Consider the following 57,671-nt stretch of genomic DNA (forward strand, 5'->3'; position numbering starts at 1 on the left):
GGCGCAAACCGAAAGCCTGGTGCTGAACGCCTTGAGGATTCATACCGACACGTTCGCGCAATTGCGCATCGAGGTTCGCGAAGGCAACGATGCCGGCCCCTTGCGCAGCCGTGTGGGTGCCGAGGGCGCGTCGATGGTCCGGGTGTTGGTCAAGGACGATGGCAACCGGTTCGAAGTCTGGGACGGTGACAACCGAAAACTGCACGACGCCACTGATTTTTACGAAGCCGTTCTCAACGCCTTGCCGGAAAACAAACAGGCGCAGTTGGGTTATCGGCCAGGCCAGGGGGGCTTCTTCAAGCAATGGGTGATGGCCAAGACCGAGACACCGGCGCAGCGCCGCACGGCGCTCGCCGCACCGCCGATCCGTCCGCTGGCTGACCATGAAGACATGATCCTGTTGCGCGGTCCCGGCTTCTCCACCGTTGCCCCCACGCTCACCGAACGGGTGCAGGATATTTACCCTCACTTCAACGACCGCGAGGTCAATACCTTCGTTCGATCCCTGGGTTCGCAGGAGCAAGGGCATCAGACACTGACCCGACTGGACCGCGAACTGGACGACCTGCGTGTGCTGTTCAATCGCTGGCGCTACCAGCAGCCGGATACCTGGGGCCCGGATCAACACGGGTTCGTCAACAGTGGCGGCTTGCACATTGCCGAACGGTTAATCGATTGTTTCAAACGCAAGCCCACGGTCTTTGGTGAACGCAGCATCACGGCCGACGGCGGGTATGCGCTGGACCTGTCCACAGAGTTCAAGTCGCTTGACCTCGAACGCTGGTGGAAGGAGCTGCCGGATATCAAGCGCTACCTCGATCAGATCAGCACCTTGAATCTGGACCGCACGACCTTTTTTGAAAGCGGTCCCGGTCTGCTCAGTGACTTCCCTCATCTGCAGCAACTGAGTGCCCGCAATTGCGGCTTGACGCGACTCCCCGACGCCATCGGCAAAATGCACCACCTGCGGACGCTGCGGTTGATGAACAACAACATCACGTTGACCCCGTCTGCCGTCGAGCAACTGCGAAACCTGACCCGCATGGAAACCCTCAGGCTTGATGACAACAGGCAGTTGGGCCGGCTCCCGGACGTCGGACGCATGCCCAGACTGAGAGTCCTGAGCTTGAGCAACACCGGGGCCACCGCCTGGCCCGATGGCCTGTTCGGGCCTTTCAACAAACGTCGACCGCGGGGCTTCTTTCTGGATTTGCAGGAGAACCCGATCAACGTCATTCCCAAGGTCGTGCCCGGCTCGGAAGATGCCTTCCTCCTGGCGCGGACCCGCTTGTACGACGAGCGGCTCTCGGAGGCCAACCGGATCACCTTCAAAGCGTATCGACGATCCGTCGGCATCTCGCCAGAGCAGGTCTACGCCTATGCGGCACGGGACACGATGAACCTGTGGCCCATGAACGATGACTCGACATGGTGGAGTGCCGAGGTCTCAGGGCTGGGTACTTTCCGGGAGGAAGCCTGGCACGAATTGATGACCGAGCCTGGCTCCGAGGATTTTTTTGCCTTGATCCAGAAACAGACCCGCTCGGCCGATTACAAGGCCGGTGGTGATTTGCGTCAGCAGCTCAGCAATCGGGTATGGCGCATGATCGAAGCCATCGACCTGGACACCGGATTGCGCAAGGACCTGTTCGAAATGGCCAGGGCGCCTACTACCTGCGCCGATGCCGGGGCTCAAGTATTCAACCACATGGGCATCAAGGTGCTCGCCTCCGAAGCCTATGCCTTGTCGACGTCCAACGCCGTGCTTGAAAGCAAACTGGTGAACCTGGCCAGAGGTGCTGCTCGCCTCGCGCGCGTGGATGACATTGCCCGTGCCGATTTCGGCAGCCGCCCGGGCAATCCGGATGAGGTCGAGGTGTACCTCGCCTACGAAACCGGCCTGGCTCAACGCCTCGGCTTACCGTGGCAATCGGAGACGATGCTGTTTCGCACCATCGCCGGTGTGAACGCCAAAACCCTCGACACCGCCTTCGAGACGGTGATGTCGATGGAGGCCGGCGATGGGTTGGTCAACGACATGATCGAACAGCCTTTCTGGCAGAAATACCTGCAGGACACCTATCCGAACGAATTCCGGCGCAATGCCCGGTTTTACGAAACCAAGAGCGACTTGCTCGATGAGTTACGCGAAGTCCAACACACCTGGGCCCGTTCCAGGGACCAGCAAATTGCACAACGACGCGCCCTCAAACAGCGTCTGCAAGACCTCGCCCGGCGCCTGAATATCGATGACAGTTTGGTGTTGACGGGCCAGGACATGACCGATGAGGTCTACGGCCAATTGCTGCACGACATGGGTTACGAAGAAAAAGAGCTGAGCCGAAAACTCACCCGCGAAGCGTTGCAAAAACACGCACAGCAATAAACGGCAATCCCTGATGCATCGGGTGATGCATCAGGGTTCACGCTTAACCCACCTGCGAATCCCAAACCACCGTGACAGTGCCCGAGTACGTTCTGGCGACACCGGGCTTGATCATCTCCTCGACCTCATCCTGCGCAATTTCGAAGTGCAACGTGCCCGGTTTGCGATCGACATAAAAGCGCGGCTGGAACAGCTCGGTACCAATGCCGTCGCGCCGTAACGGCCGGCGGCTGACCGGTTGATCGGTGGCATCCACCAGGCCATTGGGCAGGGTCACGCTGACGTCGAGCGGCACGATATGGCCCGAAACCGGGTCGCGCACCGAGCAGCGGTTGCCATCGGTGCTGTACTGGCAGTCCAGGTTCATCTTGAAGCGACTCGATGAAGACACATTGAACGTCTGATCACGAAACAGCCGTGTGGGCTTGCGCCCTTGGGTCAGCCAGGCTTGCCAGCCGCCCTGCGGTACCAGCTCAACGCGATTGCCACCGGGTGGAATCTCGACCTTGAGGGTGTGCCGAACATCCAGGGAGAAGTTGAGGGTCAGTTGGTTGTCACTGGGGATCATGACATCGCCCATGTCGAAATCCTGACGTGGACCGACGGTGTACGGCATGGTGCCGGTGTATTTGCCCGACTTCATGGTCAGGGGGTTAGGCGTGCGCAGCTCATAAGCGAACACGAAGTAAAGGTAGCGAAAGGAAAGCGGAATATCGAACTTCGCCGTCTTGCTGCACACGCCCACCCCTCTGGCGACTCGCCAGAAACTGTTGTAGCCCGAGGGCCCTGCCGAGTGCCAACCCACACTTGAACAGGGTATCGGCGCATAGGCCCAACCGCCACCTACCCACAAGTCATCCCACCAACCTCCTCCGGTCAGTTCAGTGACAGGGCGGGGAATCGCAGCTTCGTGCCCGATCCCGCCGATACGAATGGAAAGCACCTCGCTATCACCCGACTCGTGGGTAACCACCACCTCTCTCCAGTCCGAGGGAACGCGGGCCATTCCTCCTTGCCGCGGGTCCGCATGGTTGGCCAGGATTGGCGCATTCGCCGTGAAGGAAATAGGCGCAATAAGGCTGAACAGCTTATAGGGCGCACAGGCTTGTGGAATCTGCCGGCAAAAACCTTCGGACGGGGTCATGTTGACGAACACGTTATTATTCGGCTCCGACGAATCCGGCTCGAACACCGCTTCGATGTCCATCACAGCGGCCTGTATGGGCAAGGCAAACACCGCACACAGCAGGCTGGCCGATGCAGCCCCCTTCAACGTCCGGGCTGATCGCTCATTCAATAAATTCATCATTTGGGCAACACCGCGTTGAAGACCATGTTGACGCTTCCAAAATAGTTGCCGGGTTTGTAAACCCCATCGGCGGGTGGCACAGGCAGCACTTCCAGTAAAACCCGCTTGCCCTGCGCGGCGTCGATCAGCGAAACCACCTCGCGGCTTTCCCCCTCGTTCAACAACTTTTCGTTGAACAGCACGCGCAATCCAATGTCATGGGCCTGCGTCCCGTTAGACAAGTAAGGCCTGCCCTCAAGGCGGGCTTCGATGGAACCGGCTTCGCTCTTCACATCGAAATACTTGCGCAAGCCGCCCAGGGTCGAGGTCGTCAGATTCCATGGCAATGACTGTTCGCGGTGAATCCAGCCGGGGTCTGCGGGAATGACGTAAAACGCCTGGCTCGGGACCGTCACGAATACTTCAAAGTGCTGCACTTCGCGGGCCGCGAACGCACCCTGGCAGGCCATTGCCGACACCATCAGGACCGTCAGTTGTCTGAACATAGTCATCAGCCTTTCACATCGAGTTTCTTGCGGCTCTCGCCTTCAACCAGCGTGAAGCGGTACTCGCGGCCAGCCTGTTTCTCGAACTCGAAATGGCGGCCGGCCAGAACATGATGCTTGGTGGTCGGCTGGCAGTCCTGGTCATTCTTGACCGAGCAATCCTTGAACTCATCGATCACCACCACGGTGTTGCCGGTATTGCGGATCCGGTACCTGGCCGCCTCGTTTTCGATCACGCTGGCGTAACGCGGGGCCTTGGGGCGAACGAAAAACACCGCGCCATACCCGGCCAGCACCGTGACCCCGGCGGACAGGGCTTTCTTGTACTGCTCACGCTCCTCGCCGGAGACGGCGAATTCGTCTTCCTTCTCGGGCACCACCGGTATGAAACGCACACGGAAATAGCGCTCTTTGTCGCGCTCGCCCATGTACAGCAACCGCGTGCCCTGCATGCCACTGGCGGGCACGATCAGTCGCGCCGGGCTGGCCATCAAGCCATCCCGGGAATTGCCCTCGGCATTGGATTTGAGCGGCACCTCCCGCGACTTGCCATCGGCGTCGTAGAGGATTTCAAGGATGTTGACCTTGACGAAAGCGGTGCTGTCGCCGCCGTTATAGACGCGTTTCAAAAAGGTACTTTTGTCACCGTCCAGGTAGTCGTAGACCGTGCCGATATTGATGTTCGGCCCGGCATGTGCCGTCTGGGTGAACAAACAAAAACCAATCAGTGCCAACCGACGTTTCATCGTCATTTACCTCATAAAAAAATTCGGGGTGTCGGGCATCAGCCTGCCGTCGGCGTCTCAAGCGTCAGGTCCGCCAGGGTGTCCGGCGTGCAACGCAGATCGCCAATCATCAGCACGTTGTTTTCCGTGCGGCCACGGCTCGGGTCGAGGCGGAACTGGCACAGCAACTGGTTGCCGTGGCGCACTTCCAGGGTCGGGGAACCGGCGTTCATTTCCATGGAGAAGAAGCCGTCCACCTCACTGACCCCGCGACTGGCGTGGTTGATGATGTGATGGCCCTTGAGCGGGTTGCCCTGGGGGTCGATCAGGCGACCGAGGACAGTGAGGGTTCGCATCACGCGAATCTGGCGATAGTCCACGCCGCCCTTGTTCAGGTGATAACTGGAACGGACCGGCTGGATGGTCGCGGCAGGCACGTGGTTGCCTTCGAAATCGAAACTGACGGAGCTGCTTTTGTAGGCCGTGATCGGCACAAAATTGCGTCCGGGCTTGAGGACTGCGCTGCCACCGCTCAGATCGTCGGCACGTAAAGTGATGTCTTCGATGTCCGATTCGACATCGATGATCATGCCCGCACCGTTGCGGTGGTATTGGCTGGTCACGACCATTTTTTGCCCGCCGACGGCGACGGTGCTGTCGAGGTTCAGACCACCGGTGAAGTCGTTGTTGTAAGAGGAGCGCTGGATAAATCCGTCGGCGTTGGCCAGGTCCGATTGCATCGTCGCCATCGCGTTCATGCCGATGCCATAGGTGTCGGTGATCGCCGTGGCGGAAACGCTTTGCAGCAGGTGGTCCTGCAAGTCTTTGCGGTAAGTGATCGAGGCATTGTTGTCACGCCCGCCATCGCGATCGGTGCGGGTGCCGATGCTGCCGGACAACTGTTCTCCCGGGCCACCCAGCGCCACGCTCACGCTCAGGTCAAGGCCGCGATTTCGATCATTGCCCGAACTGACGCTGCCCGGCCTGTCGAACAGCGACAGGCGCCAATTGGCGTCGCTGCCAAACAGTTGCGTGCGTTGAGTCCAACCCAGGTCCACGCCGACGCCTTCGGTGTTGCCTTCACTGTGGGACACCCGGGCATTGACCGAACTTTTGCTGGTGAGGCGATGATTGAGAGACAAGGACGAGTTACTGGTCTGACCGATAAATACATTGCGCTGCCGCACGCGCGTGCCGTCGGGCAAAGTGTCGTAGAGCCGGGTGGTGTCGAGCCAGCTGCGGTTATGGCTGGCGACGAGGCTGCCGCTGCCGTAGGAATAAAGCCCCTGCACGTCGAAACCGGTGCCGTAGTCCTCGGTCTTGTAGACGTTGGCGAAGACGCTGGCGTTGTGGACGATGGCCCAGTCGACCGATGTGCCGTATTGCAGGGTGTCTTTCACTTGCCGACCCGACAGGCCGAGAATCACCCGCGGGTGCAGCAGGAAGTTGAATGCGGCGCCGGCAGTCATGTCGCCATCGGCCTGCTCATCCCAGTTGCTGAGCATTTTCGATTCACGCCCGGCAAACAGGTTGTAGCGCCAGCGCTCGTCATGATTGCGCCAATTGTTGGGCTTGTAGACCAGCTCCTGCGTGCTGGAGGTGATCTGGCCGTCTTCGATCAGCCGCACTTCCACGTCATAGATGCCGCCGGGCAATGGCCGCGTATCGAGGGTCTGCAAACCGGCGGGTATCGCCTGAGTATTGATCAGCAAGCCGTCGCGGTAGATCTCCACCGAACCCTGACGATTGGCCGTGACATAGATCGGGTAGACCGCCGGTTTCGGGTTATTGATGGCCAGGCTGTCGGAGCTGCCGTACATGACGCCGAGCGCTGTGTCGGGGTTGGCGCCGAAGGAGCGCGGCTGACGGGTCAGGCCTTCCGAGGTGGGCGTGAACAAGCCCAGGCGCAGGAAGTTGCCTTCCAGTTCGCGCTGGGTAAAGAGCTCGTGCATGGCGTGATAGAGCTGATTGTCCACACCACCGAGGCGTGACAACTGCAGGTTGACCGCCTGGGTCCAGTTGCCCAGGCTGCTGCTCGCTTCCAGACCGTATCGACCACCGAGGTCCTGGTTCTGGCCGCCATTGAGGTTCAGCTGGTTGCGCACGATCAACCCGGTGCTGCCGCCTTCGGGCTGGTTGTAATAGCGCTGCACCTGATCATCGCGTTCGGCGTTTTGCGTGAGGATCGACACCAGCGAGTTTTCCAGGCTGTAGTGCACGGCCAGCAGTTGTTCGGGGCAATTGGCTTGGCAGGCGCCCAGCACCACGCCTTGTTTCAGGTAGTTGGCCCAGATGTCGCGCTCGCTGGGCTTGATCATGCTGTCGCTGACATCGGTGAAGTCAACGAGGGTTATTCGATCGTCGCGGGTCAGCACGACCATCGCCTCACCGAGAAACTGTTGATCAAGTTCCACGCGCACCGCCAGCGGCACATCAAAGAAGTGCTCTTCGAACTCGCTCGGTAATCCCTTGGCTTGCGCAAGCAAACTTCGGGGTGTGTGGCCGTTGTCCGCTGGCGCGGCCAGGGCAGTCGCACAAAAACATAGGGCAAGCGCCGTCGCGATGGGAGTCATCGGGAACATGAACGAAATACTCTGAAGATAAATTCGTTGAAACCCGATCGACAGGCACAACCTCCCTGGCGATCGGTGAACGTTGCCAAGTAAGACAGAACTTACTTACAGCACGCGCTTACTTCAGATGCGCGGAATGGCATCAAAGATGACGACCGGGTTGGCGGTGTAGATCCCCACCTGACTGTTGCCCGGCTTCTCTGCCGTAATCACCAGGTCGGCGCGCATGCCACCGTTGGATTCGGCGTCGCCGACGACTTCCTGAGAATCAGCGGTCAATGGCGTGCCATTGAAGGTGTAAGTCAGAGGAATGTTCAAGGCTGGATTACCATTGAACAGCGGAGTAGGACCGCCCACGACATAAGCGCCGACCGAGCCATTGGTGTGTTGAACATCATAGGTGCCACGGACTTCCGTCAGGGTGCCGGAGCCGACGACATACTGCATTTTCTCGTCTTTGCCGAAGTCTTTGTCTACAGGCTGAGCGTGGAAGACCTTGCTCGGAATATCAGCGGTAATGTTGATGGAGGTGCGCGATTCTTCCGCCGCGAACGCCATCGAAGTGCTCAGGGCCAGGAGGGTCATCGGAACGGCGATTGCAAACGTCTTGAACATTATTGTGTACCTGTATTTTTTCAAAGGATTGGACCGAGGAAAGTTGGGCAAGCGGAAATCTCTCCATACGGTGATGGCGATTTCGCTTAACTTTCGACGCCAAAGAATGATCGTCCAATCCCATGAGAAAGTAAGTACGCAACTTCCGAAGAACATGTAGTAACAACGGCGTTCGAACAATAGGAAAAACACTGGAAAAACGCCAACTCGATTGTTTTACCCTCAGAGAAATACTACACACAGTTTTCACCTGAAAAAGCACACAGATAGGAACTAATTGAATTCCAAAAGATGAAGACTACTTATCTTGCAACAGCGGAACAATTATCAATCGATGAGCCGCCATGATTAGTTTAATTGCTCTAAAAGAGCAACCCATACCGTATTCCTCATCGCTCAGCGCGTCTGGCCGTCAAGCGGTGGCGCAGACCGACCATTGGTCCAGTAGGCTTGCGCTCACCTAAAGATATATCTTAAGTTGTATCTAAACACGACGAGAGAAGACGCAAAAATGAGAGACCATCATTCCCACCGAGACCATAGCGACAGCCGCGACGGCTTCGAGAAACGCCCTGGCCCCGGCCGTGAACGCGGTGGCCGCGGCCCCCGGGTGTTTGCCCCCGGCGACCTGAAACTGCTGCTGTTGGCGTTGATCGCGGAGCAGCCCTGCCACGGCTATGACCTGATCCGTCAGATCGAAAGCATGTTCGACGGCGCCTACTGCCCCAGCCCCGGCGTGATCTACCCGACCCTGACCTTTCTCGAAGAAAGCGAAATGATTCTGGGCGATGCCGAAGGCGGCAAAAAACGCTACACCGTCACCGACGCCGGACGCCTGTCATTGACCGAACAGGCGATTGCGCTGGACGGCGTGCGGATGCGCATCGAGGTCAGCAAGCGCTCGCTGCGCGGTCATGACCGTCCCGCCGAGATCCACGAGGCGGTGCACAACTTGCGTCACGCCTTGCAGATGCACCACGGCCGCTGGAGCCCGGAAGAAATCCTGCGGGTGCGCGACCTGCTCAACAACACCGCCAAGGCCATCGTCGACGGCCCTGCCGTTCAACCCGTTCAGGAGCAAGCCGAATGAGTGAAGTGATCGTGCAATCCATCCACCGTGTCATGCATGAAATCAAACGCCGTCGTCTGCAAGTGTTGCGCGTGGTCGACCTGACGCCGCGCATGCGCCGGATTACCCTGGGCGGGCCGGAGCTGGCCGGCTTCGTCAGCCTCGGTACGGACGACCACGTCAAACTGCTGTTCCCGCAGACCGCGGCGGAACACGCGGCGCTGGAAACGCTGGTGCTCGGCGCGGGCAAGGACAACGGGCCGATGCCAGCGATGCGCGACTACACGCCACGTCGTTACGACCTCGACACGCTGGAACTGGACATCGATTTCGTGCTGCACGGCGACGGCCCTGCCTCGACCTGGGCCGAGCAAGCCAAACCCGGCCAGTTCCTGCACATCGGTGGGCCACGCGGCTCGATGATCGTGCCGGACATGTTCGACAGCTACCTGCTGATCGGCGACGAAACCGCCCTGCCCGCCATCGCCCGTCGCCTCGAAGGCCTGGCGGCCAATCGCCGTGCGCTGGTGGTTGTGGAAGTGGAGAACGGCGCTGAACAACAACGCCTGGAAAGCGCCGCGCAGGTCCATGTGATCTGGGTGCTGCGCGAAGGCGGCAAGGACAACCTGCTGACGACCGTGAAGCAACTGCAAGTGCCGAGCGGCAATCTCTATGCGTGGGTGGCGACGGAGACCAAAGTGTCGCGGCAGATTCGGCGGGTGTTGCTTGATGAGCACGGCTTGAATGAGCAGAGGGTCAAAGCAGTCGGCTACTGGCGATTGGATGACAGCGACGATGAATAACTAAAGGTTACCTGTCTTCCCTGTGGCGAGGGGACTTGCCCCCTTCGCCACAGCAGCTCCCTCGCCATAGTTCAGGTTCACTTTCGGGCAAGCCACCGATCCAGCCCGATCACCATCAGCGCAACGATCACAAACCCCACCAACAATCCCCCCGCATTCACAAACACCTGTGGATAACCCAACTTATCCACATCAATGAACGGATAGGGATAAACCGCCAGCAGATGCCCGCGCCACAACACATAGGCGAAGTACCCCAGCGGGTAAATCACCCACAGGCCAATGTGCCGCAGCCGTAACGTACCTTTGGGCACGCACCTCCACCAATAGGCCAGAAACAGCAGCGGCATGATGTCGTGCAGCACTTCATCCGCCAGGAACTGCCAGCCTTCGGGGTGCCACAAATGCCGCAGCAACACGCTGTACGCCAGCCCCACCACAGCGATGCTCACGGCAATCGCGCTGCTCACCCACGGCTGCAAAAACCAGCGTCGAGCCGCAGACTCGCGGGACGTCCATTCGCAGGTCAGAACCGTCGCCACCAGCGTGTTGGTCAGCACCGTGAAATAGCTGAAAAAGCTCACCAGACCGCCGATCAACCTGGCATCCAGCGTCCAGCGCGAATACAGAATCAGGTACAACTGAATGGCCAGTCCCGCCCAGCCCAGTACCGCCGCAGCGGCCACAAAACGACGCCTCGCGACCGAGCCCTGCATGTTCAGACCGGTCGCTTGGTGCGCATCAACTTCACGTACAAACGCTCGACTTTCTCCCGGGCCCACGGGGTTTTGCGCAGGAACGTCAGGCTCGACTTGATGCTCGGGTCGCTCTTGAAGCAGCGGATATCAATGCGCTCGGCCAGCCCCGACCATTCGTAATGTTCAACCAGGGCGTTGAGGATTTGTTCCAGCGTCACGCCATGCAGCGGGTTGTTGTTCTGTTCGGTCATGCCGGGCCTTCGAGCGATGTAAGGAGTGGGAAGCCGCGCACCTTAGCCGAGGGTGTGATCGGGTGGAAGCGCTGCGTGCGCTATCAGTCAATGTAGGTGACGTTGAAGATCGCCGCCCGACACTGTTACCAAATCTGAAACGATCCATGTCCATAAAAGCCCTTTCTCTATTTGTAACAGAACATTATCCTTGCGCCGCCAAGCTGAAACGCTTCTTCAAACTGCTTTACGCCCTGCTGCACTCCATAATTCCCTAGAAAAAGACCCAGAATTTCTTCTCTATGCCTTACTTTCAAACTTCGCGAGACAGCGCTGTCTGCACAGCTATCGCCAGCCGAAAAGCCCTGAACCTGATCGGTGGACTCACCGCACTGGGCTTTGCCACCTGCACCCAGGCGGCGCCCGCCTTCGATAGCGATTCACCGTGGATGCTCGGCGACTGGAACGGCACGCGCACCGAACTTGCGGAAAAAGGCTACGACTTCAAAGTCGATTACACCGGCGAAATGGGCAGCAACCTGCATGGCGGCTACGACCATGACCGCACCGCGCGCTACAGCGACCAGTTCGGTTTCGGCACGCACCTGGATTTGCAGAAAATCCTCGGTTGGGACGACGCTGAATTTCAGCTGACCATCACCGAGCGCAACGGCAACAACATCAGCAACGACCGCATCAACGATCCGCGCGTGGGCGGCTTTACGTCGGCCCAGGAAGTCTGGGGCCGTGGGCAAACCTGGCGCCTGACGCAGATGTGGTACCAGCAGAAATTCTTCGACCAGAAGCTCGACATCAAGGCCGGTCGTTTTGGCGAAGGCGAAGACTTCAACAGCTTCCCGTGCGACTTCCAGAACCTGGCGTTCTGCGGCTCCCAAGTCGGTAACTGGGTCGGCGACGTCTGGTACAACTGGCCGGTCAGCCAATGGGCGTTGCGCGTCAAATATCACCTGACGCCGGAGCTGTATGCGCAGGTCGGTGCCTACGAGCAAAACCCGTCGAACCTGGATCGCGACAACGGTTTCAAGCTCAGCGGCAGCGGCACCCAGGGCGCGATTTTGCCGGTGGAACTGGTGTGGACGCCGAAACTCAACGGCCTTCCGGGCGAATACCGCGCCGGTTATTACTACAGCAGCGCCAGCGCCACCGATGTCTATAAGGACAGCAATGGTCAGCCGGCGGCCCTGAGTGGCGAAGCCTATCGCAGTGCATCGAGCAAACACGGCGTGTGGCTTGGCATTCAGCAGCAGATCACCAGCGTCGCCAGCGATAACAGCCGTGGTTTGAACGTGTTTGCCAACGGCACGATGCACGACAAGAAGACCAACGCCATCGACAACTACGTCCAGGCTGGCGTGGTCTACAAGGGCTTGTTCGACGCGCGCGCCAAAGACGACATCGGCTTCGCCCTGGCCCGGGTTCACGTCAACCCGGCCTACCGCAAAAACGCCGAGGCGACCAATCAGGCCCGCGCCGTCTTCAACTACGACGATCCGTCGTACCTGCCGCCGCAAGACACTGAATACAGCGCCGAGCTCTATTACGGCGTGCATGTGACGAACTGGCTGACCGTGCGCCCGAACCTGCAATACATCCGCCATCCCGGTGGCGTGGACCAGGTCGATGACGCCCTGATTGGCGGGATCAAGATCACTTCATCCTTCTGACCCCCCCCCTATAGGAGCAGAGCTTGCTCACGATGACAGAGTGTCAGTTGACGAAGATGCGGTCTGACACACCGCCATCGCGAGCAAGCACTGCTCCTACAAGGGTTGCAACACCTGAACAAGCTCTAACCAAGTTTCACTTTTATAACTGAACCATGCCCACGCCAGATCGTCATCTACAGTGAACTTGCGCGGGACTACTTAAAACGTCACGGAGAACCACACTATGAGCACTGATGGTGCTTTGAGTCGAAGCCGTCTGTTGCCGAGCCTGCTCGGCATCCTGCTTCTGCTAATGGGCCTGGCCATGCTGGCAGGCGGGATCAAGCTAAGCATGCTCGGCGGCTCGCTGTATTACCTGCTGGCCGGTATCGGCCTGACGCTGACCGGCGTGCTGCTGATGATGGCCCGCCGCGCTGCGCTGGGCCTGTACGCATTGGTGCTGTTCGCCAGCACCGTTTGGGCACTGTGGGAAGTCGGCCTCGACTGGTGGCAACTGGTGCCGCGCCTGGCGCTGTGGTTTGCGCTGGGTATCGTCATGCTGCTGCCATGGTTCCGTCGCCCGCTGCTGCGCGAAGGTGCTGCACCGATGGGCACCGGCGCCCTGAGCGTCGCCGTGGTCGTGGCGGGCGTGGCCGCATTGGCCAGCCAGTTCACCAGCCCGGGTGAAATCAAAGGCCAACTGGACCGCGACAGCGTGCCCGGCATGACCAACACCGCGCCGGCCATGCCCGACGGCGACTGGAACTCCTACGGCCGCAGCGCTCACGGTGATCGTTACTCGCCCCTGGCACAGATCACCCCGCAAAACGCGCACAAACTGGTCCCGGCGTGGACTTACCGCACTGGCGACCTGCCGGGTCCGAACGATCCGGGCGAGACCACCGCTGAAAACACCCCGCTGAAAGTCAACGGCATGCTGTACGTGTGCACGCCGCACAGCCAGGTGATCGCGCTGGACCCGGACACCGGCAAGGAAATCTGGCGTTTCGACCCTAAGCTCTCCACGCAAAACGCGGCGAACTTCAAGGGGTGGGCGCACATGACCTGCCGTGGCGTGTCGTACCACGATGACGCCGTCTACGCCTCCGAGCAGAGCCCGACCGGCAGCGCCAGCGCCGCTGTCACCAACGCCTGCCCACGCCGGATCTTCCTGCCGACCGCCGACACCCGTCTGATCGCCCTCAACGCTGACACCGGCAAGATGTGCGAAGACTTCGGCGACAAGGGCCAGGTTGACCTGCGCGCCAACATCGGCGGCTTCACCGCCGGCGGTTACTACTCCACCTCGCCTCCTGCGGTCACCAAAGACCTGGTGGTGATTGGCGGCCACGTGACTGACAACGTCTCCACCGACGAGCCAAGCGGCGTGATCCGTGCGTTCGACGTGCACACCGGCAAACTGGTGTGGAACTGGGACAGCGGCAAGCCGGACGACACCACGCCGATTGCCGAAGGCCAGACCTACACCCGCAATTCGCCGAACATGTGGTCCATGTTCGCGGTCGACGAAAAACTCGGCATGCTCTACCTGCCGATGGGCAACCAGACGCCGGACCAGTTCGGTGGCGCTCGCACCCCTGAATCGGAACTGCACGCCGCCGGCCTGACCGCGCTGGACATCGCCACCGGCAAAGTGCGCTGGCACTTCCAGTTCACCCACCATGACCTGTGGGACATGGACGTCGGCGGCCAGCCAACCCTGATGGACCTGAAAACCGCTGACGGCGTGAAGCCGGCGGTACTCGCGTCCACCAAGCAAGGCAGCATCTACGTGCTGGACCGCAGCACCGGCAAAGCCATTGTGCCGATCAACGAAGTGCCGGTGCCACAAGGCGCTGTCGCCGGTGATCACACCTCGCCGACCCAACCCAAGTCCGACCTCAACTTCATGCCGCCGCCGTTGAAAGAGCGCGACATGTGGGGTGTCACGCCGTTCGACCAACTGGTCTGCCGGATCACCTTCAAATCCCTGCGCTACGACGGCCCGTTCACCCCGCCATCGCTGCAAGGTTCGATCGTTTATCCGGGTAACTTCGGCGTATTCGACTGGGGCGGTGTCTCGGTGGATCCGGTGCGTCAGATCCTGTTCGTGAACCCGGACTGGATGGCCTTCAAATCGAAGCTGATCCCGGCTGCGGAAATCGCTGCCCAAGGCCCGCGTAAAAGCGAAACCGAAGGCGTACAGCCAAACAAAGGCGCGCCGTACGGCGTCGTCCTCGAACCCCTGCTGTCGCCGATGGGCCTGCCGTGCCAGGCTCCGGCGTGGGGTTACGTGGCCGCGGTCGATCTGACCACCCATGAAAAAATCTGGATGCACAAGAACGGCACCGTGCGCGACAGCTCACCGGTTCCGATCCCGTTGAGCATGGGCGTACCCAGCCTGGGCGGCACCTTCACCACCGCCGGTGGCGTCGCGTTCCTCAGCGGCACCCTCGACCAATACCTGCGCGCCTACGACGTGAAAAACGGCAAGCAACTGTGGGAAGGCCGCCTGCCGGCCGGCGCCCAAACCACACCGATGACCTACACCGGCAAGGACGGCAAGCAATACGTGCTGGTTGTTGCCGGCGGTCACGGGTCGCTGGGCACCAAGCAAGGCGACTATGTGATGGCGTACAAACTGTCCGAGTAAGTTCTAGCGGCGGTTAATGGAAAGGCGACTCCTGCGAGGGGGTCGCCTTTTTTGTGGCCACTATTTTTGTCACCCCACTCCTACAATTGGACTGGGTTCATCTGCTACTGCTGGGTCGGCTATCAGGCGGGCAAGTTGGCGCGGTGCATCTACACTGGACAGGTCAACACACTCACCTGTCCAGACCCTGAACACACACCTTGAAATATCCCGTGCCATTGAAACCACCCCCCACCTGCCCCATCTAACACCCATACCCCATTGCGCAGGTGCCCCATGAGCGACCAGCAAGACTTCCCCGAAGACCCGAGCGAGTACAACGAAGCCGAGCAAATCGAACACCACGCCACCGGCAAAGGCCTCGCCCTGCCCGGCCAGAACCTGCCGGACAAGGTCTACATCATCCCGATCCACAACCGCCCGTTCTTCCCGGCCCAAGTACTGCCGGTCATCGTCAACGAAGAACCCTGGGCCGAAACCCTCGACCTGGTCAGCAAGGCCGATCACCACTCCCTGGCCCTGTTCTACATGGACACGCCCCAGGAAGACCCGCGCCATCTCAACACCGGCGCACTCCCCGAGTACGGCACCCTGGTCAAGGTGCACCACGCCAGCCGTGAAAACGGCAAACTGCAATTCGTCGCCCAGGGCCTGACCCGGGTGCGCATCAAGACCTGGCTCAAGCACCATCGCCCGCCGTACCTGGTGGAAGTCGAATACCCGCACCAGCCCACCGAGCCGACCGACGAGGTCAAGGCCTACGGCATGGCGCTGATCAACGCGATCAAGGAACTGCTGCCGCTCAACCCGCTGTACAGCGAAGAGCTGAAAAACTACCTCAACCGCTTCAGCCCCAACGACCCGTCGCCGCTGACCGACTTCGCCGCCGCCCTGACCTCCGCCACCGGTGGCGAACTGCAAGAAGTGCTCGACTGCGTGCCCATGCTCAAGCGCATGGAAAAAGTCCTGCCGATGCTGCGCAAGGAAGTCGAAGTTGCGCGCCTGCAGAAAGAGATTTCCGCCGAAGTTAACCGCAAGATCGGCGAGCATCAGCGCGAGTTCTTCCTCAAGGAACAACTCAAGGTCATCCAGCAAGAGCTGGGCCTGACCAAAGACGATCGCAGCGCTGACATCGAGCAGTTCGAGCAACGCCTCACCGGCAAAGTGCTCTCGCCGCAGGCGCAGAAACGCATCGAAGAGGAAATGAACAAGCTGTCGATCCTCGAGACCGGCTCGCCGGAGTACGCGGTCACCCGCAACTACCTCGACTGGGCGACCTCGGTGCCGTGGGGCGTGTACGGCGAGGACAAACTCGACCTCAAGCACGCGCGCAAGGTACTGGACAAACACCATGCCGGCCTCGACGACATCAAGGACCGCATCCTCGAATTCCTCGCGGTCGGTGCTTACAAAGGCGAGATCAGCGGCTCTATCGTGCTGCTGGTCGGCCCGCCGGGCGTGGGTAAAACCAGCGTCGGCAAGTCCATCGCCGAATCCCTTGGCCGGCCGTTCTACCGCTTCAGCCTCGGCGGCATGCGCGACGAAGCCGAGATCAAGGGCCACCGCCGCACCTACATCGGCGCGCAACCGGGCAAACTCGTACAGGCGTTGAAAGACGTCGAAGTGATGAACCCGGTGATCATGCTCGATGAGATCGACAAGATGGGCCAAAGCTATCAGGGCGACCCGGCCTCGGCGCTGCTGGAAACCCTCGATCCGGAACAGAACGTCGAATTCCTCGACCACTATCTGGACCTGCGTCTGGACCTGTCGAAAGTGCTGTTCGTGTGCACCGCCAACACCCTGGACTCAATCCCCGGCCCGTTGCTGGACCGGATGGAAGTGATTCGCCTGTCGGGTTACATCACCGAAGAAAAAATCGCCATCGCCAAGCGTCACCTGTGGCCGAAACAACTGGAAAAGGCCGGCGTGTCCAAAGGCAGCCTGAGCATCAGCGACAGCGCGCTCAAAGCCTTGATCGACGGTTACGCCCGCGAAGCCGGTGTGCGCCAGTTGGAAAAACAACTGGGCAAACTGGTGCGCAAAGCCGTGGTGAAATTGATCGACGACCCCAAAGCCGTCATCAAACTCGGCCCCAAAGACCTCGAAACCTCACTCGGTCATCCGGTGTTCCGCAACGAGCAAGTGTTGTCCGGCACCGGCGTTATCACCGGTCTGGCCTGGACCAGCATGGGCGGCGCGACCTTGCCGATCGAAGCGACGCGGATCCACACGCTGAACCGTGGCTTCAAACTCACCGGGCAATTGGGTGATGTGATGAAAGAGTCGGCGGAAATCGCCTACAGCTACGTCAGTTCCAACCTGAAATCGTTTGGCGGCGATCCGAAATTCTTCGACGAAGCCTTCGTCCACCTCCACGTCCCGGAAGGCGCCACCCCGAAAGACGGCCCGAGCGCCGGCGTGACCATGGCCAGCGCCCTGCTCTCGCTCGCACGCAACCAGCCGCCGAAAAAAGGCGTGGCCATGACCGGCGAACTGACGTTGACCGGGCACGTCCTGCCAATTGGCGGGGTACGCGAGAAGGTGATTGCGGCGCGGCGGCAGAAGATCTTCGAGTTAATCTTGCCGGAGCCTAACCGTGGCAGCTTTGAGGAGCTGCCGGATTATCTGAAAGAAGGGATCACCGTGCATTTCGCCAAGCGCTTTGCGGATGTGGCGAAGATATTGTTCTGATCGTTAGGTAGCGCCTGAACCACCGCTTTCGCGAGCAGGCTTGCTCCCACTGGGTTATTGCAATCCATGGTGGGAGCGGGCTTGCCCGCGAAGGCGTCGGCACTGACGGCGCAAATCCCCAGCGCTGTCACACTTTGTCTCATCTTCAGTTATGCTCGCCGTTCGTCGTGAACGCCGGAGCCGCTGACCCTATGTCCCCCACTCGCTTGTTTGTCCCCCTCGCCCTTTCCTTGCTGGCCGCCTGTGCCACGCAGCCGAAACAGAACGTGACCGTGGAAAAACAAAGCCAATGCCCGGTGAAACTCAACAACGGGCAAAACCTGATCCTGACCCTGCCGAGCAACCCGAGTACGGGTTACCGCTGGGCGATCCAGGATTCGGCCGGTGGTGTGCTGCATGCGCTCAGCCCCGAGGTGTACAGCAACCCCGAGGACGCCGGCATCGTCGGCAGCGCCGGTATTTCGACCTGGCGCTTTCAGGCGTTTGCCGCCGGCACCGGGCGTTTGCGCCTGACCTCGCAGCAGCCTTGGGCGCCGGAAGTGTTGCCGGTGGACACCTTCGATTGCGCGATTTCGGTTAACTGATCGTGGGCTGGCTGATTCTGGCGCTGATGGGCGCGGTGACCTTCCTGTATGGCGTAAGCGTGCACGCGATGTTGCTTTGTCTGCTGGTCAAACCGTTGCCAGTACTGGCCCTGCTCGGTTGGCTGCATGACGCGCCGCCCAGCGACTATCGACGCTGGATCAGCCTTGGCCTGATTTTCTCGCTGCTGGGTGATGTGTTGCTGGCCTGGCCGGGGGATCTGTTTGTGTTTGGTCTCGGGGCGTTTCTGGTTGCACACCTGGCTTATCTCAAAGCCTATTTGAGCGATTGCCGGCGGTTGGCGGCGTTGCCCTTGGTGATTGCCCTGGGCGTCGGCGCAGTATTGTTGGGGATTTTGATTTCCCACGGTCTCGGCCCATTGCTGGTTCCGGTGATTGTTTATGGCCTGGCCATCAGCGCAATGCTCTGGCGGGCACTGGCTCGCTTGGGCACGGAGGTGCCAAAACGCTCGGCACTGCTGGCGGCGGCAGGTGCGCTGGCGTTTGTGTTCTCCGACAGCGTGATTGGTATCAGCCGCTTTGTGGCGCCGTTCGATGCGGCGCCTTACGTGATCATCGTCAGTTACTGGCTGGGGCAGTGGGGGATCACGGCGTCGGCGTTCGGCCCCCAGTATCAAGCACGCCACACGCTGTAGCAGCTGCCGAAGGCTGCGTTCGAGGGCAAAGCCCTCGCCTCCCAAACAACATCAATCGTACTTAAGTGACGCAAAACAAGGCACGACTGCTTCGCAGCCGAACGCAGCCTTCGGCAGCTGCTACAGGATTGCGTACGCCTTCGGCACGGTTTATCAGACAACCCGCGCATCCCCCCGTCAATTTGGCTAAAATGCCGGCCTTTTCCACCAACGCCGCTGGAACCGCCGTGAGCAAAGAACCCGATCGCCTTTTCGCCCAGCCTTTGGCCCAGGTGCCTGACTTCGCCTTTAACGAGGACGTGGTGCGGGTGTTCCCGGACATGATCAAGCGTTCGGTGCCGGGCTATCCGACCATCGTGGAAAACCTCGGCGTGCTCGCCGCGCAATTCGCCCAGCCCAACAGCGTGCTCTACGACCTCGGTTCGTCCCTGGGCGCTGTGACTCAAGCCTTGCGCCGACACGTGCGCACCGACGGTTGCCGGGTGATCGCTGTGGATAACTCGACGGCAATGGTCGAACGCTGCCGCGAATACCTCAACGGTCAGGACTCGATGTTCCAGGAGTTGCTGCCCGTTGAAGTAATCGAGGGCGACATCCTCGCCCTCGACTTCCAGCCCGCCTCGGTGGTGGCGTTGAACTTCACCCTGCAATTCATCGCCCCGGACCAGCGCACGGCATTGCTGTCGCGCATCCGCCAATCGCTGTTGCCGGGTGGCGCGCTGATCCTGTCAGAGAAGCTGCGTTTCAATGACCCCGAAGAACACGCGCTGCTCACCGACCTGCACGTCGCCTTCAAACGCGCCAACGGCTACAGCGAACTGGAAATCGCCCAGAAACGCAGCGCCATCGAAAACGTCATGAAGCCCGACAGCCTCGAAGAACACCGCGAGCGCCTGCTGGCCGCCGGGTTCTCGAAAGTCGTGCCGTGGTTCCAGTGTCTTAACTTTGCCTCGTTGATTGCCTTGCCATGATTGATCTGTCCCCCCTCGCCCGCCGTCTGGCCGGTACACCACTGGCCGCCTGGGCCAACACCCTGCAAGCGCAACTCGACAAGAAAATGGATAAGGGTCATGGCGACCTGGAACGTTGGCAGAGTGCACTGGATGCATTGCCGAAGCTTCAGCCGAGCGAAGTCGACTTGCTCAACGGCCTGATGCTGGACACCGAGTGCGACGACGAAACCCGTGCGCAAATGCGTACCGCGCTGATGGGTTTATCGCCATGGCGCAAAGGACCGTTTGATCTGTTCGGCGTGCACGTCGACACCGAATGGCGTTCAGACTGGAAATGGTCGCGTGTTGCACCGCATCTGGATCTGAAGGGCAAACGCATTCTTGATGTGGGTTGCGGCAACGGTTACTACATGTGGCGCATGCTCGGCGCCGGTGCCGACAGCGTGATCGGCGTTGACCCGAACTGGCTGTTCTTCTGCCAGTTCCAGGCCGTGCAGCGCTACCTGTCGGAACCGAATGCCTGGCACCTGCCATTCCCGTTCGAAGACTTGCCGCCGGAGCTGGAAGGCTTCGATACGGTGTTTTCCATGGGCGTGTTCTATCACCGCCGTTCGCCGATCGAGCATTTGCTGGCGCTGAAGGATTGCCTGGTCAAAGGCGGTGAACTGGTGCTGGAGACGCTGGTGATCGAAGGCGATCAGCAGCAGGTGCTGGTGCCGGAAGACCGTTATGCGCAGATGCGCAACGTGTGGTTCCTGCCGTCGGTGCCGGCGCTGGAATTGTGGTTGCGCCGTGCCGGGTTTACCGATGTGCGTTGCGTGGACGTGAGCGTGACCACGGTCGAGGAACAGCGCGGGACGGAGTGGATGAAGTATCAGTCGCTGAGCGACTTCCTGGATCCGGACGATCACAGCAAAACGATTGAAGGGCTGCCGGCGCCGATGCGTGCCGTCATCGTGGCCCGCAAGTAAACCGAAGCTTTCAGCAACACCGAAGATCAAATGTGGGAGCTGGCTTGCCTGCGATAGCGGAGTGTCAGACAGCAAAGATGTCGACTGTCAGCCCCCCATCGCAGGCAAGCCAGCTCCCACATTGATCGGGTTCTCAAGTTCACTCCTCGGTGCGACTCAATCTGCTGGCTTGGCTCTTCGGGCCTTGAAAAACTCGCTAAGCACCGCCCCGCACTCCTGCGCCAACACCCCGCCTTCAAACAACACCCGGTGGTTCAAAAACCCTTGGGTGAAGAACTGCCCCTGACTCTGCACAATCCCGGCCTTGGGCTCCAGCGCGCCATACACCACCCGCGCAATCCGCGAATGCACGATCAGGCCGGCGCACATGCTGCACGGCTCCAGCGTCACGTACAGCGTGCTGCCCGGCAGACGATAGTTGCTCGCGGCCAAGGCTGCGGCGCGGATCGCGACCATTTCAGCGTGGGCACTCGGGTCGTTGCCGCTGATCGGGCAATTGAAGCCGCGACCGATGATCTCGCCGTCCTGCACCAACACAGCGCCCACGGGCACTTCACCCAACGCTGCGCCTTGTGCAGCCAAGGCCAGGGCTTCGCGCATGAAGTCGCGATCACGGCTGCGGTCGATGATCGCGGCGGGACGTATCTGACGCATCAGGCCACCTCGATAGCGGCCATCAGGCCGGTTTCCATGTGATCGATCACATGGCAATGGAACATCCAGATGCCCGGGTTATCCGCTACCAGCGCCACTTGCGCACGCTCGTTCTTGCCCAACAGATACGTGTCGGTGAAGTACGGAATGACCTTGTGCCGGTTCGAGGCAATGACTTTGAAGCTCATGCCGTGCAAGTGAATCGGGTGCTGATACTGAGTCATGTTCTTCAATTCGAAAATGTAGCTCTTGCCCTTCTCAAGCTTGGCAATCGGGCGGTCGGCGCAGGTCTTGTCCGTGATGTCCCAGGCCTTGCCGTTAATCTGCCACAGGCTCGGCGGTTTACCGTTGCCGACGTTGACCGACACCGAGCCCACCCACTCGAAATTGAAGTTGAGTTTCTCGGCGTTGGCCAGGTCCGGCTCGGCGATCGGGTTCGCAGGCAGTGCCGGCGGCCATGGTGTCGGTGCGTCGGTATTCGCCACTGAGCGCAAGGTGCCCAGGCGAACCGGGCCGTTGCGCAGGGACAATTCCTCACCGGCCGGCGGCGCCTTGATCGCCAGGCAAATACGCATGCCGGGGCCGAGCCAGTACTCCTTGCCCAGCGGACGCGGCTCGATGGGATTGCCGTCCAGTGCGTAGATCTGCGCTTCGACTCCGGGGATGTTGAGGCGATACGTCAGCGTGTTATCGAGGTTGAGTATGCGCACGCGGGTGATCTGCCCGGCGGGCAAGTCGATCACCGCCTGCGAGACGCCATTGATGGTCGACAAACGTCCCGCCGTACCGCCGCGCGCGGCTTCACGAGGAATGCTGAACGCAACGAAAGCACCCTCTTCATCGACGTGCCAGCTCTTGAGGCTCAGGGTTTTCTCGTACTTGAAACCGGTCGGCTCACGCTCTTCGATGATCAGCGGACCGACCAGCCCGCGACCGAGCTCTTCGCTGCTGTTCACGTGCGGGTGATACCAGTAGCTACCGGCGTCGGGCACGCGGAATTTGTAATCGAAGTACTCACCCGGCAGCACCGGCAATTGCGAGACGTAAGGCACGCCATCCATCTCCAGCGGCAAGCGGATGCCGTGCCAGTGAATGGTGGTCGCGACCGGCAGGTGGTTTATGAAACGCACTCGCAGCCAGTCGCCCTGGCGAACCCGCAACTCGGTGCCCGGCGCCGAGGGGCCGAACGCCCAGGCTTCGGTCTTGTGCCCGGCCACCAGTTCGACGTCCAGCGGCGCTGCGATCAGCTCGTAGTCGTGACCTGCGTCAGCGTCAGCCATCTTGCCCAGCCAGTACCGCGACGCGCCCCCCGCTCCGACACCAACGACAACAAGACCGGCCAGGCCACCGAGGATTTGGCGACGGGTAAACGACATGAACTTAACTACCTCACGTATCAGCGACAGGCACGAGGGCCTGCAAAAGGCGAATACGATACACCTGCGGTTGAGAAACAGTAAGGGTGGGGCGGCGGATGGCCGCAGCAGATGCGATCTGCTGCGTGACCCTACACGGTCACGAAAGGCATGTGGGCATAACTATGTAGTGCACTTGCCTTGAGCTAACGGGTCATCCTCACAGCCCATTTCTCAAGGAGCGAGAGCATGCCTGTTGATCAGAATACCGAAGCGTTACCCAATTCTGCCGACAAGGAGCGGCTGAAAACGATTGCCCCCGTCGTTGTGACGGCCTGCCCGGGCTTGAAGGATGAAGCCCACGCAGTCGCCAGCGAAATCCTGAACAAACACGGCATCACCGGCATGGACCCGGATGAGGTCTGGTGGCATCGGTTCGACAACGTCTCGGCCAGCAGCAACACGGCCTTTCTGAGTTGGGAGCACGCCCCCAAACCCTGTGAATCATTGACCCTGACGCAACTGGTCATCCAGGGATACCGCGTGACCGATCAAGACGACGCCCTCGAACTGAACAGTAACGGCGGGTTTTACACTGAGGATGCAAACGCCAGCATTTTCAATGAAACCAATGAAGTGCGGATGTACCCCAGCAAGGTCCTCACGGACCTGTGGGAGATGAACCTCAGTGAACGTTATCTGAATAAACTGAACGCGTTCTGGGCGACTCATCTCGATGACTTCCGGACCCTGGCCAAATCCAACTACCTCAGCAAAGCCGTCGAGGCGCGTCAAAACGGCCAACTGCAAGAGGAGGATTTCCAGACCGTCGTCAGGGCCGTCGTCGGTGGTGCAACCTGGCCGATCACCCTGGCGACCCTGCAGTCCCAAACCGCTTCGCCTGCAGATCTACGTATCTGCGCGCTGGATGTCGCAGGTCATGTCGCCACCGATATTCTGCGCATTGTTGACCGCAATGGTCGACAGATCACTTACGTTCCCGGTGCCGCACAGGCTTTCCACGTGCAGCCGACAGCGACGGACATGCACTGGTGGATCTTGCTGCAAATGAATGAAGAGCAACCGCGCACGGAGTTCATGACCCATTTCCCGCTGTCGGTACGCAAGGAAGTCCACGACAACATCACCCCGCTGATGAACCAGTTGGTCGGCACCTGGGGAAAATACGACCACCATTTGATCAATCAGAAAAACATCACCATCAGCGGCGATCCCTTCACCTGGCAGAGCCGGGCGGTCCAGAGCACGATGCTGGAAGAGGCCGATCTGACGCTGGTGACTCACGGACAAATGCGTAAACAACTTTGGCTGGGTTACCTGGCTGCCGGGCTGCATGTGTTTGGCCCCTTGGCGGTGATGGGTTGGCCAATCGCGTTGCCGGTGATCGGGGCCAGTATCGCCGCGATGGGCTTGAACATCGACAAGGCGGTCAATGGCAAAACGGCGGCGCAACGCAAGGCTGGCGTCATCGGCGCGGTGCTCGATGGCATCAATGCCCTGTTCAATATCCCGATGCTCAAGGAAGCCAGCGTTCTGGAAGAAGTCGGGGCTTCAGTGGATGCCGCCGAAGCCGCCGAAATGGCTTCGCTGAGGGAGTCGGACAGTGCCGCTGAATCTACCGTAACGGAAGATCCGCGTGAGCTCGACAGCGTAGAGTCGAGTCGCCCTCAACCCGAAGGGTCACCTTTATCGCCGAGCGAACCGGTTGTAGTGCCTGAACAATGGCAATGCCATGAGTCACTGGAAAGCGAAATGCTGTCTGCCCAGAGCGGTAAATTTCAGGGGATCTATTCGCTCCATTCCACCCCATCGACCGCAATCAAGATGAACGACGCAGCCTATTACGTGCGCTTCGAAGGCGACGCCAACGGTGCCGGCAAATGGGCAATTATTGATCCAGAAAACCCCGACGCTTTCTCGGGCACGTTCCCCGTTCGCCTGAACGCTGACGGTCAGTGGGAGCTGATACCCCGCACAGGACTGAAAGGCGGAATGCAATCGCCGCCCACCAGCGAGTTGGGTGAGCCCTCTCTACCCCAAGACGGGGCATGGGCGCAGGAACCCGGTACTTATGTAAAAAAACTGCGAACGCCCCGCATGAGGGAATGGGCCCTGGGCGGTCCGGATGAGTTTATTACGGTTATTGAGGAAGAAGGACAGGAAGTACGGACCAGTCGATTTGCCTGGCATCAGCGCATTGCTCGTAACCGGCTGATACACGATGCCGAAGCCTATTACGAAGCTCATCCACCGTTGCCCCCCGTGCAAACGTCTTCCCCTCCTCCGTTCAAAACGGCGGCCGAGCTGTTTCAAACAGTATCCGAACAAAAGTCCGGGTTGGTCTTGGGCCAGACACCGGGCAGCCTCGCCGGTAGAAAATTGCTGATCGAAAATATGCCGACACTGGCGAAACTTGGGTTCAAGAGGCTCTATCTGCAAGAGCTGCTGACCAACGCCAATCAAATGGATCTGGACACTTTCGCTCGCACCGGGGAAATGCCCGCAGAGCTCGAAGACTACCTGCAAAAACTCGATCTCAAGACGGGTCACGACCCGGAGGGCAAGTTCACTTCCCTGGAACTCGTGAAGGCCGCCAACGCGCAGCATATCCGCGTTCAAGCCGTCGACTGCGCGATTACTTACAACATCAACGGTCATGTCAGCCTCGAGCCGCAACAACAAATGGCACGAAGTTTTTTTGCCAGCGAAGTCATTCAACTCAATGAGCAGGCGCACGGATCAGCCAATTGGGTGGCGTTGGTCAATCGGGAAAACATGAGTTCCTTCAGGCGTTATCAAGGCATCAGTGAACAGGTGGGCGCTGTGAGTGTGCGCATCGATGAGGTGAGCCCCGGACTGGCGGAGCCCATTACAGCCGACTCCGGCGCAGCGGTGGTGTATGAGGACTCTGCGGACACGCCTGTCTATGATCTTCAGGAAGCCCCCTTTGAGGGCTCGAACACCGTAACGTCATCCATCAAAGGCGATTGGCGGTTGCAAGTGGAAAACCCATGGACCTATAGATCCTCGACGAACCTCAAAGCCCTGTTGCCGGAGCCAGGCATGTACACCTTTCAGCGTTCGGACAGTGCCGTGCTTTTGGTCTATCGCAATGGCAACAAGCAGATAGAAGAAACCATTATCAAAACGATGCCCGGCGGATACATCGAACTCGATTCCCCTATATGGCCGGACTTCGTCTTCAAGCCTTTCAATAATCTTGAAGCGCTGAAGAATGCACTGGCCGCAAAGGGCATGAGACTCATGGGTTGGCCTGCTCAACCGTCCAAAGCGGTGGATACCGTTGAACAAGTCGCAACTCAGAACATAACTTCCGAGGCATCAGGGACAAGCGAGGTGCTCGAAAAGCTCATTCCGACTCTGCCTGATATCGAGCCACAGGCCTCGGTGCCGGAGCACTGGCAGAGTAATGAAATTCTGGAAAGCCAGGCCCTGCTGGCCACCGACGGAAAATTCAAGGGCATTTATTCACTGAACTCAAACCCGTCCACCGCGATCCTCATGAACGATCAGGCTTACTACGTTCGTTACGAAGCCGATATCAATGGCGGCGGCACATGGGCCATTATCGACCCGGCTACCCCCCATGCCTCCACGGGGTCAATGCCGGTGCGATTGAATGGCGAGGGCGAATGGGAGCTGGCGCCCAATGCCGGATTGAAGGGCGGCGGCAAAAACCTCAGCAAGCCTGTTCCCGGCCCCTCGAAGCCGACGAATCATGTCCGGCCAACGCCTGATTTTTCCAGGCACTTGACGAGATACGACGCCCCCAATGGACGCTCGCTGAACTTCCTGGCTCTGGGAAAGCCCGAAACCCATATAAAAGTCGTTGCCGCACCTGGCGGGGTCCTCAGAGGGGTTTCCCCCTATGAAGAGTATGTCGCCGGGCGTAGAGCGGTCCTGATCAGGGATGCCATCAGATTCCAGATCCCGAAGAATTTTTTTGCCTCGTTACCGGCCCGCCCGATTCAGCCCGTCATCACGCCCTCCACGACCGTTACGGAGCTCATCGAGAAAGTATTCAACACTGCGCCCGGTCTGGTAATCGGTGAGAGTCAGGACCGCATTGCCAGCATGCGGTTCCTGATCGAAAACATGCCAACGCTGGCGAAGCAAGGCGTCAAGACGATCTACATGCATCGCCTGCTCAACGACTTCAATCAAGTCGACCTGAACGATTTCGCCGAAACCGGGGACATGCATGGGATGCTGGGGAAGTACCTGCAAAAACTGCCAGGCGATCCTGCGGGACAGTTCACCCCCCTCGAAGTCGTCAAGACCGCCCAACAGAACGGCATTCGAATCCAGGCCACCGATTGCCTGGCCAGTTATCGCTATACAGACTCGAATTTCCGCGCCATCTCACGGCAATCCGTCAGGACCTACCTCACCCATACCATCATAAAGGCCACACAAGCCCGCAATGGTGGCGGCAAATGGGTGGTAATCACCGACCAGGAGAGTACCAACACGTTCAGGGGAATGGCCGGCATCAGCGAAACCGAGGGGGGTATCGGTCTACGCATCGAAGAAGTGGGCCCTGACCAGCGTCAGCACCTGGACATCGACCATGGCATCGAAGTCGGCCGTGAAAACAGAAATCGCACCCCTGATGGGCGGTAATGTCGACACCCTGTATGCCGACATCAGCCTGCAGATTCCAACTCAGTTCATTCAGCGATCGCCCGAGCAAATCAATGAGCTGCTGTTCCGCCAAGGCATGTTCACCATTGAAAGTTCGGAGGACACGTTGACGCTGATTCATCGCAGCCGGACCAACCAGATAGTGCGAACGATGATTGCGCGAACGGCGGATGGCGGCTTTCTGATTAACCGTCCTGCCTGGACTGCCGTGCATCAGATCACCTACGCGAATCTGATCAACCTTGTCCACGCACTCAACCGCATGGGCCTGACCCTTGAAGGGCGCCTGCCCTCTGTAGCGGCCTGATCGCAAAAAGGCCCCGTGAACTTGCGCTCACGGGGCCTTTCAGGTGTTACGGACGATCAGTTTAAACCGGGATCACTCCCACTCGATCGTCGCTGGTGGCTTGCTCGACACGTCATAGGTAACGCGGGAGATGCCTTCGATTTCGTTGATGATCCGGCCGCTGACGGTTTCCAGCAGTTCGTAAGGCAGGTGAGCCCAACGCGCAGTCATGAAGTCGATGGTTTCCACCGCACGCAGGGCCACGACCCAGGCGTAACGACGGCCATCGCCCACAACGCCAACCGATTTCACTGGCTGGAACACCACGAACGCCTGGCTGACCTTGTGGTACCAGTCGGCTTTGCGCAGTTCTTCGATGAAGATGTGGTCGGCACGACGCAGCAGGTCGGCGTATTCCTTCTTCACTTCACCGAGGATGCGCACGCCCAGGCCCGGGCCCGGGAACGGGTGACGGTAGACCATGTCGTACGGCAGGCCCAGTTCCAGGCCCAGACGACGGACTTCGTCCTTGAACAGCTCGCGCAGGGGTTCAACCAGCTTGAGGTTCATTTCTTCCGGCAGGCCGCCCACGTTGTGGTGCGACTTGATCACGTGAGCCTTGCCGCTTTTGGCGCCAGCCGACTCGATCACGTCCGGGTAGATGGTGCCTTGGGCGAGGTACTTGATGTTGTCCAGTTTGTTCGACTGGGCATCGAAGACGTCGATGAAGGTACGGCCGATGATTTTGCGTTTCTTCTCTGGATCGCTTTCGCCAGCCAGGTTGTTCAGGAACTGGTCTTCGGCGTTGGCGCGGATCACCTTGACGCCCATGTTCTCGGCGAACATGGCCATCACTTGCTCACCTTCGTGCAGACGCAGCAGGCCGTTGTCGACGAAGACGCAGGTCAGTTGGTCGCCAATGGCTTTGTGCAGCAGTGCGGCAACCACCGAGGAGTCAACGCCACCGGACAAGCCGAGCAGTACGTTGTCGGTGCCGACCTGGGCGCGGATGTTGGCAATGGCGTCTTCAGCAATCTTCGAAGGCGTCCACAGGGCTTCGCAGCCGCAGATGTCGAGGATGAAGCGCGACAGGATGCGACCACCCTGCTTGGTGTGGGTCACTTCCGGGTGGAACTGCACGCCGTAGTAGCCGCGAGCATCGTTGAACATACCGGCGATCGGGCAGCTTGGCGTACTGGCCAGGATGTGGAAGTCCTGCGGCATCTTGGTGACTTTGTCACCGTGGCTCATCCACACGTCGAGGCCAAACAGGCCGTCGGCGTCGATATGGTCTTCGATGCCGTCGAGCAGGCGGCTCTTGCCGACGACGTCAACGCGAGCGTAACCGAACTCACGCAATTCGGAACCTTCGACCTTGCCACCCAGCTGTTCAGCCATGGTCTGCATGCCGTAGCAGATACCGAAGACCGGTACGCCCAGGTCAAACACCGCTTGCGGGCAGCGCGGGCTGTCAGCGACGTGCACGGACTCGGGGCCGCCGGCGAGAATGACGCCTTTTGGAGCGAATTCGCGGATCGCTTCGTCGTCCATGTCGAACGGATGCAGTTCGCAGTACACGCCGATTTCACGCACACGGCGGGCAATCAGCTGGGTGTACTGGGAACCGAAGTCGAGGATCAGGATGCGGTGGGCGTGAATGTCGAGGGCCATGATTCAGTCTCGTCTAAGTAATTCAGAAACAGTCGTGATTCAGAAACAACTCGGGGCTGAATAAAACAGCCCCGGTTACTTAACTTTTTGCTTGAAGCCTCAACCTACGCGGTAGTTTGGCGCTTCTTTGGTGATTTGTACGTCGTGAACGTGGGACTCGGCCATGCCAGCACCGGTGATCCGCACGAACTCAGGCTTGGTGCGCATTTCTTCGATGTCGGCACTGCCGGTGTAGCCCATCGAGGAACGCAGGCCGCCCATCAGTTGATGGATGATGGCGCTCAGGGTGCCCTTGTAAGGAACACGCCCTTCGATGCCTTCCGGAACCAGTTTCTCGGCGCCTGCCGAGGAGTCCTGGAAGTAACGGTCGGAGGAACCTTGAGCCTGGGACATGGCGCCCAGCGAACCCATGCCACGGTAAGCCTTGTACGAACGACCCTGGAACAGTTCGATCTCGCCCGGCGCTTCTTCAGTACCGGCGAACATCGAGCCCATCATCACGCAGGAAGCACCGGCAACGATGGCCTTGGACAGGTCACCGGAGAAACGGATGCCGCCGTCGGCGATCAACGGAACGCCAGTGCCTTCAAGGGCAGCGGCGACGTTGGCGATGGCACTGATTTGCGGAACGCCGACACCGGCGACGATACGGGTGGTGCAGATCGAGCCAGGGCCGATACCGACCTTGACGGCGTCAGCGCCGGCATCGGCCAGGGCCTTGGCGGCAGCGCCGGTGGCGATGTTGCCGCCGATGACCTGCACTTCAGGGAAATTCTGTTTGACCCAGCGAACGCGGTCGATCACGCCTTTGGAGTGACCGTGAGCGGTGTCGACCACCACCACGTCAACGCCGGCATTGACCAGGGCTGCGACGCGATCACCGGTGTCTTTACCGGTACCGACTGCAGCGCCTACACGCAGACGACCTTGATCGTCCTTGCTGGCCAGTGGGTAAGCCTTGGCTTTTTCGATGTCGTTGACGGTCATCATGCCTTTGAGGGCGAATTTGTCGTCGACGATCAGTACGCGTTCGATGCGGTGCTTGTGCAACAACTCGCGAACGTCGTTCTTGTCCGCGCCTTCCTTGACCGTGACCAGACGCTCTTTAGGCGTCATCACTTCACGGACGGAGACGTCCAAGCGGTTCTCGAAGCGCACGTCACGGGAAGTGACGATGCCGACCAGGTCGCCATTGTGCAGTACCGGAACGCCGGAGATGTTGTGCATGCGGGTCAGTTCGAACAGTTCACGAACCGTGGCGTCAGCCTCGATAGTGATCGGGTCCTTGACCACGCCGGCTTCGTAACGCTTGACCTTACGCACTTCGGCAGCTTGCTGCTCGATGGTCATGTTCTTGTGGATGATACCGATGCCACCTTCCTGAGCCATGGCGATTGCCAGACGGGCTTCAGTAACGGTGTCCATGGCGGCAGAAACCAGAGGAATGTTCAGCTCGATGCCACGGGTTAGGCGGGTCTTGAGACTGACTTCGTTAGGAAGTACCTCGGAATAACCGGGCACTAGGAGAATGTCGTCGAATGTCAGAGCTTCTTGGCTGATACGCAGCATCGCGGGGGCTCCCGAGCGGGAAAATGGAAGCGCGCCATTATAGTCAGACACCCCCTCGGGTTCAATGTAAAACTCTGTCTATTATTAGCATTACTGATATACGGGATTTCTCGCGGCCTACAATTCAACTTTGACCCAACTCACCGGCTGATCCAGCCAATCGGCAAATTCGTCGATAAAGCTCTGCTTGAACCCGGCTTCTGCCCAGTTATTGAAGATGAATCCGAGGTTGGAAAAACCGCATTCCTGCAGGAACAGAAACCCGTTGATGTCATCTTCATGCCCGCATTCTGGACAGGTGAAGTTGTCGGTGCGGCCGGGCATCCAGTCTTCCAGGCTTTCGAACAGCGCTTCGCCGACTTCCTTGCGGCATTCGGCGCAGCCCGCCTCGCTCAGGAAACCTTTGGCCGGCGTGTAAATGCAGCGCTTGGTGATGATCTCCAGACCATTGATTGGCTCGCCAAATGGCAGTGCTTCGGGGTGCAGGACCACGGCGCGGGCACCGTCGGCGATGGCATGGCCCATGCGATTGCCGGTGCGGCCGCACGTCGTGAGCTCTTCCTTGATGATGTTTTTGCGCACCAGCCACCGCACGACCGCCCGGGCCCGGGGTTCGTGCACTGGCAGCGTGGAGATTTTCGGGACGATGATGCTTTGGGAGTTCATGGCACAGCCCTGCAAATACTGAATATTCACCCTTGTAGGAATGAGCCTGCTCGCGATAGCGGTTTAACATTCAATAATGTTGTCGACTGATACACCGCTATCGCGAGCAGGCTCACTCCTACAGGATTTTCGGGCGGCAGCTTAATCCCTGACATGCTCAGGTCAAGTGCTCAAGTAACGTCCGATCAAGGCAATCCCGCTGGCCAGTACCAACCAGGTCACCAGTCGCACAAACGCTTCGCGCGATAACCTCATGGTCAATCGCCGCCCGATCCATAGCCCCAAGGCCATGGCCGGCAACAAACACAACGCCAATACCAACAAGGGTAGCTCGGCGTACACACCTGCGACGGCAAACAGGCTCAAGCGCACCACCGTGCTGCAACTGATCAGCGCACTCTGGGTTGCGCGGGCCGCCTCTTTGGGCAATCGGCTGTTCAAATAGATCGCATATAAGAAGCCGCCACTGCCAAACAACGCCCCGAACATCCCGCCCACCGCGCCCATCGGCACCGCCCACGCGGCGGATAACTGTGTCGGACGGGTTTTGACCCACAGGCTGTAAATCGCATAAGCACTGATAAATAGCCCCATCAGCAGCAGCAAAACGTCGGATTTCAGGTTCAGCAGAAAGATCACCCCCAGTGTGCACCCCACCGCCATGCACGGTAGCAACCGCAGCAACTCGGGTTTCGCCACATCACGCCGCGAGGGCAGCAGATTGCCGAACGCCGCGACAAAATCCAGCAGCACCAGCAATGGCACGATCTTCGACAACGGCATGAACAAAATCAGAATCGGCCCCGCCACCAGCGCGGTGCCGAAACCGGCTATGCCGAACACGATATAAGCCAGAGCGATGCCCAGCCCGATGATCAGCCAATCCGTTGTGCCGAAGGGCCATTGGTGCAACATCTCAAACAAGTTCATCTGCACGCCTTCATTAATTACCTGTGATGACTTTAGCCAGCGCCGAGTCTTGCGACTAATATCTTCAAAGTCGCCCTCTCATCTCAAAAAGGCATGCCTCGTGCTTTCAACCCGTCAATTGCGTTACTTCGTGGAAATCGCCGAGTGCGGGAGCTTCAGTGCAGCCGCTGAGCGTTTGTTTGTCGCGCAGTCAGCCTTGAGCCGGCAGATCAAGGACATGGAAACCCGTCTGCAAACCCCCTTGTTCGAACGCACTGCACGTCTGCCCCGGCTGACGGCGGCCGGTGAAGCCTTCCTGCCCAGGGCCAGAAACCTGCTGATCGAATTGACCAAGGCCAGTCAGATGACTACCCAGGTCGGAAATGGAGAACTCGGCACCTTGCGTCTTAGCCACTCAAGCACCGTGCCCATGAGTGGTCGCCTGCTGCGAGGCATCAGCGGCTATCTGAGCCAGCATGTCGGCGTGTCCATGGAGATCGCCAAGCTGTCTTCCGAAGCGCAACTTGAAGCGTTGGCCGACAGTCAGCTGGATGTCGGACTGCTGCGGCTGCCGGTATTGCGCCAATGTGAAGGCGTGCAGATTGTTCCGTTGTACAGCGAACGCTTGCTGCTGGCCGTTCCCCCCAATCATCGACTGGCTGTGGATAACTCCGCTCAGGGCATCGATCTGGCGCAACTGAAGGATGAAGCCTTTATCTCCATTCCTCATCCCCAGCGCGGCGGCCTGAGTTATCTATCCGCCGAGCTGTGCATGCGTCAGGGTTTCTTCCCGAGAGCGGCCCGAGTGGTGTCGCGCAAAACCACACAACTGCAATTGATTCAGGCCGGGTTCGGCATCGCCCTGCTGCCGGAATCGATGCGGGACATTGCGCCATCTGACATTCACTTCCTGCCCCTGGCAGACCCGGATTGCCTCAGCACCGTCGCCCTCGCCTGCCGGCAGAATCCCACGACGCTGGTTCAACACTTCATCAATGTCTGCACAGATCATTGTGGGAGCGAGCCTGCTCCCACAGGGGATTTGCGCTGACTCATGGAGATTCGAAGTCGAATGCCTTTAAACTGCGCCCCATGATTAAAGATCCCTTTGCAAGACTCGGCCTGGACCGTGAAGTCCTGACTGTCAGCCAGCTCAACGGCCGCGCGCGGGTGTTGCTCGAAGACGTGTTCAGCAATATCTGGGTCGAAGGCGAAATCTCCAACCTCGCCCGCCCGGCGTCCGGCCACGTGTATTTCACCCTCAAGGACAGCGGCGCCCAAGTGCGTTGCGCGCTGTTCCGGCAGAACGCTGCGCGGGTTCGCCAAGCCTTGAAGGATGGCCTGGCGGTCAAAGTCCGCGGCAAGGTTTCGTTGTTCGAGGGGCGCGGCGATTATCAGCTGATCCTCGACACCGTGGAGCCGGCCGGTGACGGCGCACTGCGTTTGGCCTTCGATGCCTTGAAGGAAAAGCTCAGCGCCGAAGGTCTGTTCAGTGCCGAGCGCAAAGTGGCGCTTCCAGCGCACCCTCAACGCATCGGCATCATCAGTTCGCCGACCGGCGCAGTGATTCGCGACATTATCAGCGTGTTCCGCCGCCGTGCGCCGCAGATCCAGCTGACACTGATTCCCACCGCCGTGCAAGGTCGCGAAGCCACCGCGCAGATTGTCCGCGCACTGAAACTGGCGGACGCCCGTGGTTTCGACGCGCTGATCCTGGCCCGTGGCGGCGGCTCGCTGGAAGACCTCTGGTGCTTCAACGAAGAAGCGGTGGCCCGCGCCGTTGATGCCTGCGTCACACCGATTGTCAGCGCTGTCGGTCACGAAACCGACGTATCGATCAGTGACTTCGTGGCCGACGTTCGCGCCCCGACGCCCTCCGCTGCCGCCGAACTGCTCGCACCGGATTCCAGCGATCTGGTGCGCAGGGTCGAAAGCCTGCATCGCCGGCTGGTGATGCGCATGCGTGACCGCTTGATGCGCGACCGCCTGCGTCTGGAGGGCATCTCTCGCCGCCTGCGCCACCCCGGCGAACGCCTGCGCCAGCAAGCGCAGCGTCTGGATGATCTGGACATGCGCATGCGGCGCGCCTTCGAACGCAGCCTCAACACCCGTCGCGAACGTTTGATTCGCCTGGAAACCCGCCTCGCCGGGCAACATCCTGGCCGGCAACTGGCGATGCTCCGCCAGCGCCTCGACAGCCTCGCCGAACGCCTGCCCCGTGCCATCCGCGAAGGCCTCAAGTCGCGGCGCCTGCAACTGCAAAGCCAAGTGCAGACGTTGCAGGTGGTCAGCCCGCTGGCGACCCTTGCCCGTGGTTACAGCATTCTGCTGGACGAGCGCGGCAACGCGATCCGCAGCGCCGAACAAACCCATAACGGTCAGCGCCTGAAGGCCAAGCTCGGCGACGGCGAACTGCAAGTTCGGGTCGAAGACAATCATCTGACGCCTGTCACCCTTTCTTTACTGGATTGATCCATGCCGCGTTTTTTAGCTCCGCTGCTGTTGCTGTGCCTGACCTTCAACGCCCACGCCGACAGCTACATCACTCGCCTATTGAACAAACCGGTGCCGGGCGGCGTGGCCGTGGTGGATCTGGGCGCCGCTGCCCAGGCGCCAAAAGCCAGCTATCAAGGCAAACCGGTGCTGGTGGTCAAGGAACAGAACAACTGGCTGGCGATTGTCGGCGTGCCGTTGACCGTGAAACCGGGCACGCAGCAGATCAGCAGCGGCGGTCGCAGCCTGAACTTCACCGTCGGCAACAAGAAATACCCGGAACAACACATCACCCTGAAAAATACCCAGCAGGTCAATCCGAACCCGGACAACCTCAAGCGCATCGAAGGCGAACTGGCCGAGCAGATCCAGGCCTACCGCAGCTTCAGCCCGAACACTCCGAGCAACCTGTTGCTGGACAAACCGGTCAACGGACCGCTGTCGAGCAAGTTTGGCGTGCGCCGCTTCTTTAATGGTGAAGAGCGCAATCCGCACGCGGGGCTGGACTTCGCCGTGCCGGCGGGTACGCCGATCAAGACGCCGGCCGCGGGCAAGGTGATTCTGATCGGCAACTACTTCTTCAACGGCAACACGGTGTTTGTCGATCATGGCCAGGGCTTTATCAGCATGTTCTGCCATATGTCGAAAATCGATGTGAAGGTTGGGCAGCAGTTGGCGCGTGGTGGAGTGGTAGGCAAGGTCGGTGCGACTGGCCGTGCGACCGGGCCACATATGCACTGGAATGTCAGCCTGAATGATGCGCGGGTGGATCCGGCGATTTTTATTGGGGCGTTTCAACCCTGAATTGTGTGCAAAGGCTGATGGCCTCTTCGCGGGCAAGCCCGCTCCCACATGGGATCTCCAACCCTGTGGGAGCGGGCTTGCCCGCGATGGCGGCATCACAGACGCCTTCTATTCAGCCTCAAGATCCTCAATCCCATGGGCTTCCCGGTCCGCCAGGCAATGCCTGATCCACTCCTGAGTCTCCGCCGAAAACCCCGCCAGTTCCTCAGACGTGATCAACTCCCGCGCGCACAACCCAAGCAAGTGCGACCGCGCCTCATGCCGTGAAAACCTGAACACACCAAACGCCCAATACAGCTCCTTTTGCCTGCACTGAAGCAGCTCTTCAGTGGCTTCAATCCGCTCGTAAGGCGTCAGGCTTTTATCCGCCACGGTGCGCTCGACCTCCTCCATGATCCGGATACACATCCGCTCATGGGCCAACGGCCGCAACGCGCTATACCGCTTCCAGTCCGACTCGTTCATGTCCGACTCCTGCCTTGATCAGGCTTTAAGCATAGCCGCGCTCAAGCGGCCGTCATCGCAATTCTACAATTGCGCAGTGCTCAAACCTCGCGCAATCATCAAAACAATCAGCCCCGCTCACAGCAATAAAATCTCGATAAAACTGCCTTTTCGGGTATTCCTCTCAATTTTTTTCGACCGCTTGCCATCCTTCACCCTCGCGGTTAGGGTTGAAGGCATGAAAACCTTTCACACCCTCATTCAGCTTCGCCAGCACCGCAGCCTGTGCCTCGTCAGCGCACGACTGCCAGGCTGAATCGCGGTGCCTCGCCCTACGCTTTTCCCCAAGAACATTTGATCCACCGGCAGGCCGCCTTTTTTCGGCCCACACAATAAGGATTCCCCCGATGAGCATGCTCAAAGACCCGTCTTCGAAATACCGTGCGTTCCCGACCATCGATATCCCGGATCGCACCTGGCCGTCGAAGACCATCACCGCCGCGCCGATCTGGTGCAGCTCTGACCTTCGTGATGGCAACCAGTCGCTGATCGAGCCAATGGATGCGGTCAAGAAGCTGCGCTTCTGGAAAACCCTCGTGGCTGTCGGCGTGAAAGAAATCGAAGCCTCGTTCCCGGCGGCATCGCAAACCGACTTCGATTTCGTGCGTACCCTGATCGAAGGCAACCACATCCCGGACGACACCACCATTCAGGTGCTGACCCAGGGCCGTGAAGACTTGATCGAACGCACTTTCGAATCCTTGCGCGGCGCGAAGAAAGCCATCGTTCACCTGTACAACGCGACCTCCCCTTCCTTCCGCCGGATTGTCTTCAATCAGGACAAGGACGGAATCAAGGAAATCGCCGTCAGCGCGGCCAAGCTGTTCGTCAAATACGCCGCCCAGCAGCCAGACACCGAGTGGACCTTCGAGTACTCGCCAGAGACGTTCAGCGCCACCGAACTGGAATTCGCCAAGGAAGTCTGCGATGCCGTGATCGAGGTCTGGAACCCGACGCCTGAGCACAAGATGATCCTCAACTTGCCTGCCACCGTCGAATGCGCCACCCCGAACATCTACGCTGACCAGATCGAATGGTTCGGCCGTCACATCAACCGTCGTGACAGCGTGATCATCAGCCTGCACACCCACAACGACCGTGGCACCGGTGTCGCTGCTACCGAATTGGGCCTGATGGCCGGTGCCGACCGTGTCGAAGGCTGCCTGTTCGGCAACGGGGAGCGTACCGGTAACGTCGACCTCGTGACCGTGGCGCTGAACCTCTACACCCAGGGTGTTCACCCTGAGCTGGACTTCTCCGACATCGACGGCGTGCGCAAAGTCGTCGAAGAGTGCAACCAGATTCAGGTACACCCTCGTCACCCGTACGTTGGCGACCTGGTGCATACCGCATTCTCCGGCTCGCACCAGGATGCGATCCGCAAGGGCTTCGCCCAGCAGAAACCGGATGCCCTGTGGGAAGTGCCATACTTGCCGATCGACCCGGCCGACATCGGTCGTAGCTACGAGGCGGTGATCCGCGTCAACAGCCAGTCGGGCAAGGGCGGTATCGCTTACCTGCTGGAACAGGAATACGGCATCAACTTGCCACGCCGCATGCAGATCGAGTTCAGCCAGGTTGTACAACGTGAAACCGATCGCCTCGGCCTGGAAATGACCGCTCAGCAAATCCACGCCTTGCTGCACAGCGAGTACTTGCAGGCCAACACCCCGTACGCGCTGGTCAGCCATCGTCTGCAGGAAGAAAACGGTCACAGTGCGGTGGAAGTGGAAGTCTCGAGCAAAGGTCAGGGCGAAACCAACCTGCACTGGCGCGGCAAGGGCAACGGCGCGCTGGAAGCCCTGGTGGCCGGCCTGCCGATTCCGGTGGAGATCATGGACTACAACGAACACGCGATCGGCGCGGGCACCAATGCCAAGGCAGCGGCCTACATTGAACTGCGTGTGAACGGCGAGCGTGCGGTGCACGGTGTGGGTATCGATGAAAACATCACCACGGCCAGCTTCAAGGCCCTGTTCAGCGCGCTGAACCGCTCGCTGAGCCAGCCGGAAGCCAAAGCGGCGTAAGCGGTCGCTGAAATGCAAAAGGCCCCAAGGTACTTACCTTGGGGCCTTTTTGTTTGCCTGCTGTTTTTGTGCTGACCGTCCTGGGTGCATCGCGAGCAAGCTCGCTCCCACAGTGGATTTTGGTGTACACAAACTTTGCGTTCACATCGATCAATGTGGGAGCGAGCTCGCTCGCGATGAGGCCGGTTCAAACGGCAAGGATGTCAGGTGAACTCGAAGGTATCAGCGTCAAGGTTCGCCGGGAAACGCGTGCGATAGGCCTGCAGGTCCGCAGCGTTCAGCACCACTTGAAACACGCCGTCGGCTTCACCGGCACTGAGCAGGGTTTCGCCCTGGAAATCCAGTACCTGACTGTCACCGGTGTAGGCGAAGCCTTTGCCATCAGTACCGATGCGATTCACCGCGGCCACGTAGCAGAGGTTTTCGATGGCCCGCGCCGGCAGCAAACGGTTCCAGTGCTGACGCCGTGCACCTGGCCAGTTGGCGGTGTACAGCAGCAAGTCGGTGTCTTGCGCATCCCGGCTCCAGACCGGAAAGCGCAGGTCGTAACAAATCAGCGGCCGCACGCGCCAGCCCTTGAGTTCGAACTGCACCTGACGCTCGCCCGGCGTGTAATGGTTATGCTCGCCAGCCATGCGGAACAGATGGCGCTTGTCGTAGTGCCACACCTCCCCGTCCGGCCGCGCCCACAGCAGGCGATTGCGATGACTGCCGTCTGCGGTTTGAACAATGATGCTGCCGGTGATGACCGCGTCGAGTTTCGCCGCCTGAACGCGCAGCCACTTGCTGGTCGGACCGTTTTCCGCCTCCGCCAGCGTTTCCGATTCCATGGAGAAACCGGTGGTGAACATCTCCGGCAGGATGATCAGGTCCGCGCCGCGCGCCTGGTCCAGCAGCTGCTCGAAATGCTCCAGATTGGCTTGCCGGTCGTGCCAGGCCAGCGTGGTCTGGATCAACGCGACATTCAGGTTGGGCAGTGCACTCAGATCACGCATAGTTTTGCCGCTGCTTCACGCAGGGTCTCCTCGCGTTTGGCGAAGCACAGGCGCACCAGGCGCTGGCCTTCGGGTGGGGTCTGGTAGAACACCGAGATCGGGATGCTCGCGACGCCATGTTCGCGGGTCATCCACAATGCCATCTCGACGTCATTGAGGTCCGGGCGGATCTGCGAGTAGTCGACCAACTGGAAATAGGTGCCGGTCACACGAGTGAAACTGAAGCGCGATGGCGTCAGCAAATCGCAGAACATATCCCGCTTGGCCTGATAGAAACCTGGCAACTCTTCGATGTGTTCCGGGTGCTCCGCCATGAAGTCAGCCAAGGCAAATTGCAGCGGAGTGACGCCGCAGAAACTGACGTATTGATGCACCTTGCGCAGCTCGGCGGTGAGTGCCGGCGGTGCGACCACATAGCCGGTTTTCCAGCCGGTAACGTGATAAGTCTTGCCGAAGGAACTGACCACGAACGCGCGCTGATACAGCTCTTCGTGATTGAGCACACTGACGTGAGGCACGCCGTCAAACACCAGGTGTTCGTAGACTTCGTCGCTGACCAGATAGATGTCGCGACCCCGAATCAGATCCGCCAACTGATCCAGCTCGGCCCGGCTGATCAGCGCCCCACTCGGGTTGTGCGGCGAGTTCAGCACGATCATCCGCGTGCGCGGGGTAATGGCGTCAGCCAGTTTCTGGAAGTCGATGGAGAAATCGTTCAGCCCGAGCTGCACGTGCACGCAGCGTCCACCGGCCAGTTCCACCGACGGCTCGTAACTGTCGTAGCAAGGATCGAACACGATGACTTCGTCGCCGCTGTGGATGACCGCCTGAATCGCGCAGAAGATCGCCTGGGTGGCGCCAGGAGTGATGGTCACTTCGTGATCGGCATCGACGTTGACGCCGTAGCTGCGAGCGATCTTCGCCGACACTTGCTGCCGCAGAGCCGGCAGGCCGGTCATTGGCGAATATTGGTTATGGCCATTGGCGATGTGCCGGCCGACTGCATCGCACAGGGCTTGCGGGGCATCGAAATCGGGAAAACCCTGGGACAGGTTGATCGCCCCGGTTTGCGCCGCGAGTTGAGACATCTGAGTGAAGATAGTGATGCCGACATTCGGCAGCTTACTGGTGATCATCGGTAGCCCCTTGCAGGTGAGCTGCAAGTTTCAAGCGACAAGCTGCAAGCGGTCAAGCCTCAAACCTTCAGGCACAAAAAAGGGCCCCTGACAGGACCCTTTCTTGCTTCGACTTGAAGCTTGCTGCTTGAAACTTAAAGCTGCTTCTATTTCTTATCGCGGCGCTTTTTGTCGGCCTTTTTGTGGTGCGACATCATGCGACGCTTCTTGTTGACCTGGCGGTCGGTCAGCGTGGTCTTTTTGCCTTCGAACGGGTTCTCGCCGCCCTTGAACTCGATGCGGATCGGCGTACCGACCAGCTTCAAGACACGACGGTACGTGTTTTCCAGGTAACGAACGTAAGACTTCGGCACCTTCTCGATCTGGTTACCGTGGATCACGATGATCGGCGGGTTCGCACCACCCAAGTGGGCGTAACGCAGCTTGATCCGGCGGTTGTTGACCATCGGTGGCGCGTGCTCACCGACCGCATCTTCCAGAATCTGGGTAAGGCGGTTGGTCGGCCAACGGGTCACGGCGGACTTGAACGAGTTCTGTACCGAGGCGTAGAGGTTGCCCACGCCCGTGCCGTGCAGGGCCGAGATGAAGTGGATGTCGGCGTAATCAACGAAGAACAGTCGGCGTTGCAGCTCGACCTTCACGAAGTCGCGCTCGCTCGGCGTCATGCCGTCCCACTTGTTGATCGCGATCACCAGCGCACGACCCGACTCAATGGCGAAGCCCAGCAGGTTGAGGTCGTGGTCCACCACGCCTTCGCGGGCGTCCATGACGAAGATCACCACGTTGGCGTCTTTGATCGCTTGCAGGGTTTTGACCACGGAGAATTTTTCAACTTCTTCGTGGATCTTGCCGCGCTTGCGCACACCGGCGGTGTCGATCAGCGTGTACTTCTCGTCGTTACGCTCGAACGGGATGTAGATACTGTCGCGGGTGGTGCCGGGTTGGTCATACACAATTACCCGGTCTTCACCGAGCATGCGGTTGACCAGGGTCGACTTGCCGACGTTCGGGCGACCGATGATGGCGATCTTGATACCGTCTTTTTCGCTTGGGCCAGGAATGCGCTTGGCTTCCTCACCTTCGGCAACGATCTCTTCTTCGCCGTCTTCCGGCTCTTCCTCGTCTTTCGGGAAATCGCTCAGGGCGATTTCCAGCATCTGGGTGATGCCACGACCATGAGCACCGGCGATAGGAATCGCGTGGCCCATGCCCAACGGGGCGAACTCGGCGCGGGCCATTTCAGGGTCGATGTTGTCGACCTTGTTGGCAACCACGTAGGAACGCTTGTTACGTTTGCGCAAATGCTCGGCGATCATCTGGTCGGCGGCGGTGAAACCAGCCTTGGCATCTACCAGGAACAGAACGACATCCGCTTCTTCAATGGCCAGAAGCGACTGCTCGGCCATTTTTTCGTCCATACCGTGCTCGTCACCGGAGATACCGCCGGTGTCGACCAGAATGTAGGAACGCCCTTGCCACTTGGCCTCACCGTATTGGCGATCACGGGTCAGACCGGACAAGTCGCCGACGATGGCGTCACGAGTCCTGGTCAGGCGGTTGAACAAGGTGGACTTGCCGACGTTCGGTCGGCCCACCAGGGCGATTACGGGAACCATGCGGCTCTCCACTTCGTTATTTCAGAAAATACAAAAGCCGCTGCGAGGCAGCGGCTGGTGCTCGGGGCAACGCTTGAGGGCGCTGCGAACCCCGTGTTACGGGGCTGCCTGGGGATTAACCCCAAGCATAGTCAAACCTTTACTTAATGGTCAGGGCTTCCAGTTTGCCGCTGTTGCCATACACATAAATCGTGTCACCCACCACCAGCGGACGGGCACGCAGGCCGTCGCTGTCAATCTTTTCGCGGCCGACGAAACGACCGTCCACCTGGCTCAGCAGGTGCAGGTAGCCTTCCATGTCGCCGACTGCAACGTAGCTGGAGAACACTTCCGGAGCCGACAGTTGACGACGGGCCAGCGAGTCGTTGCTCCACAATGCAGTGGTGGAACGCTCGTCGACGCCTTCAACCGTGCCCGCAGACAGGCTCACGTAGACGTTGCCAAAGCCCTGGGCGACACCGGCATAGCTGGAAGCATCACGCTGCCAGAGCTGACGACCGCTTTCCAGGTCCAGTGCCGCAACGCGCCCCTGATAGCTGGCAACGTACAAAGTACCGCCGGACAGCAGCAAGCCGCCGTCGATATCGACCACACGTTCCAGCTCCGAACGACCTTGTGGAATCGCTACTCGCTGTTCCCACACCGGCACGCCGTTGGTGATGTCCAGAGCGACCACTTTACCGGTCGACAGGCCAGCCAGCGCAAGGCGGTTGGTCACGATCGGTGCGCTGGTGCCGCGCAGGGTCAGGACCGCAGGCGTACTGTCATACAACCAGCGCTGGTTGCCGGTCGCGGCATCCAGACCGATCAGACGGTCGTCCTGAGTCTGAACCACAACCACGTCACCGTTGTTGGCCGGCGGTGCGAGGACTTCACTGGTCACGCGAGCGCGCCATTTCTCTTCACCGTTGATCGCGTCCAGTGCAACGATTTCGCCTTTGAGCGTGCCGATCATGACCAGCCCGTAACCCACGCCAACGGCGCCGGAAACGGGCAGTTCGAGATCTTTCTTCCATTTGACGTCGCCATTGCTGCGATCCATCGCGACCACCACGCCAGTGACGTCGGCAGCATAGATGTTGTCGCCATCAATCGCCGGTACCAGCATGTTGTAGGTTTCGCCCTGACCGTCACCGATCGAACGACTCCACTGCTTGTGCAAGACCACTTCTTCTTTGAAGTCGACGAGCTCGGCAGGCGGCAATTCTTTTTTGCTGTTGCTGCTGCAACCCGCGGCCAAAATGGCCAGGGCCAGCAATGCTGCATGTTTCCAACGAATCACGTCACGCATCCCCTTTGGCCAGATCGTCCAGCTTGATTTGTAGGCCGCCGACCGCCGCTTCATCCGACAGGGCTGCCTTGGCTTTTTGATACGCCGTGTTCGCTTCGTCGGTACGACCCAACTGCACCAGCAGGTCGCCTTTGAGTTCTTCACGAGTGGCCAGGAATGCTTTGTCGGCATCGCCTTCGAGCAACTTCAGGGCTTCATCGGCCTTGTTCTGCGCGGCCAGTACCTGCGCCAGACGCTGACGGGCGATTTCACCCAGCGCCGGGTTGGCCGGTTTGGCGACAATGGCTTTGAGCTCGGTGGCGGCGTCGTCCAGCTTGGCGCTGTCGACCGCGACTTTCGCCACGAACAGGCTGCCGTATTGTGCGTAGGCACTGCCGGCGAACTCGCTGTTGAGCTTGCCAGCCAGGTCGGCAACACGGGCTGCGTCAGGCTTGCCGTCAGGCGTCAGCGTGGTTTCGAGCAGTTGCTGATAGAGCATCGAGGCGCCTTGCGACTGATTGCTCTGATACTTGTGAAAGGCTTGCCAGCCGAACACGATGACCAGCGCCAGCAGGCCGCCAGTAACCAGGGGCTTGCCGTTGCGTGACCACCAGTCCTTCAAATCCGCCAGTTGTTCGTCTTCGGTACTCGACACCCCAATACTCCTTAATCGCTAAATCGGCTGTTTGACAGCTTCAACCCTGCACGACGCAGGTGGCCAGGTGTGCAGCAAGCGCATCCCAGGCAATGCTTTGTTGTTCGCCCTGGCCACGCAGGGGTTTGAAACCTACCACTTGCTGGGCCATCTCATCGTCACCGAGGATCAGCGCATACAGCGCACCGCTCTTGTCGGCCTTCTTGAACTGGCTTTTGAAGCTGCCGGCGCCGGCATTGACTTGCAGGCGCAGGTTGGGCAATTGATCACGAACACGTTCACTCAGGGTCAGGCCGGCGAGTTCCGCCGCTTCGCCGAAGGCGCAGAGGTAGACATCGACCTGACGGGAGATTTCTTCCGGGATCTGCTCCAGGGTCTCAAGCAACAGCACCAGGCGCTCGATGCCCATGGCGAAACCAACGCCCGTGGTCGGCTTGCCGCCCATCTGCTCGACCAGACCGTCATAACGACCGCCGGCACACACGGTGCCCTGGGCGCCCAACTTGTCGGTGACCCATTCGAAAACGGTCTTGCTGTAGTAATCCAGCCCGCGAACCAGCTTCGGGTTGATCACATAAGGAATGCCGGCGGCGTCCAGACGAGCCTTGAGGCCCTCGAAGTGCACGCGGGACTCATCGTCCAGGTAGTCGGCCATTTTTGGCGCGTCGACCAGGATCGCTTGGGTGTCGGCGTTCTTGGTGTCCAGAACCCGCAACGGGTTGGTCTTCAGACGGCGTTGGCTGTCTTCGTCCAGCTTGTCCAGATGCGCGGACAGGAACTCGACCAGCGCTTCACGATAGCGACCGCGCGATTCGGCAGTGCCCAGGCTGTTGAGCTCGAGCTTGACCGCATCACGGATGCCCAGCTCGCCCCACAGGCGCCAGGTCAGCACGATCAGCTCGGCATCGATGTCCGGACCGTCGAGGTTGAACACTTCGACACCGATCTGGTGGAACTGGCGATAACGGCCTTTCTGCGGACGCTCGTGACGGAACATCGGGCCGATGTACCAGAGTTTCTGCACCTGGCCACCGCCGGTGATGCCGTGCTCAAGCACTGCACGCACGCACGCAGCGGTGCCTTCCGGACGCAGGGTCAGGGAGTCGCCGTTGCGATCTTCGAAGGTGTACATCTCTTTTTCGACGATGTCGGTCACTTCACCGATGGAGCGCTTGAACAGCTCGGTGAACTCGACGATCGGCATGCGGATCTGCTTGTAACCGTAGTTATCCAGCAGACGCGAAACGGTGCCCTCGAAATGACGCCACAGGGGAGTCTGTTCGGGCAGGATGTCGTTCATGCCACGAATGGCTTGCAGAGACTTGCTCACTTTAAATCCTTAAATTCGTTCGGCTCAGCCGCGGGCGATGACTGCCGCGTCGGCTTCGACTTTCTCGGCCGCTTTCTGGCGGATCAAGCGTTCAAGCTCATCCACCAGATTGTCATTCGTCAGTTTCTGCGACGGCTTGCCGTCGATGTAAATCAGGTTGGGCGTGCCGCCGGTCAAGCCGATATGGGCTTCCTTGGCTTCACCCGGCCCGTTGACCACGCATCCGATGACCGCGACATCCAGCGGCACCAACAAGTCTTCGAGGCGCCCTTCCAGCTCGTTCATGGTCTTGACCACATCGAAGTTCTGCCGCGAGCAGCTCGGGCAGGCGATGAAGTTGATGCCACGGGAACGCAGATGCAGGGATTTGAGAATGTCGTAGCCGACTTTCACTTCCTCGACCGGGTCAGCCGCCAACGAGATGCGAATAGTATCGCCAATCCCTTCGGCGAGCAGCATACCGAGGCCCACGGCGGATTTCACTGTGCCTGAACGCAAACCACCCGCTTCGGTGATACCCAGGTGCAGCGGCTGGACGATTTCCTTGGCCAGTAAACGGTAGGCTTCGACGGCCATGAACACGTCAGAGGCCTTCACGCTGACCTTGAAGTCCTGGAAATTCAGGCGTTCGAGGTGCTCGACGTGACGCAGGGCAGATTCAACCAGCGCTGCCGGGGTCGGCTCGCCGTACTTCTTCTGCAGGTCTTTTTCCAGGGAACCGGCGTTGACGCCGATGCGGATCGGAATCCCGCGATCACGGGCGGCATCGACTACCGCGCGGACGCGGTCTTCGCGACCGATGTTGCCCGGGTTGATCCGCAGGCAGTCCACACCCAACTCGGCCACGCGCAATGCGATCCGGTAGTCGAAGTGGATGTCGGCCACCAAGGGCACTTTGACCAGTTTCTTGATCTTGCCGAAGGCTTCGGCGGCATCCATGTCTGGCACGGAAATGCGCACGATGTCGACGCCAGCGGCTTCCAGACGATTGATCTGGGCCACGGTGGCGGCAACATCATTGGTATCGCTGTTGGTCATGCTCTGCACAGCGATAGGCGCATCGCCGCCAACAGGCACGTTACCGACCCAGATCTTGCGGGATTCGCGACGTTTGATTGGAGATTCGCCGTGCATGACTTATTGACCCAACTTCAGGCGAGCAGTCTCGCCACTGGTGAACGGAGCGACATCAACCGCCTGACCGTTGTAGCTGACCTGCGCACCACGGGCGAAGCCCAGGCGCACGGCAAACGGCGGCTTGCCGCTGACGGAAACGCTATCGCCTTTACGCTTGAGACCACTCAACAGCACCTTGCCGGTGCCATCGGTCACTTGCGTCCAGCAATCGGCGGTGAACTGCAGCTGAACCTGGCCCTGACCGGCTACTGGAGCCGTCGCAACCGGTGCCTGTGCGGCAGGAGCAACCGGAGCGGTCACTACCGGTGCCGGAACCGCTGGAGCAGCCGGCGCCGGAGCAGTCGGCGTCGCAACCACTGGGGCAGTGTTGTGCGCTGGAGCAGCAACAACAGGAGCGGCGTTGTGCGTCGGAGCCACCGGTGTCGATACTACCGGAGCAGCCGGCGTGGTTGCTTCAGCTTCAGCCGGTGCTTCAGAGGAGGCCTCGGCTTGTGGCAATGCCAGCGAAGTAGTCCCCTCCGCCTGACCTTCCGCGACGGCCTGGTCTTCCGGCTCGTCCAGCGGATGGATCTGGGTGGTGCCGTCGGCGCCTTCAACTTCTACATGTTCCGGGGCGAGGCCGATCGAATCCTTGGTGCGCAGCGAGGTTTGATCCTGCCACCAGACAAAACCACCCCCAATCACCGCGATCAGCAGCAACAGGCTGACGATGCGCAAAATAGTATGGGAAACCCGTACCGGCTCTTCGATACGCCCCAGGCTGTGAACGCTGCTGCCCTGGGAATCGGTGCCGGTGGACTGGTCGAACTGCTGGACGAGAACGGCCTGGTCCATGCCCAGCAATTTGGCGTACGCACGGATATAACCGCGAGCAAAGGTATGCCCAGGCAGCTTGTCGAATGCGCCGGCTTCAAGATTGCTCAAGGAGGTGACGGTGAGGTTGAGCTTGAGGGCCACTTCGGCCAGCGACCAGCCATTGCTTTCGCGGGCCTGGCGCAAAGTCTCACCGGGGTTAACGCGATTCGCTGCTACAACTTCGGGATGCGCCGCTTTCATCATTGCTCCGACAGGTATTGCTGATATTCCGGCGTACCGGGATAGAGTCGTTTTAGTTGCAGGCCTGCACTTGCGGCCTTGTCGCGATCTTCGAACACATTTGCCAGCCGAACGCCGAGCAATAGACTACGTGCATTTTGCTCGGCCAGCAGGCTAAAACGATCGTAATAGTCACGCGCGGGCACATAATGCCTGTCTTCGAAGGACAACTCAGCCATTTCGAGCAATGCACGTGGCTGTTGGCGATTCAAACGCAGGGCTTTTTCGAGTTGCTGCTGTGCAAGATCACGCTCGCCCAACTTTGAAGCGGTCATGCCCAGGTTCTCGAATACTCGCGAACGCTCAGGATACAGCGTATCGGCGGCGGCCTGTTCAAAGCGCTCGTACGCCTCTTTGTAGCGTTTTTCCTCGAAGAGGAAGCTGCCGTAATTGTTCAGGATTCGTGCGTCGTTGGGGCGGGAAGACAATGCCTTGCGAAAATGCTGGTCGGCCAGTTCCGGCTCCATTTCAGCCTGGAACACCAGACCCAGCGCGGCGTTGGCATCAGGGTCCGAGTCATCCAGCTCCAACGCCTTTTTCAGCGGGACCTTGGCGCGCTCGGTCATGCCCTGCTGCAAGTACCCCAGGCCCAGCTGTACATAAGCCACACGCGCTTCATCGCGCCCCTTGCTGGTCTTCATCGGGTTGAAATCGCCCGACAGGACACAACCAGCACATAGGCTGGCCCACAGCAAAAGCAGCGCGAAGCGCAGGGACATAGAGATCCTCTCTTTAATTATTTCGCAGCGTTTGTAGCCATATCGTTCTCGGCGCTCAACTCGCGCACGGCGATATAACGTTCGCTGCGACGGGTGCGATCCAGCACCTGCCCTACCAATTGGCCACACGCGGCATCGATGTCTTCACCGCGAGTGGTGCGTACGGTGACATTGAAGCCTGCATGGTGAAGCTGATCCTGAAACCGGCGAATCGCGTTGTTGCTCGGGCGCTCGTAACCGGAATGCGGGAACGGGTTAAACGGAATCAGGTTGATCTTGCACGGGATGTTCTTGAGCAGCTCGATCATCTCAACGGCGTGTTCAACTTTGTCGTTGATGTCCTTGAGCAAGGTGTACTCGATGGTCAGCACGCGTTTTTCGCCCAGGGACGACATGTAGCGCTGGCACGACTCGAGCAGCATCTTAAGCGGATATTTCTTGTTGATCGGCACCAATTGGTTACGCAATGCGTCATTCGGTGCGTGCAGCGACAACGCCAGGGAGACGTCGATGTGCTTGGACAGCTCATCGATCATCGGTACCACGCCGGAGGTCGACAGGGTCACACGGCGCTTGGAAATGCCGTAGCCCAGGTCGTCCATCATCAAGTGCATGGCCGCGACGACGTTGTCGAAGTTCAGCAGCGGCTCGCCCATGCCCATCATCACCACGTTGGTGATGGCACGGTCGGCAGTCGCCGGGATGCTGCCAAACGATTTATTGGCAATCCACACCTGACCGATGACTTCGGCGGCGGTGAGGTTGCTATTGAAACCTTGCTTGCCGGTGGAGCAGAAACTGCAATCCAGGGCACAGCCTGCCTGGGACGAAACGCACAGAGTGCCGCGCTTGCCCTGGGGAATGTACACGGTCTCGACGCAGCTGCCGGATGCCACGCGCACCACCCACTTACGGGTGCCGTCGGTGGAAATGTCCTCGCTGACCACTTCAGGACCGCGAACTTCAGCAATCACCTTGAGCTTGTCGCGCAAGGCTTTGCTGACGTTCGTCATGGCGTCGAAATCATCGACGCCAAGGTGGTGAATCCATTTCATTACCTGACCGGCACGGAAACGCTTCTCCCCGATCGAGTCGAAGAATTTTTCCATTTCCTGTTGAGTCAGACCCAGCAGGTTGGTTTTTACAGTCGATGTAGTCATGGATTCACCTTCACTCTTAAGCCAATGCTTAGCGAGTGGTTACTTCAGTAGCTGCGAAGAAGTACGAGATTTCGCGAGCAGCAGCGGCTTCGGAGTCCGAACCGTGTACAGCGTTGGCGTCGATGGAGTCAGCGAAGTCAGCGCGGATGGTGCCGGCAGCAGCTTCTTTAGGGTTGGTAGCGCCCATCAGCTCACGGTTCAGAGCGATAGCGTTTTCGCCTTCCAGAACCTGAACAACAACCGGGCCGGAGATCATGAAAGCAACCAGGTCGTTGAAGAAACCACGAGCGCTGTGCTCAGCGTAGAAGCCTTCAGCTTCAGCTTTGGACAGTTGCTTCAGTTTCGAAGCTACAACGCGCAGGCCTGCTTTTTCGAAACGAGTGGTGATCTCGCCGATGACGTTTTTTGCAACAGCGTCAGGCTTGATGATGGAGAAAGTACGTTGAACAGCCATGGTGTAACTCCAGAAACGGTAATTTGTGAAAAATTAAACCCGCGAATTATACGCGGGTTCTTGGGTATTGCCTAACCTGCAGCGTGGCTCAGTCGCGTTCTTCGATCCAGTGGGCCTGAATGGCCTCCAGAATCTTTTCGCCACTATGCTCAGGCTTGTCGTCGAAATCGGGCAATTCCATAACCCATTTGCGCAGATCGACGAAGTTGACCGACATAGGGTCAACATCGGGCTTGCTTTCAGCCAGCTGGATCGCAATCTCCAGCACATCAGTCCACTTGAGACTCATGACAATTCCTTGAATCAGTGCGGCGCTTCGGCTGCGTGGTTGAGCGAGTATTTCGGAATTTCGACGGTCAGGTCTTCCGTGCCGACTCTGGCCTGACACGCCAGGCGGGACTGAGCTTCCAGCCCCCAAGCCTTATCAAGATAGTCTTCTTCCAGCTCGTCAGCCTCTTCCAGCGAATCAAAGCCTTCACGAATCAGGCAATGACACGTGGTGCAGGCACAGACGCCACCACAGGCACTTTCCATCTCGATGTGGTGTTCGTGCGCCAGTTCGAGGATGGAAATGCCGGGCTCAGCCTCTACAACCATGCCGTCCGGGCAAAACTTCTCGTGTGGCAGAAAAATGACCTGCGGCATCGTTATTCCTCAATCTCGTTCAGGTTGCGCCCCGCCAGCGCGGCTTTCACCGTCGAGTCCAGGCGGCGGGCAGCAAAGGCATCGGTCACTTGCGACAGACGCTTGGTCTGCTGCTCGATGGCGTAACCATCGGTACCTTTCATCAGTTCGGCCAGTTCCTGCATCTGCAACTCGATGACCATGCGCTCTTCGGCGTCGAGCAGGCGCTCACCGTCGACATCAAGGGCGGCCTGCACCGCCTCGATCAGGCGCTGTGCATCGACTTGCTGCTCACGCAGTACACGGGCGACTTTATCGTCATTGGCGTGCTGGAACGAATCCTTGAGCATTTTGGCGATTTCGCCGTCGGTCAGACCGTAGGACGGCTTGACCTGAATGCTCGCTTCAACGCCAGAGCCCAATTCACGGGCCGAAACGCTGAGCAGACCGTCAGCATCGACCTGGAAGGTCACGCGAATCTTCGCCGCACCGGCCACCATCGCTGGAATGCCGCGCAATTCGAAGCGTGCCAGGGAGCGGCAGTCGCTGATCAGCTCGCGCTCGCCCTGCAATACGTGGATCGCCATGGCCGACTGGCCATCTTTATAAGTCGTGAAGTCCTGGGCGCGAGCGACGGGAATGGTGGTGTTGCGCGGAATCACCTTCTCCATCAGGCCGCCCATGGTTTCCAGCCCCAGGGACAACGGAATCACGTCGAGTAACAGCAGCTCATCGCCATCGCGCTTGTTGCCAGCCAGCGTATCGGCCTGGATCGCGGCACCGATGGCCACCACTTGATCCGGATCGATTTCAGTCAGCGGCTGACGACCAAAGGCTTCCGCGACCGCTTCGCGAACGCGAGGCACACGCGTCGAACCACCGACCATGACCACCGCGTGCACTTCTTCCAGCTCAACACCCGAATCACGCACGGCGCGGCGGCAGGCTTTCAGGCTGCGAGCGACCATCGGCTCGATCAGCGCATCAAAGGCTTCGCGGGTCAGCTCGGCTTTCCAGCCGCCATGAGCCACTTCAACCGACGAGGCGGTGGTCAGCGCTTCTTTGGCGGCACAAGCCGCTTGCAACAGTTGACGCTGCGCCCCCGGATCGAGGTCGGCGGACAGACCGGCGCTCTCGATGATCCAGCCAGCGATCGCGTGATCGAAGTCATCGCCACCCAGCGCGCTGTCGCCGCCGGTAGCCAAAACTTCAAACACGCCGCCGGTCAGGCGCAGAATCGAAATATCAAAGGTGCCGCCGCCCAGGTCATAAATGGCGACCAGGCCTTCAGCGTGTTGATCCAGACCGTAAGCCACAGCGGCGGCGGTTGGTTCATTGAGCAAACGCAGCACGTTCAGACCGGCGAGTTTGGCCGCGTCCTTGGTGGCTTGACGCTGCGCATCATCGAAATAGGCGGGAACGGTGATCACCGCGCCGACCAGTTCGCCACCCAAGGTCGCTTCAGCGCGCTGACGCAGCACTTTGAGGATATCGGCGGAGACTTCGACCGGGCTTTTCGGCCCTTGCACGGTGTCGATGAACGGCATGTGCGACTCGCCACCGACAAAGCGGTACGGCAGTTGATCGCCCAATTGCTTGACGTCGGACAGACCACGACCCATCAAGCGCTTGACCGACAGCACGGTGTTCAAGGGATCTGTGGCGGCAGCCAGTTTGGCGGACTCGCCGACTTCGACGCGATCAGCGTGATAGCGCACGGCAGACGGCAGGATGACCTGCCCGTCAGCGTCGGCCAGAGGCTCGGAAAGACCACTGCGCAACGCAGCGACCAGCGAATTGGTAGTGCCCAAGTCGATCCCCACAGCCAGACGACGCTGGTGCGGTTGAGGACTTTGGCCGGGTTCGGCGATCTGCAGTAGGGCCATTGGTATCAGGACTTATCTGTATATCAGGCGTGCGACCGGAGCGGCACTGGGTTAATCGTCGAGGCGCTCTTCTAACTGGCGCACTTCGTAGGTGAGCTTGTCGAGGAACTGCATGCGCCGCATCAGGCGTTCGGCCTGCTCACGGTGCGCCGCATCATTCCAACAAGCCGCGAAGCTTTGGTTCAGTACATCCTGGGCGGTTTTCAAGCGACGCTTGAACGCTGCAACACCGGCCAGATCAGCACTGTCTTGCAGGTCTTCGAGCTCTTCACGCAGCTCCATCTGCTGCAGCAAAAACTCCGGATCATGCACCGTGACCTCCAGCGGCAGCTCACCACCGTTCAAGGCGAGCAAGTAACGCGCGCGCTTGGGCGGACTTTTGAGCGTCTGGTAGGCCTCGTTGAGGCTCGCGGATTGCTCTAGCGCCAACCGCTGCTCACGCTCGGAAGCGTCAGCAAAGCGGTCCGGATGAACACTGCGCGCCAACTCACGGTAGCGCGTAGCCAGCTGGTCGAGGTCCAGATTGAAACTCGGTTGCAGCTCAAATAAAGCGAAATGACAAGGAGTACCCACGACAAGCCTCAGATGTTGAAGCTTTCGCCGCAGCCACATTCACCGCGTACGTTGGGGTTGTTGAACTTGAAGCCTTCGTTCAACCCTTCCTTGACGAAATCGAGCTCGGTGCCGTCCAGGTAGGCCAGGCTTTTCGGGTCGATAATCACTTTTTCACCGTGACTTTCGAACACCTGATCCTCTTCAACCACCTCGTCGACAAACTCCAGCACGTAGGCAAGGCCGGAACAGCCTGTGGTGCGAACACCCAGACGAATCCCTTCACCTTTGCCGCGCCCGTCGAGGGAGCGCCGCACGTGTCGAGCAGCCGCTTCTGTCATGCTGATAGCCATCGGTGACTCCTTACTCGTCGCCAAAACCTGAAAGTCAGATCAAGCCTTTCTTCTGCTTGTAGTCACGAACGGCCGCTTTGATAGCGTCTTCTGCGAGTACGGAGCAGTGGATTTTCACTGGCGGCAAGGCCAGTTCTTCAGCCAGCTGAGTGTTCTTGATGGTCTCGGCTTCGTCCAGGGTCTTGCCCTTCATCCACTCGGTAGCGAGGGAGCTGGAGGCGATAGCCGAACCGCAACCGTAGGTCTTGAACTTGGCGTCTTCGATGATGCCTTGCTCGTTGACCTTGATTTGCAGGCGCATAACGTCGCCGCACGCCGGAGCGCCGACCATGCCGGTGCCGACATCAGGATCTTCCGCGTCCATCTTGCCGACGTTGCGCGGGTTTTCGTAGTGGTCGATGACCTTTTCGCTGTAAGCCATGATGCTTAATCCTCACTCATCAGAGAGTCGCTCTTTAAGCCCTGCCAACCTGGGTTGTACAGGGCCGGTTCGCGGCGACTTGAAATCAGTGTGCCGCCCACTCGATTTTCGAAATGTCGACACCGTCTTTGTACATGTCCCACAGCGGCGACAGAGTGCGCAGCTTGGTAACGGCCTCGCAGACTTTCTGCGCGGCGTAATCGATTTCTTCTTCAGTGGTGAAACGGCCGAAGGTGAAGCGAATCGAGCTGTGTGCCAGTTCGTCGTTGCGGCCCAGGGCGCGCAGTACGTACGAAGGCTCAAGGGACGCCGAGGTGCAGGCCGAACCGGACGAAACCGCCAGGTCCTTGAGCGCCATGATCAGCGACTCGCCTTCAACGTAGTTGAAGCTCAGATTCAGGTTGTGCGGTACACGAGCGGTCATGCTGCCGTTGATGTACAGCTCTTCCAGGCCTTCGACCTGTTTGAAGAAGCGGTCGCTCAGGGCTTTGATGCGCACGTTTTCGGCAGCCATGTCTTCTTTGGCTACGCGGAAAGCTTCACCCATGCCGACGATCTGGTGGGTCGCCAGGGTGCCGGAACGCATGCCACGCTCGTGACCGCCGCCGTGCATGGTCGCTTCGATGCGAACACGCGGCTTGCGGCTGACGTACAGCGCGCCGATGCCTTTAGGGCCGTAGGTTTTGTGGGCAGAGAACGACATCAGGTCGACTTTCAGCTTCGACAGGTCAATGTCGACCTTGCCGGTGGACTGAGCCGCGTCGACGTGGAACAGAATGCCCTTGGAGCGGGTCAGTTCGCCGATGGCTTCGATGTCGTTGATGGTGCCGATTTCGTTGTTCACGTGCATGACCGAGACCAGGATGGTGTCGTCACGCAGGGCCGCTTCGATCATCGCCGGCGTTACCAGACCATCAGTCTGAGGCTCGAGGTAGGTCACTTCGAAGCCTTCACGCTCCAGTTGGCGCATGGTGTCGAGGACAGCCTTGTGCTCAATCTTGGTGGTGATCAGGTGTTTGCCTTTGGTCGCATAGAAATGCGCCGCACCCTTGATTGCCAGGTTGTCGGATTCGGTGGCACCGGAGGTCCAGACGATTTCACGCGGATCGGCGTTGACCAGGTCTGCGACCTGACGACGGGCGTTTTCGACGGACTCTTCAGCTTTCCAGCCGAACACGTGGGAACGGGACGCCGGGTTACCGAAGTTTCCGTCAACCAGCAGGCATTCACTCATTTTTTGCGCAACACGCGGATCAACCGGGGTGGTCGCAGAGTAATCAAGGTAAATCGGCAATTTCATGGACTATCTCCTAAATCAGGCTGGCTGGCGTGCCGTTAGCTCTTTGGCTGTCATTCGACGGCGGACGCTTCAATCTTGTCCAGGCGTGGCGCCTTGCTGTTGCAACGACGCTGGTCCTGACGCTGGGCTATGTCTTGTACCTCACGGCGAGTCACAAGGTCAGCCAAGCTGATACCGCTCAGAAATTCGTGAATCTGCAGGCTCAAGTCGCACCACAAGTGGTGAGTCAGGCAGGTGTCGCCTGAATGGCAATCGCCTTGGCCCTGGCATTTGGTGGCATCTACTGATTCGTTCACCGCATCGATCACCTGGGCGACCTGGATGCCCTGCATCTCGCGGGACAGTTGGTAGCCGCCGCCCGGACCGCGGACGCTGGACACCAGATTGCTACGGCGCAATTTGGCGAAAAGCTGTTCGAGGTAGGACAGGGAGATGCCTTGGCGCTCGGAGATATCGGCCAGGGACACCGGCCCGTGCTGCGCGTGCAACGCCAGATCGAGCATGGCGGTCACGGCGTATCGGCCTTTTGTAGTCAGTCGCATGGACAATTACCACGGAGTTCGGAATGGGGCGAGTATGCAATTCCCGAGTGTTTAAGTCAACTATAAGACCTAGTACTTTAGTCAGGTTTACCCGCAAAAGAGCGGCCGCATCATAGCAAAGGCTGGACGGTTACAGCCAGCAATTGCGCGTTATCGTTCATCGCGGGCAAGCCCGCTCCCACAGGGTCCCGTGTGAACACGGAGATACCTGTGGGAGCGCGCTTGCCCGCGATTGAAGTCGACCCGGTCTAGCTCGCCTGGCTCTGATCCTTGTCCTTCACACAGGCGAAGTCTTCTTCGCGCAGTTCAGGCAGGTCCTTGGCACAGTAATTACTGCCCAGATCCTTCAGTGCGCCGCACATCCCCTCCAGACGACCATCGACCGCCTGCAAGTGATCCAGCAACTGACCAATGGCACGCGCTACAGGGTCCGGCATGTCTTCGCCGACACCGTAGGCATCGAAGCCGATTTTCTCGGCCATGGCCTTGCGCTTGGCATCCTGCTCGTCATCGGACTTGACGATGATCCGCCCTGGAATACCGACAACGGTCGCGCCGGCAGGCACTGCCTTGGTCACTACGGCGTTAGAACCAACCTTGGCACCCGCGCCGACGGTAAACGGACCCAGCACCTTGGCGCCCGCCCCCACCACCACGCCATCTTCAAGGGTCGGGTGACGCTTGCCCTTGTTCCAACTGGTGCCGCCCAGCGTCACACCTTGATAAAGGGTGACGTCATTACCGATCTCGGCGGTTTCACCAATAACAATGCCCATGCCATGGTCAATAAAGAAGCGACGACCGACTTTGGCACCCGGATGAATCTCGATCCCGGTCAGCCAGCGACCGAAGTTCGACACCAGTCGCGCCAGCCATTTCAGCTCTGCGCGCCACAAGACCGACGACAGACGGTGAATCCAGATGGCATGCATGCCCGGGTAGCACGTCAGAACTTCAAAAGCGTTACGCGCCGCCGGGTCTCGATGGAATACGCTTTGGATATCTTCACGCAAACGCTCAAACATCATTAATCCTTCCGCTTTAGAAGCTCGCCACGGGCCGCTTTTTGGGTTTCCGTGAGGATGCCACGCAATATGTTCATTTCCGCCCGGCTGACCGAGCTACGTCCGTACAACCGGCGCAGGCGCGCCATCAAGTGCCGTGGTTTTTCCGGATCGAGGAATTCGATGGCCACCAGGGTGTGTTCCAGGTGCTCATAGAATCGCTCCAGCTCATCCATGGTCGCCAGTTCACCACTTTTGGTGGACGCCACTTCATCCTTCTCGACCTTGCTCGGCTGCCCTTGGGCCGCGAGCCAGGACATGCGCACTTCATAGCCCAGCACCTGCACCGCCGCCCCAAGGTTCAGCGAGCTGAACTCAGGGTCTGATGGAATGTGCACGTGATAATGACATCGCTGCAGCTCTTCATTGGTCAGACCGGAATCTTCACGACCAAACACCAAGGCAATCTCGGCGCCCTGCCCGGCTTCTTCCACCACTTTCACACCGCATTCGCGGGGATCGAGCAGCGGCCAGGGAATGCGCCGGTCGCGAGCACTGGTGCCGAGCACCAGATTGCAGCCGACCAAGGCATCTTCCAAGGTGGCGACGACTTGCGCGTTTTCAAGGACATCCCCGGCACCGGAAGCACGAGCGTCGGCTTCGTGATGCGGAAATTGCCGCGGTTCGACCAGCACCAGCCGCGACAGGCCCATGTTCTTCATGGCACGCG

General features: G+C 59.5%; 53 protein-coding genes (2 of these 53 only partly in view). 18 read left to right on the plus strand and 35 right to left on the minus strand.

What is annotated here, in order from left to right; genetic code table 11:
• Positions 1-2,386: the end of an NEL-type E3 ubiquitin ligase domain-containing protein gene (locus tag SB725_RS18965; RefSeq protein WP_410922472.1), read on the plus strand. 2,687 nt of this gene lie to the left of the window's left edge; the window shows 2,386 of its 5,073 coding nt (coding positions 2,688-5,073); the start codon falls outside the window, past its left edge; the stop codon is at positions 2,384-2,386.
• 43 nt (positions 2,387-2,429) lie between these two features.
• On the opposite strand, the gene SB725_RS18970 is transcribed toward SB725_RS18965, so the two are convergent.
• From SB725_RS18970 to SB725_RS18990, 5 genes are all read right to left on the minus strand, one after another.
• The gene (locus SB725_RS18970) at positions 2,430-3,695 is read right to left on the minus strand and encodes a hypothetical protein (RefSeq protein WP_059182213.1); all 1,266 of its coding nucleotides are present in this window, start codon (positions 3,693-3,695) and stop codon (positions 2,430-2,432) included.
• Positions 3,692-4,180: a CS1 type fimbrial major subunit gene (locus SB725_RS18975; RefSeq protein WP_027922790.1), complete on the minus strand. Its 489-nt coding sequence runs from the start codon at positions 4,178-4,180 to the stop codon at positions 3,692-3,694. The genes SB725_RS18970 and SB725_RS18975 overlap by 4 nt, the downstream gene beginning before the upstream one ends.
• A gap of 5 nt (positions 4,181-4,185) precedes the next feature.
• Positions 4,186-4,926 (minus strand): pilus assembly protein, encoded by a 741-nt coding sequence (locus SB725_RS18980; RefSeq protein ID WP_027922789.1) that lies wholly within the window; start codon positions 4,924-4,926, stop codon positions 4,186-4,188.
• Positions 4,927-4,964: 38 nt separating this feature from the next.
• Positions 4,965-7,487, minus strand: coding sequence for a TcfC E-set like domain-containing protein (locus SB725_RS18985; protein ID WP_410922473.1), 2,523 nt, complete (start codon positions 7,485-7,487; stop codon positions 4,965-4,967).
• 114 nt (positions 7,488-7,601) lie between these two features.
• Positions 7,602-8,093, minus strand: coding sequence for a CS1 type fimbrial major subunit (locus SB725_RS18990; protein WP_027922787.1), 492 nt, complete (start codon positions 8,091-8,093; stop codon positions 7,602-7,604).
• 511 nt (positions 8,094-8,604) lie between these two features.
• Here SB725_RS18990 and SB725_RS18995 point away from each other — a divergent pair.
• Complete coding sequence (locus tag SB725_RS18995) at positions 8,605-9,183, plus strand: PadR family transcriptional regulator (protein WP_027922786.1); 579 nt, start codon at positions 8,605-8,607, stop codon at positions 9,181-9,183.
• Positions 9,180-9,965, plus strand: a complete 786-nt coding sequence (locus tag SB725_RS19000) for a siderophore-interacting protein (RefSeq protein WP_027922785.1) — start codon at positions 9,180-9,182, stop codon at positions 9,963-9,965. The genes SB725_RS18995 and SB725_RS19000 overlap by 4 nt, the downstream gene beginning before the upstream one ends.
• A 77-nt stretch (positions 9,966-10,042) precedes the next feature.
• Here the strand turns inward: SB725_RS19000 and SB725_RS19005 are convergent, their stop codons facing one another.
• Together SB725_RS19005 and SB725_RS19010 are read right to left on the minus strand one after the other, a co-directional pair.
• Positions 10,043-10,681, minus strand: a complete 639-nt coding sequence (locus tag SB725_RS19005; RefSeq protein ID WP_032833469.1) for a Pr6Pr family membrane protein — start codon at positions 10,679-10,681, stop codon at positions 10,043-10,045.
• Positions 10,682-10,683: 2 nt separating this feature from the next.
• On the minus strand, positions 10,684-10,914 hold the full coding sequence (locus tag SB725_RS19010; RefSeq protein ID WP_007944895.1) for a VF530 family DNA-binding protein: 231 nt from the start codon (positions 10,912-10,914) through the stop codon (positions 10,684-10,686).
• 62 nt (positions 10,915-10,976) lie between these two features.
• Here SB725_RS19010 and SB725_RS19015 point away from each other — a divergent pair, with 62 nt between their 5' ends.
• The 8 genes from SB725_RS19015 (at position 10,977) to cmoB (ending at position 21,068) form a co-directional block, all read left to right on the plus strand.
• Positions 10,977-11,171: a hypothetical protein gene (locus SB725_RS19015; protein ID WP_155953710.1), complete on the plus strand. Its 195-nt coding sequence runs from the start codon at positions 10,977-10,979 to the stop codon at positions 11,169-11,171.
• A 24-nt stretch (positions 11,172-11,195) separates the two neighbouring features.
• Positions 11,196-12,578, plus strand: coding sequence for a carbohydrate porin (locus SB725_RS19020; protein ID WP_027922783.1), 1,383 nt, complete (start codon positions 11,196-11,198; stop codon positions 12,576-12,578).
• A gap of 226 nt (positions 12,579-12,804) precedes the next feature.
• Positions 12,805-15,213, plus strand: coding sequence for a glucose/quinate/shikimate family membrane-bound PQQ-dependent dehydrogenase (locus SB725_RS19025; RefSeq protein WP_027922782.1), 2,409 nt, complete (start codon positions 12,805-12,807; stop codon positions 15,211-15,213).
• A gap of 276 nt (positions 15,214-15,489) precedes the next feature.
• Complete coding sequence (lon, locus tag SB725_RS19030) at positions 15,490-17,907, plus strand: endopeptidase La (RefSeq protein ID WP_027922781.1); 2,418 nt, start codon at positions 15,490-15,492, stop codon at positions 17,905-17,907.
• 191 nt (positions 17,908-18,098) lie between these two features.
• On the plus strand, positions 18,099-18,491 hold the full coding sequence (locus tag SB725_RS19035; protein ID WP_027922780.1) for a protease inhibitor I42 family protein: 393 nt from the start codon (positions 18,099-18,101) through the stop codon (positions 18,489-18,491).
• A gap of 2 nt (positions 18,492-18,493) precedes the next feature.
• Complete coding sequence (locus SB725_RS19040) at positions 18,494-19,144, plus strand: lysoplasmalogenase (protein ID WP_410922474.1); 651 nt, start codon at positions 18,494-18,496, stop codon at positions 19,142-19,144.
• A 191-nt stretch (positions 19,145-19,335) separates the two neighbouring features.
• Entirely contained in the window at positions 19,336-20,115 is a 780-nt protein-coding gene (gene cmoA, locus SB725_RS19045; protein ID WP_172825931.1) for a carboxy-S-adenosyl-L-methionine synthase CmoA, read from the plus strand.
• A complete protein-coding gene (gene cmoB, locus SB725_RS19050) occupies positions 20,112-21,068 on the plus strand; it encodes a tRNA 5-methoxyuridine(34)/uridine 5-oxyacetic acid(34) synthase CmoB (protein ID WP_410922475.1) in 957 nt (318 codons plus the stop codon). The genes cmoA and cmoB overlap by 4 nt, the downstream gene beginning before the upstream one ends.
• 156 nt (positions 21,069-21,224) lie before the next feature.
• Here cmoB and tadA read toward each other — a convergent pair whose 3' ends face one another.
• On the minus strand, positions 21,225-21,722 hold the full coding sequence (gene tadA / locus SB725_RS19055; RefSeq protein ID WP_027922776.1) for a tRNA adenosine(34) deaminase TadA: 498 nt from the start codon (positions 21,720-21,722) through the stop codon (positions 21,225-21,227).
• Entirely contained in the window at positions 21,722-23,098 is a 1,377-nt protein-coding gene (locus tag SB725_RS19060; RefSeq protein WP_027922775.1) for a multicopper oxidase family protein, read from the minus strand. Before SB725_RS19060 ends, tadA begins: the two co-directional genes overlap by 1 nt.
• 228 nt (positions 23,099-23,326) lie before the next feature.
• On the opposite strand from SB725_RS19060, the gene SB725_RS19065 reads away from it, so the two are divergent.
• Together SB725_RS19065 and SB725_RS19070 are read left to right on the plus strand one after the other, a co-directional pair.
• On the plus strand, positions 23,327-27,742 hold the full coding sequence (locus tag SB725_RS19065) for a membrane-targeted effector domain-containing toxin (protein WP_410922476.1): 4,416 nt from the start codon (positions 23,327-23,329) through the stop codon (positions 27,740-27,742).
• Positions 27,708-28,070, plus strand: coding sequence for a hypothetical protein (locus tag SB725_RS19070; RefSeq protein ID WP_410922477.1), 363 nt, complete (start codon positions 27,708-27,710; stop codon positions 28,068-28,070). Before SB725_RS19065 ends, SB725_RS19070 begins: the two co-directional genes overlap by 35 nt.
• 72 nt (positions 28,071-28,142) lie before the next feature.
• Here the strand turns inward: SB725_RS19070 and guaA are convergent, their stop codons facing one another.
• From guaA to SB725_RS19090, 4 genes are all read right to left on the minus strand, one after another.
• Positions 28,143-29,720, minus strand: coding sequence for a glutamine-hydrolyzing GMP synthase (guaA, locus tag SB725_RS19075; protein WP_027922773.1), 1,578 nt, complete (start codon positions 29,718-29,720; stop codon positions 28,143-28,145).
• Between the two features lie 99 nt (positions 29,721-29,819).
• On the minus strand, positions 29,820-31,289 hold the full coding sequence (guaB, locus tag SB725_RS19080; RefSeq protein WP_410922478.1) for an IMP dehydrogenase: 1,470 nt from the start codon (positions 31,287-31,289) through the stop codon (positions 29,820-29,822).
• A 117-nt stretch (positions 31,290-31,406) separates the two neighbouring features.
• Positions 31,407-31,955, minus strand: a complete 549-nt coding sequence (locus SB725_RS19085; RefSeq protein WP_027922771.1) for a hypothetical protein — start codon at positions 31,953-31,955, stop codon at positions 31,407-31,409.
• Positions 31,956-32,117: 162 nt separating this feature from the next.
• A complete protein-coding gene (locus SB725_RS19090) occupies positions 32,118-32,885 on the minus strand; it encodes a sulfite exporter TauE/SafE family protein (protein ID WP_027922770.1) in 768 nt (255 codons plus the stop codon).
• Between the two features lie 100 nt (positions 32,886-32,985).
• Here SB725_RS19090 and SB725_RS19095 point away from each other — a divergent pair, with 100 nt between their 5' ends.
• Genes SB725_RS19095 through SB725_RS19105 form a run of 3 tightly spaced genes read left to right on the plus strand, consistent with a single transcriptional unit; the run spans position 32,986 to position 36,161 of the window.
• Positions 32,986-33,915 carry a LysR family transcriptional regulator gene (locus SB725_RS19095; RefSeq protein ID WP_410922479.1) on the plus strand — a complete coding sequence of 310 codons (930 nt, stop codon included), beginning with the start codon at positions 32,986-32,988 and terminating at the stop codon, positions 33,913-33,915.
• A gap of 41 nt (positions 33,916-33,956) precedes the next feature.
• A complete protein-coding gene (gene xseA, locus SB725_RS19100) occupies positions 33,957-35,336 on the plus strand; it encodes an exodeoxyribonuclease VII large subunit (RefSeq protein WP_059182207.1) in 1,380 nt (459 codons plus the stop codon).
• 3 nt (positions 35,337-35,339) lie between these two features.
• Complete coding sequence (locus SB725_RS19105; protein WP_059182206.1) at positions 35,340-36,161, plus strand: peptidoglycan DD-metalloendopeptidase family protein; 822 nt, start codon at positions 35,340-35,342, stop codon at positions 36,159-36,161.
• A 108-nt stretch (positions 36,162-36,269) separates the two neighbouring features.
• Here the strand turns inward: SB725_RS19105 and SB725_RS19110 are convergent, their stop codons facing one another.
• A complete protein-coding gene (locus SB725_RS19110) occupies positions 36,270-36,626 on the minus strand; it encodes a hypothetical protein (protein WP_027922766.1) in 357 nt (118 codons plus the stop codon).
• Here SB725_RS19110 and SB725_RS19115 point away from each other — a divergent pair.
• Positions 36,625-36,921: a hypothetical protein gene (locus tag SB725_RS19115; RefSeq protein ID WP_027922765.1), complete on the plus strand. Its 297-nt coding sequence runs from the start codon at positions 36,625-36,627 to the stop codon at positions 36,919-36,921. The two genes, SB725_RS19110 and SB725_RS19115, sit on opposite strands and share 2 nt — an antisense overlap.
• 91 nt (positions 36,922-37,012) lie before the next feature.
• Positions 37,013-38,692: a 2-isopropylmalate synthase gene (leuA, locus tag SB725_RS19120; protein ID WP_027922764.1), complete on the plus strand. Its 1,680-nt coding sequence runs from the start codon at positions 37,013-37,015 to the stop codon at positions 38,690-38,692.
• A 203-nt stretch (positions 38,693-38,895) separates the two neighbouring features.
• On the opposite strand, the gene SB725_RS19125 is transcribed toward leuA, so the two are convergent.
• The 21 genes from SB725_RS19125 to trmJ all read right to left on the minus strand — a co-directional run.
• Complete coding sequence (locus tag SB725_RS19125; protein WP_027922763.1) at positions 38,896-39,687, minus strand: amidohydrolase; 792 nt, start codon at positions 39,685-39,687, stop codon at positions 38,896-38,898.
• A complete protein-coding gene (locus SB725_RS19130; RefSeq protein ID WP_027922973.1) occupies positions 39,675-40,823 on the minus strand; it encodes a pyridoxal phosphate-dependent aminotransferase in 1,149 nt (382 codons plus the stop codon). Before SB725_RS19130 ends, SB725_RS19125 begins: the two co-directional genes overlap by 13 nt.
• A 146-nt stretch (positions 40,824-40,969) precedes the next feature.
• Positions 40,970-42,439, minus strand: coding sequence for a ribosome biogenesis GTPase Der (der, locus tag SB725_RS19135; protein ID WP_027922762.1), 1,470 nt, complete (start codon positions 42,437-42,439; stop codon positions 40,970-40,972).
• A 139-nt stretch (positions 42,440-42,578) separates the two neighbouring features.
• Positions 42,579-43,730 carry an outer membrane protein assembly factor BamB gene (gene bamB / locus SB725_RS19140; protein WP_027922761.1) on the minus strand — a complete coding sequence of 384 codons (1,152 nt, stop codon included), beginning with the start codon at positions 43,728-43,730 and terminating at the stop codon, positions 42,579-42,581.
• A complete protein-coding gene (locus SB725_RS19145; protein WP_027922760.1) occupies positions 43,723-44,364 on the minus strand; it encodes a tetratricopeptide repeat protein in 642 nt (213 codons plus the stop codon). The genes bamB and SB725_RS19145 overlap by 8 nt, the downstream gene beginning before the upstream one ends.
• Positions 44,365-44,404: 40 nt before the next feature.
• A complete protein-coding gene (hisS, locus tag SB725_RS19150; RefSeq protein WP_059182204.1) occupies positions 44,405-45,694 on the minus strand; it encodes a histidine--tRNA ligase in 1,290 nt (429 codons plus the stop codon).
• A gap of 24 nt (positions 45,695-45,718) precedes the next feature.
• Positions 45,719-46,828, minus strand: a complete 1,110-nt coding sequence (gene ispG / locus SB725_RS19155) for a flavodoxin-dependent (E)-4-hydroxy-3-methylbut-2-enyl-diphosphate synthase (protein WP_027922758.1) — start codon at positions 46,826-46,828, stop codon at positions 45,719-45,721.
• 3 nt (positions 46,829-46,831) lie between these two features.
• Entirely contained in the window at positions 46,832-47,887 is a 1,056-nt protein-coding gene (locus tag SB725_RS19160) for a RodZ domain-containing protein (RefSeq protein WP_410922480.1), read from the minus strand.
• The gene (gene pilW, locus SB725_RS19165) at positions 47,887-48,645 is read right to left on the minus strand and encodes a type IV pilus biogenesis/stability protein PilW (RefSeq protein WP_059182202.1); all 759 of its coding nucleotides are present in this window, start codon (positions 48,643-48,645) and stop codon (positions 47,887-47,889) included. Before pilW ends, SB725_RS19160 begins: the two co-directional genes overlap by 1 nt.
• A gap of 17 nt (positions 48,646-48,662) precedes the next feature.
• Complete coding sequence (gene rlmN, locus SB725_RS19170; RefSeq protein ID WP_027922755.1) at positions 48,663-49,805, minus strand: 23S rRNA (adenine(2503)-C(2))-methyltransferase RlmN; 1,143 nt, start codon at positions 49,803-49,805, stop codon at positions 48,663-48,665.
• 28 nt (positions 49,806-49,833) lie between these two features.
• Positions 49,834-50,259, minus strand: a complete 426-nt coding sequence (ndk, locus tag SB725_RS19175) for a nucleoside-diphosphate kinase (protein ID WP_007903599.1) — start codon at positions 50,257-50,259, stop codon at positions 49,834-49,836.
• 88 nt (positions 50,260-50,347) lie between these two features.
• Positions 50,348-50,548 (minus strand): Fe-S cluster assembly protein IscX, encoded by a 201-nt coding sequence (gene iscX / locus SB725_RS19180; RefSeq protein WP_027922754.1) that lies wholly within the window; start codon positions 50,546-50,548, stop codon positions 50,348-50,350.
• 14 nt (positions 50,549-50,562) lie between these two features.
• On the minus strand, positions 50,563-50,904 hold the full coding sequence (fdx, locus tag SB725_RS19185; protein ID WP_027922753.1) for an ISC system 2Fe-2S type ferredoxin: 342 nt from the start codon (positions 50,902-50,904) through the stop codon (positions 50,563-50,565).
• A 2-nt stretch (positions 50,905-50,906) separates the two neighbouring features.
• Positions 50,907-52,769: a Fe-S protein assembly chaperone HscA gene (gene hscA, locus SB725_RS19190; RefSeq protein ID WP_410922481.1), complete on the minus strand. Its 1,863-nt coding sequence runs from the start codon at positions 52,767-52,769 to the stop codon at positions 50,907-50,909.
• A 51-nt stretch (positions 52,770-52,820) separates the two neighbouring features.
• The gene (hscB, locus tag SB725_RS19195; RefSeq protein WP_027922751.1) at positions 52,821-53,342 is read right to left on the minus strand and encodes a co-chaperone HscB; all 522 of its coding nucleotides are present in this window, start codon (positions 53,340-53,342) and stop codon (positions 52,821-52,823) included.
• 8 nt (positions 53,343-53,350) lie between these two features.
• Positions 53,351-53,674, minus strand: coding sequence for an iron-sulfur cluster assembly protein IscA (gene iscA / locus SB725_RS19200; RefSeq protein ID WP_027922750.1), 324 nt, complete (start codon positions 53,672-53,674; stop codon positions 53,351-53,353).
• A gap of 34 nt (positions 53,675-53,708) precedes the next feature.
• Positions 53,709-54,095: a Fe-S cluster assembly scaffold IscU gene (gene iscU / locus SB725_RS19205; RefSeq protein WP_003443374.1), complete on the minus strand. Its 387-nt coding sequence runs from the start codon at positions 54,093-54,095 to the stop codon at positions 53,709-53,711.
• An 85-nt stretch (positions 54,096-54,180) separates the two neighbouring features.
• Entirely contained in the window at positions 54,181-55,395 is a 1,215-nt protein-coding gene (locus SB725_RS19210) for an IscS subfamily cysteine desulfurase (protein WP_027922749.1), read from the minus strand.
• 50 nt (positions 55,396-55,445) lie between these two features.
• Complete coding sequence (gene iscR / locus SB725_RS19215; RefSeq protein ID WP_027922748.1) at positions 55,446-55,937, minus strand: Fe-S cluster assembly transcriptional regulator IscR; 492 nt, start codon at positions 55,935-55,937, stop codon at positions 55,446-55,448.
• 248 nt (positions 55,938-56,185) lie between these two features.
• On the minus strand, positions 56,186-56,962 hold the full coding sequence (gene cysE / locus SB725_RS19220) for a serine O-acetyltransferase (protein ID WP_027922747.1): 777 nt from the start codon (positions 56,960-56,962) through the stop codon (positions 56,186-56,188).
• A 2-nt stretch (positions 56,963-56,964) separates the two neighbouring features.
• Positions 56,965-57,671, minus strand: the 3' portion of a protein-coding gene (gene trmJ / locus SB725_RS19225) for a tRNA (cytosine(32)/uridine(32)-2'-O)-methyltransferase TrmJ (RefSeq protein WP_027922746.1). Its footprint extends 64 nt past the window's final position; only the last 707 of its 771 coding nucleotides appear in the window; its start codon lies off the right edge, out of view — the gene reads right to left on this strand; the stop codon is at positions 56,965-56,967.

It is taken from the genome of Pseudomonas sp. SIMBA_041 (assembly GCF_046535095.1).
GTDB lineage: Bacteria > Pseudomonadota > Gammaproteobacteria > Pseudomonadales > Pseudomonadaceae > Aquipseudomonas > Aquipseudomonas mucoides.

Bases quoted from the DNA above. Each gene is read 5' to 3' on its own strand.
- SB725_RS18970 (WP_059182213.1), bottom strand. From the start codon at position 3,695: ATGATGAATTTATTGAATGAGCGATCAGCCCGGACGTTGAAGGGGGCT.
- SB725_RS18975 (WP_027922790.1), bottom strand. From the start codon at position 4,180: ATGTTCAGACAACTGACGGTCCTGATGGTGTCGGCAATGGCCTGCCAG.
- SB725_RS18980 (WP_027922789.1), bottom strand. From the start codon at position 4,926: ATGAAACGTCGGTTGGCACTGATTGGTTTTTGTTTGTTCACCCAGACG.
- SB725_RS18985 (WP_410922473.1), bottom strand. From the start codon at position 7,487: ATGTTCCCGATGACTCCCATCGCGACGGCGCTTGCCCTATGTTTTTGT.
- SB725_RS18990 (WP_027922787.1), bottom strand. From the start codon at position 8,093: ATGTTCAAGACGTTTGCAATCGCCGTTCCGATGACCCTCCTGGCCCTG.
- SB725_RS18995 (WP_027922786.1), top strand. From the start codon at position 8,605: ATGAGAGACCATCATTCCCACCGAGACCATAGCGACAGCCGCGACGGC.
- SB725_RS19000 (WP_027922785.1), top strand. From the start codon at position 9,180: ATGAGTGAAGTGATCGTGCAATCCATCCACCGTGTCATGCATGAAATC.
- SB725_RS19005 (WP_032833469.1), bottom strand. From the start codon at position 10,681: ATGCAGGGCTCGGTCGCGAGGCGTCGTTTTGTGGCCGCTGCGGCGGTA.
- SB725_RS19010 (WP_007944895.1), bottom strand. From the start codon at position 10,914: ATGACCGAACAGAACAACAACCCGCTGCATGGCGTGACGCTGGAACAA.
- SB725_RS19020 (WP_027922783.1), top strand. From the start codon at position 11,196: ATGCCTTACTTTCAAACTTCGCGAGACAGCGCTGTCTGCACAGCTATC.
- SB725_RS19025 (WP_027922782.1), top strand. From the start codon at position 12,805: ATGAGCACTGATGGTGCTTTGAGTCGAAGCCGTCTGTTGCCGAGCCTG.
- lon (WP_027922781.1), top strand. From the start codon at position 15,490: ATGAGCGACCAGCAAGACTTCCCCGAAGACCCGAGCGAGTACAACGAA.
- SB725_RS19035 (WP_027922780.1), top strand. From the start codon at position 18,099: ATGTCCCCCACTCGCTTGTTTGTCCCCCTCGCCCTTTCCTTGCTGGCC.
- cmoA (WP_172825931.1), top strand. From the start codon at position 19,336: ATGCCGGCCTTTTCCACCAACGCCGCTGGAACCGCCGTGAGCAAAGAA.
- cmoB (WP_410922475.1), top strand. From the start codon at position 20,112: ATGATTGATCTGTCCCCCCTCGCCCGCCGTCTGGCCGGTACACCACTG.
- tadA (WP_027922776.1), bottom strand. From the start codon at position 21,722: ATGCGTCAGATACGTCCCGCCGCGATCATCGACCGCAGCCGTGATCGC.
- SB725_RS19060 (WP_027922775.1), bottom strand. From the start codon at position 23,098: ATGTCGTTTACCCGTCGCCAAATCCTCGGTGGCCTGGCCGGTCTTGTT.
- SB725_RS19065 (WP_410922476.1), top strand. From the start codon at position 23,327: ATGCCTGTTGATCAGAATACCGAAGCGTTACCCAATTCTGCCGACAAG.
- guaA (WP_027922773.1), bottom strand. From the start codon at position 29,720: ATGGCCCTCGACATTCACGCCCACCGCATCCTGATCCTCGACTTCGGT.
- guaB (WP_410922478.1), bottom strand. From the start codon at position 31,289: ATGCTGCGTATCAGCCAAGAAGCTCTGACATTCGACGACATTCTCCTA.
- SB725_RS19085 (WP_027922771.1), bottom strand. From the start codon at position 31,955: ATGAACTCCCAAAGCATCATCGTCCCGAAAATCTCCACGCTGCCAGTG.
- SB725_RS19090 (WP_027922770.1), bottom strand. From the start codon at position 32,885: ATGAACTTGTTTGAGATGTTGCACCAATGGCCCTTCGGCACAACGGAT.
- xseA (WP_059182207.1), top strand. From the start codon at position 33,957: ATGATTAAAGATCCCTTTGCAAGACTCGGCCTGGACCGTGAAGTCCTG.
- SB725_RS19105 (WP_059182206.1), top strand. From the start codon at position 35,340: ATGCCGCGTTTTTTAGCTCCGCTGCTGTTGCTGTGCCTGACCTTCAAC.
- SB725_RS19115 (WP_027922765.1), top strand. From the start codon at position 36,625: ATGTCCGACTCCTGCCTTGATCAGGCTTTAAGCATAGCCGCGCTCAAG.
- SB725_RS19110 (WP_027922766.1), bottom strand. From the start codon at position 36,626: ATGAACGAGTCGGACTGGAAGCGGTATAGCGCGTTGCGGCCGTTGGCC.
- leuA (WP_027922764.1), top strand. From the start codon at position 37,013: ATGAGCATGCTCAAAGACCCGTCTTCGAAATACCGTGCGTTCCCGACC.
- SB725_RS19125 (WP_027922763.1), bottom strand. From the start codon at position 39,687: ATGCGTGATCTGAGTGCACTGCCCAACCTGAATGTCGCGTTGATCCAG.
- SB725_RS19130 (WP_027922973.1), bottom strand. From the start codon at position 40,823: ATGATCACCAGTAAGCTGCCGAATGTCGGCATCACTATCTTCACTCAG.
- der (WP_027922762.1), bottom strand. From the start codon at position 42,439: ATGGTTCCCGTAATCGCCCTGGTGGGCCGACCGAACGTCGGCAAGTCC.
- bamB (WP_027922761.1), bottom strand. From the start codon at position 43,730: ATGCGTGACGTGATTCGTTGGAAACATGCAGCATTGCTGGCCCTGGCC.
- ispG (WP_027922758.1), bottom strand. From the start codon at position 46,828: ATGCACGGCGAATCTCCAATCAAACGTCGCGAATCCCGCAAGATCTGG.
- SB725_RS19160 (WP_410922480.1), bottom strand. From the start codon at position 47,887: ATGAAAGCGGCGCATCCCGAAGTTGTAGCAGCGAATCGCGTTAACCCC.
- pilW (WP_059182202.1), bottom strand. From the start codon at position 48,645: ATGTCCCTGCGCTTCGCGCTGCTTTTGCTGTGGGCCAGCCTATGTGCT.
- rlmN (WP_027922755.1), bottom strand. From the start codon at position 49,805: ATGACTACATCGACTGTAAAAACCAACCTGCTGGGTCTGACTCAACAG.
- ndk (WP_007903599.1), bottom strand. From the start codon at position 50,259: ATGGCTGTTCAACGTACTTTCTCCATCATCAAGCCTGACGCTGTTGCA.
- iscX (WP_027922754.1), bottom strand. From the start codon at position 50,548: ATGAGTCTCAAGTGGACTGATGTGCTGGAGATTGCGATCCAGCTGGCT.
- fdx (WP_027922753.1), bottom strand. From the start codon at position 50,904: ATGCCGCAGGTCATTTTTCTGCCACACGAGAAGTTTTGCCCGGACGGC.
- hscA (WP_410922481.1), bottom strand. From the start codon at position 52,769: ATGGCCCTACTGCAGATCGCCGAACCCGGCCAAAGTCCTCAACCGCAC.
- iscA (WP_027922750.1), bottom strand. From the start codon at position 53,674: ATGGCTATCAGCATGACAGAAGCGGCTGCTCGACACGTGCGGCGCTCC.
- iscU (WP_003443374.1), bottom strand. From the start codon at position 54,095: ATGGCTTACAGCGAAAAGGTCATCGACCACTACGAAAACCCGCGCAAC.
- SB725_RS19210 (WP_027922749.1), bottom strand. From the start codon at position 55,395: ATGAAATTGCCGATTTACCTTGATTACTCTGCGACCACCCCGGTTGAT.
- iscR (WP_027922748.1), bottom strand. From the start codon at position 55,937: ATGCGACTGACTACAAAAGGCCGATACGCCGTGACCGCCATGCTCGAT.
- cysE (WP_027922747.1), bottom strand. From the start codon at position 56,962: ATGTTTGAGCGTTTGCGTGAAGATATCCAAAGCGTATTCCATCGAGAC.